We start from the raw sequence: 56,330 nt of genomic DNA, 5'->3' as shown, positions 1-56,330 counted from the left end.
CGCGCGCGCGATCATCCACGGCACCTACGAGCAGAAGTAAACCCCGTAAGACCCCGTAAGAGCACTCAGCGCGTGGCGGAGCCGACGGCGTCGGCCAGCGACGAGAACCCGCCCTCATGCAGTCGCTGGGCGATGCCGTCGTGAATGTGCTTGGCCCACAGGCCGCCGCCGTAGATGAAGCCGGTGTAGCCCTGCAGCAGCGAAGCCCCCGACGTGATGCGCTCCCACGCGTCGTCGGCGGTTTCGATGCCGCCGACGCTGATCAGCACCAGTCGATCGCCCGCCCGCGCGTACAGCCGGCGCAACACCTGAGCTGAGCGGCGCGCCACCGGTGGGCCGGAGATACCGCCGGGGCCCAGCTCATCCGCGCCAGGGGTGACCAGCCCGTCGCGGGACACGGTCGTGTTCGTTGCCACGATGCCGGCGAGGCCCAATTCGACTGCGAGGTCGGCGATTTCGTCGATGTCGGCGTCGGACAGGTCGGGTGCGATCTTCACCAGTACCGGAGTGGACGTTTCCTCGCGCACCGCGGCCAGTATCGGTCGTAGCGATTCGACGGCCTGCAGGTCGCGCAGGCCGGGCGTGTTCGGCGAGCTGACGTTGACCACGAGGTAGGCGGCTAGGCGACCCAGCAGCCGCGCGCTTTCGCGGTAGTCGTCGACGGCGCGTTCAGCGGGCACGTTCTTGGTCTTGCCGATGTTGACCCCGATCGGCACATCGGGGATGTGCCGCGCCAGGCGCAGAGCCAGATCGCCGGCTCCGTGGTTGTTGAACCCCATCCGGTTGAGCAGCGCCCGGTCCTGCGGCAGCCGAAACAACCTCGGCGGCGGATTACCGGGTTGGGGCTGGGCGGTCACCGTGCCGACTTCGGCATATCCGAAGCCCAACGCGCCCCAGGTGGTCAGCCCGGCGCCGTTCTTGTCGAACCCGGCGGCCAGCCCCATCGGCCCGGGGAAGCGTACCCCGAACACCTCGCTCACCAGGACGGGATCGCGCGGCGCCAGCCATCTTGTGAGGGCCCGGCGGGACGCTCGTGGGGCGGTCCCGGTGCGCAGTGCCCGGAAAACCCAGGTGTGGATGCGCTCCGGCGGCACCAAGAAGAGCGCCTGCCGCACGGCGTTGTACACACCCGGACGTGAGGAGGACAAAGATATCCCGGTCACATCGCCGACGGATCGGCGGCGTCCAAGCCGTTGACGGCGGTTTTCTTGCGGCGCAGCAGCACTCGGCGGCTGCCATCGCTGTAGAGCCGGACACGGGTCAGTTCCCAGCCGCGGTATTCCGCCTCGATGGACAGACGCGTGGACGCGCTCAGACGGGTGACGTCCGGCGGCAGCCGAAGCGGCACCCATTCGTAGTCGTCGGACAGGTCGGTATCCCAGCCCGGCGGCAGCACGCCGTGCTGCACCGGGCTCATCGGCCGCCCCCGGCATGAGCGATCACCTGCACGCCCGCACCGACGCCCGACACCACGTACAGGGTGTCTGACGCCTCGTCGAAGGCCAGGGAGTTGGGCTGCTGCACAGTTGGGTAACGCACCTTCTCGACTGGAATTCCGGTTGCCAGATCGTAACCAATAACGGTATTCGTGGTCGTCTGTGACACCCAGGCCAGCCGCGATGAGCCGGTCAGGCCGTAAGGCGCGTCGCGGACCGGATAGCGCTGCCGCAGGATCAGCGGGTCGATGCCGAATACCAGTAACCCGTCACCCCGGGTGTCCACGACGAGCACGCGTCCTGCCGGGTCGGTCGCCATAGTGGTGGCGCCTTCGCCGGCGCGCAGCGACTGCGCCGCCTTCGTGCCGCTGGCGTCGACGGTGGTCACCGATGTCTGCCCGCGGTCCAACACCACTGCCGTATTGCCTTGCGTGACAAGGGCATCGACCCGGGCGAAGATCTTCAGCTCTGCTTCGACGGCGGTGTCGGAGGTCAAGGTGTAGACGGCGCCGTCGGTGCTGCCCAGGACCAGCTTTCCGTCGGCGCGGCGGGCGATCGCGGTGAAGTCGGTGCCGTCCTGCCGGTCGACCGGCACCCGGCTGACCCGGTCCTGGCCGAGGTCCACCGCGAAGTACCCGCCCCGGGTCGATACGTACAGGTGGCCGTTGTTGTCGCCTGTCATGGCCGTCGATGCGGCGGGCAATGGGATGACCCGGCCCACACCCTTGGCGGGCAGCACGGTGACAACCGCGTGTCCGCTCTTGTCCGGGCTGAGGGCCGCCAGCGAGGCGGTCGCGGCGTCGAAGACGACCGATTGCGCACGGCCGGGCATGGGTCGTACGACACCAGCGGGCCGCCTGGTCACGGGCGGGGATACTGCCGGCTCCGCGGGCGCGATGGTGGGCGGCGCCGTGTCCGGCTCCGATGTGCAGGCCGTCACACCACACCCGACAAGTAGGAGTAGGCCACAACACGCCACCTGACCTGCATGTTTGACACGTGTTAGCAAGGGGTAGCTTTCCGGCGTGCAAATTGGACGGCAATCGAACAGCAAGTGTATGCAGGCTGCCCGACGCGGTATGGTGCGGTCATGAGCCTTGCGCCGAGCCGTGACTCAGGCGACAAGGGGTTTGCCATCGAGGACGTCTCGACAGGTCTACACGCCAGCGGCTTTGGCCAGCTGAGCGAAGGCCGCAGTTTTTCCTTCCATGTCGAACACCAGCAGCTGATCGTCGAGATCTACCGCCCGCGGCTGGCAGGCCCCGTCCCGCAGGCCGAGGACGTGGTGGCGATGGCCACCGCCAAGGCGGGCGACATCGATCTGTTTGACGAACGCAGCCTGGTGGCGGCGGTCCGCGACGCTGTGGCCAACGCGGAGCCGGTGTCGCGCACGGCGCACTGACGACACCGCACGGTACGGTCGTCGTCGTGATCGAGGTGCCGGCGATGTCGTGGCTGCAGGTCGTGGTGTTGTCGGTGCTGCAGGGGCTCACCGAGTTTCTGCCGGTGTCGTCGTCGGGGCATCTGGCCATTGCATCGCGGCTGTTCTTCGCCGACGACGCCGGCGCCTCGTTCACCGCTGTCACGCAGCTGGGCACAGAGTTGGCCGTGTTGCTGTATTTCGCGCGCGACATCGCACGCATCATCAAGGCCTGGTTCAGTGGGCTGTTCAATGCCACCGCGCGCGACGCCGACTACCGCATGGGCTGGTATGTCATCATCGGCACCATTCCCATCGGGGTGCTCGGCCTGCTTTTAAAAGATGAAATACGAACGGGCGCAAGGAATCTGTGGCTGATCGGGTCGGCGTTGATCGTCTTCTCGGTGGTGATCGCCGCCGCGGAGTATGTCGGCAGGCAGACCCGCCAGGTCGACCAACTCACGTGGCGCGACAGCGTCATCGTCGGTCTCGCGCAGTGCCTCGCCTTGGTGCCTGGGGTGTCCCGGTCCGGTGCGACAATCAGCGCGGGCCTGTTCCTCGGCCAGGACCGCGAACTGGCCGCCCGATTCGGTTTTCTGCTCGCCATTCCGGCGGTGTTCGCCTCCGGGCTGTTCTCGTTGCCCGACGCGTTTCACCCCGTGGGGGAGGGAATGAGCGCCACCGGTCCGCAGCTGCTTGTCGCGACGCTCATCGCGTTCATCGTCGGCTTCGCCGCGGTGGCGTGGTTTCTGCGCTTCCTGGTCCGCCACAGCATGTACTGGTTCGTCGGGTACCGCATCGTCCTCGGCGCGGTCGTGCTGATTCTGCTGGGCACCGGGGCGGTGGCGGCAACATGACTGATGAGCCCTCGGGCGAGGAAACGACATGACTGACGAGCCCTCGGGCGAGGAAACGACATGACCGTGATCCTGCTGCGGCACGGCCGCTCGACCTCCAACACGGCGCACACGCTGGCGGGCCGCGCCGACGGTGTCGACCTCGACGAGAAGGGCCTGGAGCAGGCCAAGGCGCTGGTCGATCGCATCGGATCGTTGCCGATCCGCGCCATCGTGCGGTCACCGCTGCTGCGCTGCGAGCGCACCGTGGCACCGCTGGCCGAAGCCCTCGGCGTCGAACCCGTCGTCGACGAACGCATCTCCGAGGTGGACTACGGCGAGTGGACCGGCCGCAAGATCGGTGACCTGGTCAAGGAGCCGCTGTGGGCGGTGGTCCAGCAACAGCCCAGCGCTGCGGTGTTCCCCGACGGCGAACGGCTGGCTCATGTCCAGGCCCGCGCCGTGGAGGCGGTCCGCGAGCACGACCGCCGGCTGGCCGAGGAACACGGCGGCGATGCTCTCTGGGTGGCTTGCACGCACGGCGACGTGATCAAGGCGGTGGTGGCCGACGCGCTCGGCACCCACCTGGACAGCTTTCAGCGCATCACCGCAGACCCGGCGTCGATGAGTGTGATCCGGTACACACCGCTGCGGCCCTTCGTCGTTCACGTCAACCACACCGGCGACCAACTGGCGGCTGGCTTGGCCGCCAAGCCGCCCGAAGCCGCCGACGGGAAGGCGGAAGACGTCCCGTCGGGCGACGCGGTGGTCGGCGGCACGACCGACTGAGCGCGGTATTTTGGAGGAGCCATGGCCCGCGCAATCCACGTCTTCCGCACACCCGACCGTTTCGTGGCCGGGACCGTCGGGCAGCCCGGCAACCGGACGTTCTACCTGCAGGCCGTGCACGACAAGCGGGTCATCTCGGTGGTGCTGGAGAAGCAGCAGGTCGCTGTGCTCGCCGAGCGGATCGCGGCGTTGCTGCTGGAGATCAACCGCCGGTTCGGCACGCCGATCCCGCCCGAAACCGAAGTGGAAGACCTCAGCCCGCTGGTCACCCCCGTCGATGCCGAGTTCCGTGTCGGCACCATGGGCCTCGGCTGGGATGCCGAGGCGCAGACGGTGGTGGTCGAGCTGCTCGCGGTGTCCGACACCGAGTTCGACGCGTCGGTCGTGCTCGACGACGCCGAGGACGGCCCCGACGCCGTGCGGGTCTTCCTGACGCCCGAATCGGCGCGGCAGTTCGCGACCCGCTCCAACCGTGTCATCTCGGCCGGACGCCCGCCTTGCCCGCTCTGCGACGAGCCCCTCGACCCCGACGGCCACATCTGTGTGCGCACCAACGGTTATCGGCGGAGTCTGCTCGAGTCCGACGATGAACCCGACGCCTGAGTCCGATCGCGAGGCGTTGCGGCGCGGCGAACTCACCGTCATCGGGCGTATTCGATCCGCAAGCAACGCCACCTTTCTCTGTGAGGCATGCCTCGACGAGCGGACCGTGCATTGCGTCTACAAGCCCGTCGCCGGTGAGGCCCCACTGTGGGACTTTCCCGACGGCACGCTGGCCGGCCGCGAGCTCGCCGCCTACCTGGTGTCGACGGCGCTGGGCTGGAACATCGTGCCCTACACCATCATTCGTGACGGGTCCGCGGGCCCGGGCATGCTGCAGCTGTGGGTGGACCAGCCCGGCGACACCGCGGATGTCAACCAATCAGAGGACGCCGGGCCCGATCTGGTGGATCTGCTTCCCGCAGGCCACATTCCGCCGGGCTTCCTGCCGGTGCTGCGCGCGTTCGACTACTCCGGTGACGAGGTCACGCTGGTGCACGCCGACGATCCGCGACTGCGCCGGATGGCAGTATTCGACGTGCTGATCAACAACGCCGACCGCAAGGGCGGACACATCCTGTCGGGTGTCGACGGTCATGTATACGGCGTCGACCATGGCGTGAGCATGCACATCGAGGACAAGCTGCGGACCGTGCTGTGGGGATGGGCGGGAAAGCCGGTCGACGACGAAACGCTGGAGACGGTCGCACGATTGCGCGACGACGTCCGAGGAACGCTCGGCGAGCAGCTGCGCGAGCACATCACCGGACGTGAGGTGGACGCATTGCGGCGTAGAGCCGTTGCACTGCTGGACAACCCGGTGATGCCGACGCCCGACCGGCATCGTCCCATCCCGTGGCCCGCCTTCTGACGTCAGAGCCGCATCGTGGCGTTGTGCCGGTACTGCATCGCGCGGTACGGCCAGTTGGATCCGTCGATGGTGTTCCAGTGGCTGACCACCAGATGCAGATTACGCAGCGTTGAGCCGGGGACGATATAGCCGCCGTAGAGCTGGCTGAGCGTGCCCGTGGTGCACCCGTCGGGCGGGCTGCGCTTCGGAGACGGCCACGCGGTGTTGCGCAACACCGTGGTGGTCGGCGCCGCGCCGAAATCATCGGTCGGCCGGTTGAGCACCTTCACCCGGATCGCGCCCGAGCTCGACTCGAAATAGCTGAACACCCAATGGTTCTCGACGCGCCGCAGGCACATCTCGCCGACCGTCGTCCCGGCCGGCAGAAGCGGCGCCGGATCACGGTTGAACCAGCCGCCGGCCCACGGCTGCCACGCTGAGCGGTCCAGCAGGTCGTCGGCGGGCACCCGGAACAGGAAAGCATTCTCGTTACGGTTGAAGGCGCTGGCGACGACGTAAACGACATCGGTTTCGGGATCCCGCTCCCAGGTGATCAACTGCTGCCGGCCGTCGCAGTGCGAGCCTAGCCGACGCGCGTGCGGCTCTGCGTCATGCCACGTTTCGCCGCAGTCGTCGCTGTAGCTGATCTCGGTCCACAGCACATTGTGCAGGCCGCGGTTGACCATCGTGAACAGATACAGCCTGCCGCCGATCGTGATGGCGTCGGCGGGCAGCGCCGTCGAGAACCCGCCGTTGCGCCACGGCGGCGCGTCGTGCACGTAATCCCAGAGCTGGCGTGCGTAATCGCCGCCGACGCAGTCGTGGAACACGACCCCGTCATTGAGGGCCCGCAGCGACGTGTCGTGTGAGCGGAGCATGACCGGGCTGCGCCATCCCGGACCGCCCGCGCGGCAGCCGTCGAAGGTGTCCCCGAAGATGAAGCCGGTGCGCCCGTCGGCGAGGGCGACCGCGATGCCGAGATCGGTGCCTCCGACCCCGAACCGCTCCGCGGAACTGCCTGGCCCGGTCAGGTCTTTCACCTTGATCGTCGGCGGCTGGACCTGCGCGGTTCTGATGGCCCGATCGGTCACCGGTTCATTATTCGGCAATACTGCACCTGTGACCCTGAGCGACGCCGCGCTGGCCGCCGAACTGGCCCGCGACGCCGGTGAGCTGCTTCTCGAGGTGCGTCGCCATGACGGGTACTGGGATCCCTACGAGCTCGGCGACGCCGGGGACAGGCGGGCGAACAAGCTGATCCTCGACCGCCTTGCGCGCGAACGCCCCGGAGACGCGGTGCTGTCGGAAGAAGCCGTCGACGATCTATCGCGGGTGCACGCCGACCGGGTGTGGATCGTCGACCCGCTCGACGGAACCTGGGAGTTCTCCACGTTGCGCAACGACTGGGCCGTACACATCGCGCTATGGCAGCGGTTCGGTCCCGGCGGCCCGAAGAGCCCGGGCCCCAGCGGGTCCGAGGGCGGAATTACAGACGCCGCGGTCGCGCTTCCCGCCTTCGGCGAGGTCTACCGCAGCGACACAGTGGTCCCGCCCGCGCCCCGCGGGGACGGCCCGATCCGCATCACGGCCAGCGCCAGCCGCCCACCGGCGGTGCTGTGGCGGCTGGCCGACCAGATGGACATCGAGCTGATCCGGATCGGCTCGGCGGGCGCCAAGGCGATGGCGGTGGTCAGCGGCGAGGTCGACGCCTATCTGCATGCAGGCGGGCAGTGGGAATGGGACTCCGCCGCTCCCGCGGGCGTGGTCCGGGCCGCCGGCATGCACGCGTCGCGGTTGGACGGTTCGCCGCTGATCTACAACCGCCGCGATCCGTATCTGCCCGATCTGTTGATGTGCCGTCAGGAGCTCGCTGATGTGCTGCTGACCGCGATCAGGTCCCTCATCAGAAGCGGTCCATGGCGAACCCCCTAAAGTCGAGGGTATGCAGTCGTGGCAGGCGCCGAGCGTCCCCGTACTGCCGGGACGCGGTCCGCAGCTGAGGCTGTATGACACCGCTGACCGGCAGGTGCGGCCGGTGGCCGCCGGCGACACGGCCACCATGTACGTCTGCGGCATCACCCCGTACGACGCCACTCATCTGGGCCACGCGGCCACCTATCTGACGTTCGACCTCGTGCACCGGCTGTGGCTGGACGCTGGCCACGAGGTCAACTACGTGCAGAACATCACCGATGTCGACGATCCGCTGTTCGAGCGTGCGCAGCGCGACGGTGTCGACTGGCGCGCGCTGGCAGACCGGGAGACCGCGCTGTTCGCCGAGGACATGACGGCGTTACGGATCCTGCCGCCGCGGTCCTACGTCGCGGCCACCGAGGCCATCACCGAGGTCGTCGAGCTTGTCGAGAAGATGCTCGCCTCGGGCGCGGCCTACGTCGTCGATGACGCGGAATACCCCGACGTCTACTTCCGCGCCGACGCCACCACACAGTTCGGCTACGAGTCGGGCTATGACCGCGACACCATGTTGCGGCTGTTCGGTGAGCGCGGCGGCGATCCCACCCGGCCAGGCAAGAGCGACGAGCTCGATGCGCTGCTGTGGCGGGCCCAACGGCCCGGTGAGCCCAGCTGGCCGTCGCCGTTCGGTCCCGGCAGGCCCGGCTGGCACGTCGAGTGCGCAGCAATCGCACTGGATCGGATCGGCACCGGACTCGACATCCAGGGCGGGGGCAGCGACCTGATCTTCCCGCATCACGAGTTCTCCGCCGCGCACGCCGAATGCGTCACGGGGGAGCGCAGATTCGCCCGTCACTATGTGCACGCGGGCATGATCGGCTGGGACGGCCACAAGATGAGCAAGAGCCGTGGAAACCTCGTGCTGGTGTCGCGGCTGCGCGCCGACGGCGTCGAGCCCGCCGCAATCCGGCTCGGGCTATTGGCCGGCCACTACCGCGCCGACCGGTCGTGGAGCAATGCGGTGTTGTCGGACGCCGTCACCAGGCTGCAGCGGTGGCGCGACGCGACCGCGCTGCCGGCGGGACCGGACGCCGCCGACGTGATCGCCCGGGTGCGCCGATACCTCGCCGACGATCTCGACACGCCGAAAGCCCTTGCCGCGCTGGACGGTTGGGCCACTGATGGGTTGCAGTACGGGGGTCACGACACGGATGCCCCGCGAACGGTGGCGACGGCAGTCGACGCCTTGCTGGGCATCAGTTTGTGAACGTCCGAGGAAGGGAGTGCAAATGAGTTCCGTGAACCAGAAGGTCGCCCTGATCACCGGCGGCGCCCGCGGAGTCGGTGCTCAGGTGGCGCGCCGTCTGCACGACAGAGGCGCGCGGTTGGTGCTGGTCGACGTCGACAAGGAGGCGCTGGATGACATCGGCGCCGAGCTCGGCGCCGACGCGGTGCTCACCGCCGTCGCCGACGTCCGTGACCTGACCGCCATGCAGGATGTCGCCGCCCGCGCCGTCGACCGGTTCGGCGGTATCGACATCGTGATGGCCAACGCCGGAATCTCGACATACGGCTCGGTGCTCAAGGTCGACCCCGAGGCCTTCCGCAAGCTGGTCGACATCAACATCGTCGGGGTGTTCAACACGGTGCGCGCGGCGCTGCCGTCGGTCATCGACCGGCGCGGCTACGTGCTGGTGGTGTCCTCGGCCGCCGCGTTCGCCGCCTCGCCGGGGCTGGCGCCCTACGACTTGTCCAAGGCCGGTGTCGAACAGTTCGCCAACGCGTTGCGGCTCGAGGTGACCCACCACGGCGTCGGCGTCGGATCCGCGCACATGCTGTGGATCGACACGCCGCTAGTGCAGGACGCCAAGGCGGACTTGCCGAGCTTCCGCAAGATGCTCGATGCGCTGCCTGGGCCGCTGGGCAAGACGACCTCGGTCGAAGCGTGCGGCAAGGCGTTCGTCAAGGGCATCGAGGCGCGCAAACGCTATATTTACTGTCCGGAATACGTGGCGGTGATGCGGTGGCTCAAGCCGCTGCTGTCGACGCGCTTCGGCGAGGCCGGCACGTTGAAGGTCGTACCGGACCTTCTGCCCCAGATGGACGCGGAGGTGGAGGCGTTGGGCCGCTCCATGAGTGCGCGCACCGAGAACGTCGCCAGGTAACGGGGTCAGCCCCGGAAGCCGGGACCGCGGCGGCGCAGATAGCGCTCGAACTCGGCGGCCAGCGCGTCGCCGTCGATCTTGCCGAGGGCCTCGGTCATGTCGACCTCGGCGTCGCCACGCTGTTCGAGCGAGGCCACGTACTCGGCGATCTCCTCGTCCTCGGCGGTCATCTCGCTGACCGCCTCCTCCCATTCCTCGGCCTGGCTGGGCAGGTCGGCCAGCGGGACCTCGATGTCGAGGACCTCCTCGACCCGGCGCAGCAATGCCACCGTCGCCTTCGGGCTGGGCGGCTGCGACACGTAGTGCGGGACCGCGGCCCAGAACGTCACCGCGGGGATGCCGGCCGCCACGCACGCGTCCTGGAACACCCCGGCGATACCGGTCGGGCCCTCGTAGCGGGTTTCCTCGAGGCCGAAGAACTTCGCCGAGTCGGGGGAGTAGGCCGCGCCCGACACCGGAACCGGTCGCGTGTGTGGCGTGTCTGCCAGCAGCGCGCCGAGGATCACGACCGTGTCGACGTTGAGTTTGTCGGCGATGGCCAACAGCTCGGCACAGAATGTGCGCCACCTCATATTCGGCTCGACGCCGTGCATCAGCACGATGTCGCGGTCAGAGCCCGGCGGACGGCAGTGCGAGATGTGCATCGACGGCCATACCAGCTCGCGGGTGACGCCGTCGATCTGCCGGATGACCGGCCGGTTCACCTGGTAGTCGTAGTAAGCCTCGTCGTCGATCTCGATCAGCGGTTCGGCCTCCCAGATGGCGTCCAGGTGCTCCAGCGCGTCACTGGCCGCATCGCCGGCGTCGTTCCAGCCCTCGAACGCCGCCACCACAATGGTGTTGGTCAATTCGGGCAGGTCGGCGGGTTTGCGGCCGGTCGCGTCCGACGGGGTCACAACGCCAGCGTAAAGCTTGCAGGGGCCCGATGATGGGCATCGACCCGCGCTCGGCCCTGCCGAGCCGATTACCCTGGCTAGGTGACATGCGCCAACGACCATCCGTACGACCGGGCCCCGACGAAATACGTTCGCCCGCAATCTGGTTAGCCAAGGGGGCGACGACCTTGGCCAACGACCTGGCGGCGTCCGCACGTCGATCCGGTGGCGACGTAGACTTTCCTTGTCGAGAGGCGTTGCAACGGGACCGGTTCTCGAGCCGGTATCCCGCCACGCTCGGCGAAAGCAAGGACGCCTTCCATTATGGAAGGAGCGCACTTGAACGCCTCTGAGACGGACTTCGAGCCGAACATTCGCCGGGACTGCACCGACGCCCTGACCGCGGCGCTGCGGCAGCGGATCATGGTGATCGACGGCGCGATGGGCACGGCGATCCAGCGGGACCGGCCCGACGAGGCCGGCTACCGCGGCGAACGGTTCGCCGACTGGCCGAGCGACGTCGTCGGCAACAACGACCTGCTCACCCTGACGCAGCCGCAGATCATCGAGGGCATCCACCGCGAGTACCTCGAGGCCGGCGCGGACATCATCGAGACCAACACGTTCAACGCGAACGCGATCTCGCTGTCCGATTACGGCATGGCCGAACTCGCTTACGAACTGAACTACGCCGGTGCCGCGCTCGCGCGGAAGACCTGCGACGATTTCAGTACCCCGGATCGGCCCCGCTACGTCGCCGGGGCGCTGGGCCCGACGACGCGGACCGCGTCGATCTCGCCGGACGTCAACGATCCCGCAGCTCGCAACGTCTCCTACGACGAGCTGGTCGACGCCTACTTCACCGCAGCCAGAGGCCTGGTAGACGGGGGTGCGGACCTGCTCATCGTCGAGACGATCTTCGACACGCTCAACGCCAAAGCGGCGGTGTTCGCCCTCGAGACGCTGTTCGAGGAGCGCGGACGCAGCTGGCCGGTGATCATCTCGGGCACCATCACAGACGCGTCCGGGCGGACGCTGTCGGGTCAGGTCACCGAGGCGTTCTGGAACTCCATCCGGCACGCCAAGCCGCTGGCCGTCGGCCTCAACTGCGCCCTTGGCGCGCCGGAGATGCGGCCCTACATCGCCGAGATGTCGCGGATCGCGGATACCTTCGTCTCCTGCTACCCGAACGCCGGACTGCCCAACGCCTTCGGCGAGTACGACGAGGTCCCCAAGCGCCAGGCCTCCTATGTCGCCGATTTCGCCGACGCCGGCTTCGTGAACCTGGTCGGTGGGTGCTGCGGAACGACGCCGGCGCACATCGCCGAGATCGCCAAGGTCGTCGAGGGCAAGCCGCCGCGGCAGGTGCCGGAGATCCCGGTCGCCACCCGGCTCGCCGGCCTGGAGCCGCTCAACATCACCGAGGACTCGCTGTTCGTCAACATCGGTGAACGCACCAACATCACCGGCTCCGCCAGGTTCCGCAACCTGATCAAGGCCGAGGACTACGACACCGCGCTGTCGGTCGCCCTGCAGCAGGTCGAGGTCGGTGCGCAGGTCATCGACATCAACATGGACGAGGGCATGATCGACGGCGTCGCCGCGATGGACCGGTTCACCAAGCTGATCGCGGCCGAACCCGACATCAGCCGCGTCCCCGTGATGATCGACTCCTCGAAGTGGGAGGTCATAGAAGCGGGCCTGAAGAACGTGCAGGGCAAGCCGATCGTCAACTCGATCTCGCTTAAGGAGGGCGAGGAGAAGTTCGTCCGTGAGGCCCAGCTGTGCCGCAAGTTCGGCGCCGCGGTTGTCGTGATGGCCTTCGACGAACAAGGTCAGGCCGACAACTTGGAACGCCGCAAGCAGATCTGCGGGCGGGCCTATCGGATCTTGACCGAAGAGGTCGGCTTCCCGCCCGAGGACATCATCTTCGACCCGAACTGCTTCGCCCTGGCCACCGGCATCGAGGAGCACGCGACCTACGGCATCGACTTCATCGAGGCCTGCCGGTGGATCAAGGAGAACCTGCCGGGGGTGCACATCTCGGGCGGCATCTCGAACGTGTCGTTCTCGTTCCGCGGCAACAACCCCGTCCGCGAGGCCATTCACGCGGTGTTCCTTTACCACGCCATCAAGGCGGGTCTGGACATGGGCATCGTCAGCGCCGGCGCGCTGGTGCCCTATGACTCGATCGACGCCGAGCTGCGCGAGCGCATCGAGGATGTCGTGCTGAACCGTCGCGAGGACGCGGCCGAACGCCTCCTGGAGATCGCGGAGAGGTTCAACAAGTCGGACAAAGCCGAAGAGGCGGGAGCGGCCGAGTGGCGCAGCCTGCCTGTGCGCGAGCGGATCACGCATGCTCTGGTGAAGGGCATCGACGCCCACGTCGACGAGGACACCGAGGAGCTGCGGGCCGAGATCGAGGCCGCCGGCGGGCGGCCGATCGAGGTGATCGAAGGTCCGCTGATGGACGGCATGAACGTCGTCGGTGACCTGTTCGGCTCGGGCAAGATGTTCCTGCCTCAGGTGGTGAAGTCGGCCCGGGTGATGAAGAAGGCCGTGGCATACCTGCTGCCGTTCATCGAGGCGGAGAAGGAAGACAACGTCGGCACGACTGGGGCTTCCAAGGCCAAGGACACCAACGGCACCATCGTGATGGCGACCGTGAAGGGCGACGTCCACGACATCGGCAAGAACATTGTCGGAGTTGTGCTGCAGTGCAACAACTTCGAGGTGATCGACCTCGGGGTCATGGTGCCCGCGCAGAAGATCCTGGACGCCGCCAAGGAGCACGACGCCGACATCATCGGGCTGTCCGGGTTGATCACCCCGTCCCTGGACGAGATGAGCAACTTCGCCGTCGAGATGGAGCGCGAGGGCCTGAAGATCCCGCTGCTGATCGGTGGCGCGACCACCTCACGCGCACACACGGCCGTGAAGATCGCGCCGCGGCGCAACGGTCCTGTGGTCTGGGTTAAGGACGCGTCGCGCTCGGTGCCGGTCGCGGCAGCGCTGCTCGACGACAAACAGCGGCCCGCCCTGCTCGAGGCCACCGCGAAGGACTACGCCTCGCTGCGCGAGCGGCACGCCCAGAAGAACGAGCGCCCGATGGTGACCCTGGAGAAGGCCCGCGCCAACCGGACGCCGATCGACTGGGACGGCTATACGCCGCCGGTGCCGGCGCAAGGTCTCGGCGTGCGGGACTTTCAGGACTACGACCTCGCCGAGCTGCGCGAGTACATCGACTGGCAGCCGTTCTTCAACGCTTGGGAGATGAAGGGCCGCTTCCCCGACATCCTCAACAACCCCGCCTCGGGCGAGGCGGCACGCAAGCTGTACGACGACGCGCAGGAGATGCTCGACACCCTGATCAAGGAGAAGTGGCTGACCGCCAACGGGGTGATCGGTTTCTTCCCTGCGAACGCGGTCGGTGACGACGTCGAGGTGTACACCGACGACACCCGCACCGAGGTGCTGACCACGCTGCACAACCTGCGCCAGCAGGGCGAGCACCGCGAGGGGATCCCGAATAGGTCGTTGGGCGACTTCGTCGCCCCCAAAGAAACGGGCCTCCGGGACTACGTCGGCGCGTTCGCCGTCACCGCGGGAGTGGGCAGCCAGGACAAGATCATGGAGTTCAAGGCGGCCCACGACGACTACAGCGCGATTCTGCTGGAATCGCTGGCCGACCGGCTGGCCGAGGCGTTCGCCGAAAGGATGCATGAACGGGTCCGCAAGGAGTTCTGGGGATACCAGCCCGACGAGCACCTTGACAACGAGGCGCTCATCGAGGAGCGCTACGTCGGAATCCGCCCTGCCCCAGGCTATCCGGCGTGCCCGGAGCACACCGAAAAGGTGACGCTCTTCAGATTGCTGGACGCGACCAAACGGACAGGGATCGAGCTGACCGAATCGATGGCGATGTGGCCCGGTGCTGCCGTCAGCGGCTGGTACTTCTCGCATCCGCAGTCGCAGTACTTCGTCGTCGGCCGGTTGGCTCAGGACCAGGTCGCCGACTACGCGAAGCGCAAGGGCTGGACGCTGGCCGAAGCCGAGCGCTGGTTGGCGTCCAACCTCGGCTACAACCCGGAGGACTGAAGCATGGAGGCGGTCCTCTTCGACATGGACGGCACCCTCGTCGACTCTGAAAAGGTGTGGGACATCTCGCTGGCCGCGCTGTACGACAAGCTCGGCGGGACGCTGACGCCCGCGGTTCGGGCGTCACTGGTTGGCAGCGTCGCCGAGAACACCATGCGGATCATCTATACAGACTTGGGGCTGGAACTCGATCCGGCCGCGATGGCCGAGTCCAGCCGGTGGCTGAGCGCGTACACCGCAAGGCTTTTCGAGGACGGTCTGCCGTGGTGTGCCGGCGCACAGGAGCTGTTGGAAGCGCTTGCCGCCGAAGGCACCCCGATGGCGCTGGTGACCAACACCGAGCGCAAGCTCACCGAGTGTGCATTGAATGGCATTGGCCGCCAATACTTCTCGGCGACAGTATGCGGCGACGAGGTGCCAAGCGGCAAACCCGCGCCGGACCCGTATCTGCGCGCGGCCGCATTGCTGGACCTGGCGCCCGAGGAGTGTCTCGCGGTCGAGGACTCGGTCACCGGAACCGCGGCGGCCGAGCGCGCGGGATGCCCGGTAGTGGTAGTCCCTAACGATGTTGAGGTGCCACGCGGCGCTCGACGACGCCATGTTTCGTCGCTGGTTCGACTGGGTCCCGATAACCTCCGTGCCATTCATTCCCAACTGATTACGCAGTTCGGAGAACGCACCGCGTAACAGCCTGGCTGTGATTGAATGTGACCCGCATCACGCATTGCTGCGGAAGGGCGTCGTATGACTCACGGACCGGCCGGTGACACCTCGACAGGGCTCGATTATGAAGACACAGAGCACAGTGGCCGCGTCGTCCGGATCGCCTCGGTAGCAGCCCTCGGCGGTCTCCTGTTCGGCTATGACAGCGCGGTGATCAACGGCGCCGTAGCGGCCGTTGAAGACCAATTCCAGATCAGCAAGACGGTGACCGGCGTTGCTGTCGCAGCGGCGTTGATCGGCGCGGCACTGGGCGCCGTGACCGGCGGCCGACTGGCGGACAAGATCGGCCGGCTTTCGGTGATGAAGATCGCCGCCCTGCTGTTCCTCATCAGCGCGTTCGGCACCGGACTGGCCGTCAACGTCTGGATGTTCGGTCTGTTCCGCGTCATCGGCGGTATCGGTGTCGGTGTGGCATCGGTCATTGCGCCGGCCTACATCGCCGAGACGTCGCCGCCGCGCATCCGCGGCAGGCTCGGCTCGCTGCAACAGCTGGCGATCGTCACCGGCATCTTCGTCTCGCTGGCCATCGATGCGCTGCTGGCCCACATTGCAGGCGGCTCGCGCGAGGATCTCTGGCTCGGCATGGAAGCCTGGCGCTGGATGTTCATCATGATGGCCGTGCCGGCGGTGCTCTACGGCGGGCTCGCGTTCACGATCCCGGAATCACCGCGCTATCTCGTTGCGACATTTCGGATTCCGGAAGCCCGTAGGGTGCTGACGAAGCTGCTGGGGGAGAAGAACCTCGAGCTCACGATTACTCGTATCCAGGAATCGCTGAAGTCGGAGAAGCCGCCGTCATGGGCCGACCTGAAGAAGCCGACCGGCGGCATCTACGGAATCGTCTGGGTCGGTGTGTTCCTCTCGGTGTTCCAGCAGTTCGTCGGCATCAACGTGATCTTCTACTACTCCAACGTGTTATGGGAGGCCGCGGGACTCGACGAGAGCCAGGCGTTCAAGATCACGGTTATCACGTCGGTGACCAACATCGTCACCACGCTCATCGCGATAGCGTTGATCGACAAGGTCGGTCGCAAGCCGCTGCTGCTGATCGGCTCGACGGGCATGGCTATCACGCTGGGCGTGATGGCGGTGATCTTCGGCACGTCACCGGTCGTCGACGGGGCGCCGCACCCAGAAGGCGCCGCGCTGTGGATCGCGCTGATCGCCGCCAACCTGTTCGTGGTCGCGTTCGGCATGTCGTGGGGACCGGTGGTGTGGGTGCTGCTGGGCGAGATGTTCCCGAACCGCATCCGCGGTGCGGCGCTGGGTTTGGCCGCTGCCGCGCAGTGGATCGCGAACTGCTTGATCACCGCATCGTTCCCAGCGCTGGGTGACTTCTCGCTCGGTGTCGCCTACGGCTTCTACGCCGTGTGTGCGGTGCTGTCGTTCCTGTTCGTCTGGAGGTGGGTCGAGGAGACCAAGGGCAAGCACCTCGAGGACATGAAGGGCGAGGCCCACGTCACGCCCGCGGGAACGCCGTCCAACTCGTAGCCGAGCAGCGAAATCCGAGTTTGTAGGTCTTCTCTCGCACTTTCTCGACAAAACTCGACTCTCACGCCGAGCCCCTGCTCCGCAAACCCGCGTGACCGCGCCACCGCCCTCATGGAACAATCGCCTGCCGTGAAGACCTTCGACGCGCTGTTCGCCGAGCTCAGCGAAAAGGCGCGCACCCGGCCCGACGGTAGTGGCACCGTCGCCGCGCTGGACGGCGGCGTGCACGGCCTGGGCAAGAAGATCCTCGAGGAGGCCGGCGAGGTGTGGCTGGCCGCCGAACACGAGGGCGACGAGGCGCTGGCCGAGGAGATCAGCCAGCTGCTGTACTGGACGCAGGTGCTGATGATCTCTCGCGGGCTGTCCCTCGACGACGTCTACGGAAAGCTGTGACCGTGCTACGCGTCGCCGTCCCCAACAAGGGCACGCTCAGCGAGCCCGCCGCCGAGATCCTCTCCGAGGCCGGGTACCGGCGTCGCACCGACGCCAAGGATCTCACCGTCATCGACCCGGTCAACAATGTCGAGTTCTTCTTCCTGCGGCCCAAAGACATCGCGATCTACGTCGGGTCCGGCCAGCTCGATTTCGGCATCACCGGCCGTGACCTGGCCGCCGAATCCGATGCGCCGGTGCGCGAACGGCTGGCACTGGGCTTCGGCTCGTCCACCTTCCGCTACGCCGCCCCCAAGGGCCGCGACTGGACCGTCGCCGACCTCGCAGGCAAACGGATCGCCACCGCGTTTCCCAACCTGGTCCGTAAAGACCTCGCCGCCAAGGGAATTGAGGCGACGGTCATCCGCCTCGACGGTGCCGTCGAGATCTCCGTCGCGCTCGGTGTGGCCGACGCCATCGCCGACGTGGTCGGCTCGGGTCGCACACTGGGATTGCACGATCTGGTCGCTTTCGGTGAGCCGCTGTGTGATTCGGAGGCGGTGCTAATCGAACACGCCGATCCCGGTGACGACAACGCCGCCGCCCGCGATCAGTTGGCCGCCCGGGTGCAAGGCGTTGTGTTCGGCCAGCAGTACCTGATGCTGGACTACGACTGTCCGCGCAGCGTGTTGGAGTCCGCCACCGCTGTCACACCCGGCCTGGAGTCGCCGACGATCGCCCCGCTCGCCGATCCGGACTGGGTCGCGGTGCGCGCACTGGTTCCCCGCCGCGATGTCAACGCCATCATGGACCAGCTCGCGGCCATCGGCGCCAAGGCAATCCTGGCCTCTGACATCAGGTTCTGCCGGTTCTGAGAAGCCGGGACTGGCTCCCGTCTGCGTGTTAGCGTCCGGATGACATTTCACCGGTCCGGAGGTTCGCATGACGTTTTTTCTGGTGCTGTTGCTTGCTCTGCTGATCGGTGTGGTCGCCGGTCTGCGTGCGCTGACCGCACCCGCGGTCGTCGCATGGGGTGCCGTTCTGGACTGGATCAGCCTCGACGGCACCTGGGCGCAGTGGATGACGCATCCCATCACGGTGACGGTGCTGACGATCCTGGCGCTGGGCGAGCTGGTCACCGACCAACTGCCGAGCACCCCGAGCAGGCGGGTCCCGATGCAATTTGGTGCCAGGCTGTTGACCGGCGGGTTCTCCGGTGCGGTGCTCGCGACCGGTGCCGTACTGAACCCGACGACGTGGGTGGTGGTCAGCGCGATCGGGGCGGCATTGATCGGCGCGGTGCTGGGCACTCTCGGCGGCGCCGAAGCCCGCACGCGGCTGGTCGCCGCCTCCGGTGGTCGTGATCTGCCCGTGGCGCTCGTCGAGGACGCCATCGCGATCGCCGGCGGATTCGCCATCGTGGCACTGGCAACGGTCATCTGAATGCCAACCGCGCCAGAGGAATTCGACGCGATCGTCGTGGGCGCCGGTCAGGCCGGACCGCCGCTGGCGGGACGGCTGACCCAGGCCGGCCAGAAGGTCGCAGTGATCGAACGCAAGCTGGTCGGCGGAACCTGCGTCAACACCGGCTGTATCCCGACCAAGACACTGGTGGCCAGCGCGCACGCCGCGCACACCGCCCGCCGTGGTGCCGAATACGGCGTCGGCACAGGCGATGTCAGTGTCGACATGGCGAAAGTCAAGGCGCGCAAGGACGACATCATGCTCGGGGACCGCAGTGGCGTCGAGTCATGGATCGAAAACATGCCCAACTGCACGTTGATCCGCGGGCACGCACGGTTTGTCGACCCGCACACGATTCAGGTCGACGACCGGTTGCTGACGGCGGACAAGATCTTCCTCAACGTCGGCGGCCGAGCCGTGGCTCCCGATATGCCGGGACTATCCGACATCGACTACCTGACCAACGTCGGCATCCTCGAACTCGACACGCTGCCCGAACATCTCGTCATCATCGGGGGCAGCTACATCGCGCTGGAGTTCGCCCAGATGTACCGGCGCTTCGGCGCACGCGTCACGGTCATCGAGAAGGGTCCGCGGCTGACCTCCCGCGAGGACGAAGACGTGTCGGCCGCGATCAAGGAGATCCTCGAAAACGAAGGCATCACGGTCGAACTCGACGCGACCGCGATCTCGTTCCGCAAGCGCGACAACGGTTTCGAGGTAACACCGCGCGACGGTGCCGACTCCATCACCGGGTCGCACCTGCTGGTCGCCGTCGGGCGGCGGCCCAACACCGACGACCTTGGCCTGGAGAAGGCGGGCGTGGACACCGACGAGCGTGGCAACATCGTCGTCGACGACCAGTGCCGAACGAATGTCGACCACATCTGGGCGATGGGGGACTGCAACGGACGCGGCGCGTTCACCCATACGTCCTACAACGACTTCGAGATCGTCGCTGCCAACCTGCTCGACGACGACCCGCGCCGCATCAGCGACCGCGTGCCGACCTACGCGCTGTACATCGATCCGCCGCTGGGGCGTGCCGGGTTGACCGTCGACCAGGTGCGCAAGTCGGGCCGAAAAGCGTTGGTGGGCAAGCGGCCGATGACCCGAGTTGGGCGTGCGGTGGAGAAGGGTGAGACGCAAGGGTTCATGAAGGTGGTCGTCGACGCCGAAACCGAGGAGATTCTCGGCGTCGCGATCCTGGGCGTGGGTGGGGACGAGGTCGTGCACTCGCTGCTCGACATCATGTCGGCCAAGCGGCCCTACACCGCGATCTCGCGCACGATGCACATCCACCCGACGGTCAGCGAATTGGTGCCGACCATGCTGCAGGAGCTGACGCCGCTGGAGTAGGGGATCCCACGCCGAGCGGGAACCTACCGGCTTCACCGTCGCACCGATCCCTCAGTTCATGGTGAAATCCGGCTGTCGCCGGTCTACGCCGTCTGTGCCACCCCGAGTGCCAGTGTCGCGACCGCCAGCGCCAGAAAGCCCAGCGGGAATGCGATGTTGTGGAAGACGCGATGGCGCACGTGGAATGCGACCGCGCCGACGAAGAACAGCGCCAGGCTTACAGCCGCTGCCAGACCGATCCACGGCACGCCCGCCAAGCCGAGCGCCAGCCCTACGGCCCCCGCGAACTTCAGCGCACCGAGGATGGGCACCGATCCCTCAGATACCTGAACCTCTCCGGCGTTCGCGAGCACAAATCGAGCTCCAGCGAAGTCGGCGATGGCCATGGCGGCGTTTGCGACGATCGTCACAACCGTGACCGCCACGTAGGCTGTTTCCATTTGGCATACCTCCAATCGCGTTGTCACACAGGCGCTATCAGTCGATCTCGACGTCTGAGCCGGCGATTTCCTTGCGGCGGGTCTGCCAATCCGGCAGTTCTTCGCCGGCGAGATAGGCCTCGAGGCGATCTAGATAGGCATGTGTTCCGCCGCGGAAGCCGCTGGCGTTGCGGACACCGAGCCCGCGATGGGTGAACCGCAGCAGCGTGCCGTCGCCATCGCGGTGAAGTTCGTAGCGCACCACGCCGTCGTCGACGATCGGCTGTTTCCACTCGTGTTCGAGCACATGCGGCGGATCCCAGACCAGGATTCGACCGGTCATCCGCTTGCGTTCGGGCGGCAGCGGCGGACCGGTTGCGACCATGTCGATGGTGCCGCCCTCGCGCGGCTCGATCGTCGTTTCGCCGAACCATTGCGCGCGCTCCTGCGGGTCGGTGATCGCTGACCACACCGCTTCGATCGGAAAGGGCAGGCGTCGTTCGAAGTTCAGCGCCGCCCTGTCGCCCTCGACGGTGATTCGCCCTCCGGGACAGGTCATTTCGTCTCCTTGTGCTTGCGTTTCAGGTGCTGCTCGAGGGCGTCGAGGTGACCCGTCCAGTAGCGGCGGTACTGCTCTATCCAGGCGTCGATGGCAACGAGCCCGTCGGCGCGCAGCGCGTAGATCCTGCGCTGTGCATCGGGTCGCACCTCGACCAAGCCGACTTCGCGCAGCACCCGAAGGTGGCGCGACACGGTCGGCTGTGTCAGGCCGGGGAGGGTCGCGACGAGTTCACCGGCGGTGCGCTCACCGTCGACGAGCGCGTCGAGCAGTGCGCGCCGACTCGGCTCGGCGACCGCTTCGAAGACGTCCATAGACCGAGTATTACATTACATCTATATAGATGTAAATCGATATAGCTGGACCGTTCTGCGGCTATTTCAGCGGCGCTGAACCAGCAGCGTCTGCGCGCACGTGCCGATGAAGCCCTGCCGGTCGAAGATCTCGGCGGTGGTCACCCCGATGCTGTCGGGCCCGATCGAGCCGCGGGCGCGCAACGCGAAGTCGTTGCCGACGGGCACACGGTGCAGGTGCATGACGGTGTCGGTGTTCATGAACACGAACGCCGCCGGATCGATCGCGGCGCCTGCACCGTTGGCGCAGTCCACCACCAGCGCCAGGCGCTGCATCTGCGTCATCTCCTCGGTATCGACCAGGTGCGCCAGCGGGCTCATCCACACCACCGCCGAGCCGTTGTCGAGTTCACGCTGCCTGCGCCAGCTGATCGCCTCCAGGTAGCCCGTCGCGCCCTCCCAGCTGTGCGGCGTCGTGTCCGCCTCACCCTCCACGAGCGCAGGGAAGCGGTCGGTGGCAACGTCGGTGGTGTCACCGGTCGCCAGCAGCCACGCCGACGCGCGCGCAACCGGGCGGGCAGCGCCACCCGCACGGTCGGCGACCATCTCCGCTGCCAACAACTTGATCCTGCTCCCCGGACGCTCCACCCACGCTCGTGCCCGCACCGGCGCAACGGGAATGGCCCCGAGGATGTCCATCGACACACGCCCGATGCGCATTCCGGAGTCGCCGGCGAGTTCCTCGATCAGCTTCGTCATCAACGCCAGCGGAGGGGAGCCGTGCTGAATCTCGGAATCCCAGTTGCTTCGGGTGTAGTCCGTGGACTCAAAGACGTGAACGTCGCCGTCGCGGTTGCGCCGACGGTAGTGGGACCCGTTCACGCAGCCGGCACCGCCGAGTGCAACACCGCATCGTCGCCGGGACCGTCACCCTCGGCGGGGCGTTCAGGCCAGCCCGGATACGGCGGCGGCGTGCCGCCGAAGACGGGGCAGTGCGCGTGATGGGCGCACCAGTCGCACATCCGCGACGGGTGCGGGCGGAAATCGCCTGTCGCACCGGCGGATTGGATGGCCTGCCAGATTGCGATCAACGTCTTCTCGAACCGCTCGAGCTCGTCGAGGTCGGGAGAATAGTCGAGCACTTGGCCGTCGCTCAGATACAGCAGCCGCAGCTTGGTGGGCAGCACACCGCGCGACCGCAACAGCGCGACGGCGTAGAACTTCATCTGGAACATGGCCTTGAACTCCGCCAGCGCTCGCGCCTCCGGCGGCGCCTTGCCGGTCTTGTAGTCGACGACCCGAAGCTCACCGGTGGGGGCGACGTCGATGCGGTCGACGAAGCCGCGCAGCAGCGTGCCGTCGGCGAGTTCGACCTCGACGCGTTGTTCGCAGCTTTCCGGCTCGAACCGGGTCGGGTCTTCGAGCCGGTAGTAGCCCGACAGCAGCGCCTTCGCCTCCTCCAGCAGCTCGGCCTGGGCGGGAGCGTCGAGGCCGTCGACGAGGTCGGGCTGGGCGGCGACCACCCGCTCCCACGCGGGGCCGACCAGTGACCGCGCCGCTTCGGGGACGCGGTCGGGCGCCGGCAGCGCATACAGCTGTTCCAAGGCCGCGTGCACTACCGAGCCGCGCAACTGTGCGGCGGACGAGGGTTCAGGCAGCCGGTCGATGGCGCGGAACCGGTACAGCAGCGGGCACTGCTTGAAGTCGCTGGCCCGTGACGGCGACAGCGCCGGCCGGCGCTGCCCGGGTGGCGCATCGGGGACCTTTTGCTGGTCCATAACCGGCAGCATATGGCGGCCTCCCGACAACCCCGGGCACCGGCGTCGGCGCGTCTGCTGGCAGGCTGATGGGCTGTGCCGAAGACCGGTCCGTTCGCCGTTGGCGATCGCGTGCAACTCACCGACGCGAAGGGGCGGCACTACACCATGGTGCTGGCCGCCGGTGGCGAGTTCCACACCCACCGCGGGGCGATCACCCACGACACCGTGATCGGGCTGTCGGAGGGCAGCGTGGTCAAGTCCGCCAACGGCGACCCGTTTCTGGTGCTGCGCCCGCTGCTCGTCGACTACGTCATGTCAATGCCCCGCGGAGCCCAGGTGATCTACCCGAAGGACGCGGCCCAGATCGTGCACGAGGGCGACATCTTTCCCGGCGCCACGGTGTTGGAGGCCGGTGCCGGATCGGGCGCAATGACTTGCTCGCTGCTGCGCGCCGTCGGCCCGACCGGACGGGTGGTGTCCTACGACCTGCGCGACGACCATGCCGAGCACGCCTCGCGCAACGTCGCGACGTTCTTCGGCGAGATGCCCCCCAACTGGGAGCTGGTGATCGGGGATGTCGCGGACTACGCCGGACCCGAGGTGGACCGCGTTGTGCTGGACATGCTTGCGCCGTGGGAGGTGCTGGGCACGATCGCCCGGGCGATTGTGGCCGGCGGGGTGCTGATGGTGTACGTGGCGACGGTGACGCAGCTGTCGCGGGTCATCGAGGCGTTGCGCGAGCAGCAGTGCTGGACGGAGCCGCGGGCGTGGGAGACGCTGCAGCGCGGTTGGCACGTGGTGGGTCTGGCCGTGCGGCCCCAGCAGAGCATGCGCGGGCACACCGCGTTTTTGATCAGCGCGCGAAAGCTGGCGCCGGGAGCTGTTGCGCCGACGCCGTTGCGGCGAAAGCGGCAGGCCTAGTCGTCGTCACTGCGCCGCAGGGCTCGGCGCGCCGAAAGCAGCTCAATTTCCGGCCGCGCGGCGACCAGGCGTTCCGCCGCGTCGAGCACGTCGACGACATGGGCGCGGTCGCCCGCCACCACGGCGATACCCACCCCGGCGCGCCGGTGCAGCTGTTGGGATGCGGTCTCGGCTGCCGACACCCCGAATCTCCTGTGCAGTTCGGCGATTAAAGGCCGTACCGCCGAGCGCTTCTGCTTCAGAGAGCCCACGTCACCGAGTAGCAGGTCGAATTCCAGCCAGCCGATCCACATGTCGCCATCATCGCGGAGGCGATGTCGCGATCATCGCGGAGGCGATGGCGCCGTCGCCCCTTCGCCGTATTCGAGCAGCATGTCTGCGGTCTTGCGGGTCAGCTGCCAGCCGTCACGAAAGGGCGTGAACTCCATCGGAAAGCTGAATGTTCCCGGCGGCTGGTTGGCGGTGGTGACGTTGACGGTCGCCACCACGTTGCCCGCCTCGGTTTCCGACCACTTCAGGTCGGTGACGTCGTAGCTCAACGGCAGTGCGCCGTTGTCGGCGAGCGCCTTGCCGAACTTGTCCAGGGCCGCGGCGTCGTTGGGGCTCGACAGCTCGACGAGCGCGGTCTTTTCTGCCCCTGGCACGGCGGGATCCGATAGCCGGCTCAGCACATCGATCAGCGCCTCGGGCGGGGGCAGCGGAGACGAGACAGGCGGGGCAATCGGCGCGGCCCCGACAGCGGCCGTCGTCGACGGATCGGCGGCCCTCGGCGCGTCGTTGCCACACCCGCAAAGCCCGAACGCCGCCACCATTGCGGTGACGGCGCTCAGAAAAGCGGTACGGCGGAGGATCAGCCCACCAATTCGCCGAGGGCGAACAGCGACTGGCTCGACAGCTGCCAGCCGGTCGGGCTGGGCCCCTGCACGAACGTCAGCGGCATCGAGCGGACGTCGCCGTTGGCCAGTTTCGCGGTGACGTTGGCGGTGGCCGTGTTGCCGTTGGGGACGACGTCGGCCACGGTCGCCTTCAGCGGGAGGTAACCCTTGGCGACTGCGTCGTTGTACTTGACCTCGACGCCCTTACCGGTGAATCGGCCCAGCCCCGCGATGTAGGCCTGCTTGCCGGCGAACTGTCCGCCGGAGCCGAGGGTGTTGACGGTTTCAGTCAGCGCGTCTTTCACGCCGACCACGTCGTCTTCGGGCGCCGCGGGCATCGGGATGTCCCACACCACCGGTTGCACGGCCGGCGACGAATTGATCGTGCCGGATGCAACCGACGTCACACCTGCCGCGGCGCCACCGACGAGGGCAGCTGCTGCAAGGCCGGTAACGAGGGATTTCAGGGTCACGGCTGTCCTTCCGATTGGCCAAGATCAAGCTTCAGATTAACAAGTGTTGCTGGTGTGTCGAATCCCTACACCGCACACAAAGCCTGAATCGCCGGTAGCGTTGAAGTTGTTACTGCACCAACATCTGGTGCGCGGAGGGAGCGCAACATGAGCGAGTCAGAGCGTTCTGAATCCTACGGGTCGTCGTCGGCTGCCGACGACGCGGCCGAGTTGGAACAACTACGGCGCGAGGCTACGGTCCTTCGCGAGCAGTTGGAGAACGCCGTCGGTCCGCAGAGCGGCCTGCGCAGCGCCCGTGACGTGCACCAGCTGGAGGCGAGGATCGATTCGCTCGCTGCCAGGAACTCCAAGCTGATGGAGACCCTCAAAGAGGCGCGCCAGCAGCTGCTTGCCCTGCGCGAAGAGGTCGACCGGTTGGGCCAGCCCCCGAGTGGTTACGGCGTGCTCCTCGGCGTGCAGGACGACGACACGGTCGACGTGTTCACCTCCGGTCGCAAGATGCGGCTCACGTGCTCGCCCAACATCGACGTGAAGACCTTGAAGCAGGGCCAGACGGTCCGGCTGAACGAGGCGCTGACCGTCGTCGAGGCCGGAAACTTTGAAGCGGTCGGGGAAATCTCCACCCTCCGCGAAATTCTTTCCGACGGGCACCGCGCGCTCGTGGTCGGTCACGCCGACGAGGAGCGCATCGTCTGGCTGGCCGAGCCGTTGGTGGGCTCCGAGGACCTGCCCGAGGGGTATGACGACGAGCTGGCCAACGACGAACGGCCGCGCAAACTGCGGCCCGGCGATTCGCTGCTGGTCGACACCAAGGCCGGCTACGCGTTCGAGCGCATCCCCAAGGCCGAGGTCGAGGACCTCGTGCTCGAAGAGGTGCCCGACGTCAGCTACAGCGACATCGGCGGCCTCGGCAGGCAGATCGAGCAGATCCGCGACGCGGTCGAGTTGCCGTTCCTGCACAAGGAGCTCTACCGGGAGTACTCCCTGCGCCCGCCGAAGGGCGTGCTGCTCTACGGCCCGCCCGGCTGCGGCAAGACGCTGATCGCCAAGGCGGTGGCCAACTCGCTGGCCAAGAAGATGGCCGAGGTGCGCGGCGACGACGCCCGCGAAGCCAAGAGCTACTTCCTCAACATCAAGGGCCCCGAGCTTCTGAACAAGTTCGTCGGCGAGACCGAGCGCCACATCCGGCTGATCTTCCAGCGTGCCCGCGAGAAGGCGTCCGAGGGCACGCCGGTGATCGTGTTCTTCGACGAGATGGACTCGATCTTCCGCACCCGCGGCACGGGCGTTTCGTCGGATGTGGAGACGACGGTCGTGCCCCAGCTGCTGTCGGAGATCGACGGCGTCGAGGGGCTCGAGAACGTCATCGTCATCGGCGCCTCCAACCGCGAGGACATGATCGATCCCGCGATCCTGCGGCCCGGCCGCCTAGACGTCAAGATCAAGATCGAGCGCCCGGATGCCGAAGCGGCCCAAGACATCTTCAGCAAGTACCTCACCGAGGATCTGCCGGTGCACGCCGACGACCTGGCCGAGTTCAACGGGGACCGGGCGGCTTGCATCAAGGCGATGATCGAGAAGGTCGTCGACCGGATGTACGCCGAGATCGACGACAACCGGTTCCTCGAGGTCACCTACGCCAACGGGGACAAAGAAGTCATGTACTTCAAGGACTTCAACTCCGGGGCGATGATCCAGAACGTCGTCGACCGTGCGAAGAAGAACGCGATCAAGTCGGTGCTGGAGACCGGGCAACCCGGCCTGCGCATCCAGCACCTGCTCGACTCGATCGTCGACGAGTTCGCCGAGAACGAGGACCTGCCCAACACCACCAATCCCGATGACTGGGCACGGATCTCGGGTAAGAAGGGCGAACGGATCGTCTACATCCGCACGCTGGTCACCGGCAAGAGTTCGTCGGCCAGCCGCGCGATCGACACCGAGTCCAACCTGGGCCAGTACCTGTAGCGGCTTTCCCATTTGCCGCGAGCGTGCGTGTCTGCGACACGACCCGCCGCGCAACCTCGACATTTTGCGCACGCTCGCGGGCGATCGAGGGCTACCGTCGCGACATGCCCAACCACAATGTCACGACGATCGAGGGCGTCTACGGCAAGCGCTACGGCGAAGTGCTGCTCGTCAGCGCGACGGAGTCAGGTCCACAGGCGACGGTGTACAACACGTTTCCGCTCAACGATTGCCCGGCCGAGTTGTGGGAGGCGTTGGACGCCAAGGCGATCGCCGACGAGAACGGCGCCGTTGCGGCGCTGTTGAACGGTCCCCGCTACTGGCTGATGAGCCGTATCGGCAAGGTCGGCCGAGAAGAACTGGCGCGCAAAACCTTCGGCGGCCTGGAGATGATCCGGCAGGCCACCGTTGCGCTCTCGTCGATGAACCCCGCGCCATATCACGAGAACAAAGTGGACCGGAAAGCTGTGTTTACGTTCGATGCCGGCCGCGACATCTACGAGCTGGTCGACCCCGACGGTAGGCGCTGGATCATGCAGACCTACAGCCAGACCGTCGATGCGAATCTGACGCTCAGCGATCTGCCCGGCCTTGCGCAGCGACTGTCGCTGCCGCCGGGATGGGGCTTTGAGGCGAGCACACCTGCCTCACCCGTCGTCGTCGACACGACAGGGCGAGACGCGAGCGTGATCCAGGATGATCTTGCCAACAGCTACTCGCTGCAGCCCTCCATCTCGAGATAGGCGTCGCGGCCGGCCAGGCTCACCGCGACGTCGGACACCAGCGGGTCGAAGAAGCGCTGCCGGTACAGCGGGTCCACGCTGGTGCTCACCGTGAAATACAACCCGGAAAGCACCGCCACGAACAGCGATGTATGCACGACGGTCTGCGGTATCGGGATGTGAATGCCGAACCAGGTTCCCGCGCACGGTGGTTCGCCGACGGGGCAGCTCGCTTCGGCTGACCACAGGACCGTCACATCGTCGGGAACCGCGATGACGCCCAGCGCCAGGAAGAACGCGAACAACCCGGCGGTGAAGAACACCACCTGGATCGCCTGCGACACCACCATCACCGCGACGACGTTGACCTGCTCGGCGAGTGACAGGGCGGTCCGCGGCGGCTGACGCCCCGCTTCGATCGCAAGCGGTGTGCCCGCCAACAGTCGCGCCGGATCGTGCTGCTCGGCCCGATCGTCGCGCAGCGCTCGTACTTCGTCGCGAATCGTCGTGACCATGAAGGCGATTGCCACCAGCGCGAGGAATCCCACTGTCTGCCAGAGCCGTTGGCGCGTCATCCGGGCGGCGAGCTGCCACAGCTCCCCGGTGAAATAGACGACGACGGTCAGCATCAGCAGCGGCAGCGCACGGCTCATCAGCGTGCCGAGGGCACCGACTTGCACGAGCGCATACCGGAACGCCCACAGTGCAATTGCCCCGAAACCGAGGTAGGTCAGCCACACGACGATCAGCGCGACGACCGCGAAACCGAACGCTTCTGCCGCGGCTATGCCCGAAAATCCGCTGTCGGCGAACGGAAGTCCGAACACGAAGAGTGCCATCACCACCAGCGCGGCAGAACGTCGACCCGCCTTGCCCAGCGTCGTGCCCGATTGATGCAGCAGACCCAACGTCACCGGAGCGGCGATCAGCAGCAGGGTCAGCACCCCGAGCCGGATCACGTTGCCGAGGTCGGGCTCGCCGCCGGTGAGCTCGGCCAGCATCATCGTCACTGAGATGATCGCGCCGACACCGCTGACCACCGGCGCCGAGCGCTCGATCAGTGCCCGTGAGCGCACCCGGCGGGTCAACACCAGCGGCAGTCCGCGATGCAGGAACCACTGGTGCACCTCTCGCATTTGTGGCACGGCAGACATTGTGCGGGACAAACGCTACGAATGGGTGTGCGGCGCAACGGCGGCGCGATATCGGCTTCGCGCGACCAGCGTCAGGCGGAGGTCATCGATCAACGGGTCGAGGAAGCGGCTGCGGTAATCAGCGTCTCCGACCGCTCGCGCGCTGACATACATGAACGTCAAGCCGGCCAGAAACAAACTGACCTGGATGAGTGATTGCGGAACCGGCAAGGTCATTCCAAGGAATTGGCCATCGCTGGATCCGTTGCGCGTCCACTGCGCCAACAAATCCGGGCTCAGCAGGATGAGGCCGAGTACGAAAAAGATCAGCCCGGCGACCATCGCCACCAGCGACACCTGGAGCACCTGGGATGTGACGAGGACGAAGACCACGTTGACACGCTCACGGCGGGACAGTGCAACAGCCGATGTCGGATCGGCCATCGTCTCGAAGGGCGTACCGCTCAACCGAATATTGTCGTCGGACGATTGGCGGGTCCCCGACAACATCGGCCGCACTCGGTCCACGGTGGCCGACGCGATGAACGCGATAGCGATGACACCGAGGAACGCCAGCGCCAGCCACAGCCGCGAGCGACTGACAGTGGATGCCATCACCCACACGTAGGTATTGAAGAAGACGAGCACCGTCAGCAGCACCACAGGCAGCGCGCGGACGAACAGCGGGCCGATATAGGTGAGGTTGTCCACCGCCGTGTGCAGCCCCCAACCGAGGATGGAACCGACTCCGCATGCGGTGAGCGCCACCACGACGGCTATCACGACCGCTTCGAACAAGAGGTTGGCCACGATCCGTTCACTTGGACCGCCGAGAATGCCGCCCGCGACCACTACCATCAGGGAGATGACCGCCGCGACAGTGCGGTTTCTCACGCTGCCGATGCGCGCCACCCCCCAGCCGACTGCTGCCGCCACCGGCAGCACCAACACCAGCAGCCCGAGCACGAACCATTCCGTGCGCGTGGGATGACCGTCGATGTCGATGGTGTGCTTGCCCGTGATCTGAACGACGACGATCGAGTTGGCCATGAACACCGCGAACACGGCCAGCACGGGCGCCGATCGTGGCCACAACCGGCGCAGCAATGCACCCGGACGCAGCACCGCGGGCAGCCCCCGCTGCAGAAACCATGCGTCGGCGGCGCGCCTGCGCATCACTTCCTCCGACGCGGCCGCTCCCGCCGCCCCGCCCGCTGTTCGGTCTCGCTGCCACGGCACGGTCGAAGGCTACTGTGCGCCGTCACCTAGGCTGGATGCATGCAACGGATTATCGGAACGGAGGTCGAGTACGGCATATCCTCGCCGTCCGACCCCACCGCCAATCCGATCTTGACGTCGACGCAGGCGGTGCTGGCGTATGCCGCCGCCGCGGGCATCCAACGGGCCAAGCGGACCCGATGGGACTACGAGGTCGAATCGCCGCTGCGTGACGCGCGCGGCTTCGACCTGAGCCGGTCGGCGGGCCCGCCGCCGGTCGTGGACGCCGACGAGGTCGGTGCGGCCAACATGATCCTGACCAACGGGGCGCGGTTGTACGTCGACCACGCCCACCCGGAGTACTCGGCGCCCGAGTGCACGGACCCGCTGGACGCGGTCATCTGGGACAAGGCAGGCGAGCGGGTGATGGAGGCCGCCGCGCGCCATGTGGCCAGCGTGCCGGGCGCGGCGAAGCTGCAGCTGTACAAGAACAACGTGGACGGCAAGGGCGCCTCCTACGGCTCTCACGAGAACTACCTGATGAGCCGGCAGACACCGTTCTCGGCCGTGATCGCGGGCCTGACGCCGTTCCTGGTGTCCCGCCAGGTGATCACCGGCTCCGGTCGGGTCGGGATCGGCCCGTCGGGTGATGAACCCGGCTTCCAGCTGTCGCAGCGATCGGACTACATCGAGGTCGAGGTCGGGCTGGAGACCACGCTCAAGCGCGGCATCATCAACACCCGCGATGAGCCGCACGCCGACGCCGACAAGTACCGCAGGCTGCACGTGATCATCGGCGACGCCAACCTCGCCGAGACGTCGACGTATCTGAAGCTGGGCGCCACCTCGCTGGTACTGGACCTGATCGAAGAGGGTATGGACCTCACCGATCTGGCGTTGGCGCGGCCGGTGCACGCCGTACATGTCATCAGCCGTGACCCGTCGCTGCGCGCAACCGTCGCGCTCGCCGATGGCCGCGAACTGACCGGCCTTGCCCTGCAAAGGATCTACCTTGACCGGGTGGCCAAGCTGGTGGACAGCCGCGACGCCGACCCGCGCGCCGCCGACATCGTCGAAACCTGGGCGCACGTGCTGGATCTGCTCGAACGCGATCCGATGGAATGCGCCGAGATTCTGGACTGGCCGGCGAAACTCCGCCTGCTCGAGGGCTTCCGCAACCGGGAGAACCTGAACTGGTCGGCACCACGGCTGCACTTGGTCGACCTGCAGTACTCCGACGTCCGCCTCGACAAGGGTCTCTACAACCGGCTCGTGGCGCGCGGTTCGATGAAGCGGTTGGTCACCGAACAGCAGGTCCGTGACGCCGTCGACAACCCGCCGACGGACACCCGCGCCTATTTCCGCGGCGAGTGCCTGCGCCGCTTCGGCGCCGACATCGCGGCCGCCAGCTGGGACTCGGTGATCTTCGACCTCGGTGGCGATTCGCTGGTCCGGATTCCCACCCTCGAGCCGCTGCGGGGCAGTAAAGCCCATGTCGGAGCGCTGCTGGACTCCGTCGACAGCGCTGTGGAATTGGTGGAACAGCTCACCACTTGAGTTGTCCCCACCCGCCACCCTGACGCGTGCTATCGCAGGCAATTCGGCCGCCGAACGGTAGGGTGGAGGAACGGCGGGCGGCGACACGGCCCGTCGGCGACTGGCGCAGACGATGCAGGAGGCAGCGATGGCTCAGGAGCAGACCAAGCGTGGCGGTGGTGGCGGGGAGGACGACGACCTCACCGGCAGCACGGCCGCCGGGCAGGAGCGTCGCGAGAAGCTGGCCGAGGAGACCGACGATCTGCTCGACGAGATCGACGACGTTCTCGAAGAGAACGCCGAAGACTTCGTGCGCGCATACGTCCAGAAGGGCGGACAGTGAGCTGGACGCACCGCGATCAGCTGTTCTTCCCCCCACCTCTTCCCGGCGCACCCTCCATTCCTCAAAACTTCTATGCTCCTCACGTGCGCGTGGACTTGTCATCGTTTTCTGAACTGCTGCGCCGCCAGGCGCCCGAACTGTTACCCGTGAACAGAGCAGCCGCCCCTCAGCCGGGCGATGCGCTTCCGCACGGCACCACGATCGTCGCGCTGAAATACCCCGGCGGCGTGGTGATGGCAGGCGATCGCCGCTCAACGCAGGGCAACATGATTGCCGGCCGTGATGTGCAGAAGGTCTACATCACCGACGACTACACGGCCACCGGGATCGCGGGCACCGCGGCCATCGCCGTCGAGTTCGCCCGCCTCTACGCCGTCGAACTCGAGCACTACGAAAAGCTCGAGGGCGTCGCGTTGACCTTCGCGGGCAAGGTGAACCGGCTGGCCACCATGGTCCGCGGCAACCTCGGGGCTGCACTGCAGGGCTTCGTCGCGCTGCCGCTGCTGGCCGGTTTCGACCTCGACGATCCGAATCCCGAAGCCGCAGGCCGCATCGTGTCATTCGACGCGGCGGGCGGATGGAACTTCGAGGACGAGGGCTACCAGTCGGTGGGCTCGGGATCGATCTTCGCCAAGTCGTCGATCAAGAAGCTGTATTCACGGGTCACCGACGCTGACTCGGCGCTGCGGGTCGCTGTCGAGGCGCTGTACGACGCCGCCGACGACGATTCCGCGACCGGGGGCCCGGATTTGGTGCGTGGCATTTACCCGACGGCCGTCATCATCGGTGCCGACGGCGCCGAAGAAGTGCCCGAGCAGCGCATCGCCGACTTCGCCCGGCAGGTCATCGAAAGTCGTTCGCGGTCGGATACTTTCGGGCCTGACGCGGTTCACCGGTCGACGGATGCGCGGGGAGATTCGTGAGCTTTCCATATTTCATCTCGCCCGAGCAGGCGATGCGCGAGCGCTCGGAGCTCGCGCGTAAAGGCATCGCCAGGGGCCGCAGCGTCGTCGTGCTGGCTTACGCCGACGGTGTGTTGTTCGTTGCGGAGAACCCGTCGCGGTCGCTGCAGAAGGTCAGTGAGCTCTACGACCGCGTCGGCTTCGCGGCCGTCGGCCGGTTCAACGAATTCGACAACCTACGGCGTGGCGGGATCCAGTACGCGGACACCCGCGGCTATGCCTACGCCCGCCGTGACGTGACTGGCCGCCAGCTGGCGAACATCTACGCGCAGACTCTGGGCACCATCTTCACCGAGCAGGCCAAGCCCTACGAGGTCGAGCTGTGCGTCGCCGAGGTCGCCCACCACGGTGAGACCAAACCCCCCGAGCTCTACCGCATCACCTACGACGGCTCGATCGCCGACGAACCGCACTTCGTGGTGATGGGTGGTACGACGGAGCCGATCATCGAGAAGCTCAACGAGAGCTACGCCGAGAACACGACCCTGGCCGATGCGGTAGAGATCGCGATCAATGCGCTCACCGCAGGCGGAAACGGTTCGGACAACCGCACGCTCGGGCCCGAGACCCTCGAGGTCGCGATCCTCGATGCGAACCGCCCGAGGCGGGCGTTCCGGCGGATCACCGGACCGGCGCTCGAATCCCTGCTGCCGCAGGACTCTTCCAGTTCGGAGTGACGCTCACCCGGTGAGGCGCGCGAGGATCACGTCAGCCAACTCCTGAGGACACTCCAGCGGGGTGAAGTGCCCGACGCCGTCGATCCGACGCGTTCTGGCGTCGACGAAGTAGCCGTCCAGGTGATCGGCCCACTCGAGCGGGAACAACGGATCATGTTGCGGCAATAGCACCTCCGTCGAGGCGGCAATCTTGATGGCGCGGTCAGGCGGCGGCTCGGTCAGCGACTGCGCGACCATGCCGGCACCAGCCCGATACCAGGCGATCGACGCCGAAAACGCGCCGGGCAGGGCGTAGTCGGACGCCAGCTGCTCCAGATCATCGTCCGGCAGAACGAAATTCGGCCCCGACCAATGAGTCCAGAAGTGGCGCAGATATTCCCGCACGGTGTCGAGGTTGCCGTCCATCAGCCCCTCGGCCAGCGGCAGCTGGTGAAACGCCTGATACCAGTACTCCCGCTGCGACTTCGGGTTGAGCACACGGGTGCCGGCGCCGGGCAACGGCGGGGACAACACGAGCGCTGCCGCCAGGTCGGGATACATCCGCGCCACGCTTTGTGCCACCCGGCTGCCGATGTCGTAGCCGACGAGCACGACGTGCGACAGGCCCAGCTCGTTGACGAGCCCCACCACGCTGGCGGCCTGCGCGCTGGCACTGTAGAAGTGACGCACGTCGACGGCATGCTTGTCGGAGCCGCCGAAACCGCGCAGATCGGGGACGATCACGTCGGCGGTGTCGGCCAGTAGCGGCACCACGCGGCGGTAGTCGTGCCGGTTGCCCGGCCATCCGTGCAGCAACACCACCGCGGGTGCGCCGGGGGTGCCGTGCCGGTCGAATGCCAGCCGGAACCCGTCGACCGGGCTGCTGCGGGACGACATTGCTCAGATTGTGCCAACGCTCATCCCGCTTTGTGCAGAGTTAGCGAATCGCCCGTGATCACCGCCAGGATGTTGCGCCAGGAATCCGATGGCGCGTTGACGATGTCGGTGTGTGCCTGCGGCCCGGCCATCGGCCGACCGTCGTCGTAATCGCCTGGGGCCAAGTGGATTACGTCCGGCATGGTGTCCGGGTCGGCGCCGTGCGGGCTGGTCGGGCTGCCCTGGACCAGTCCGATGGGATCACCGGGCGCGGTCATCGAGAACCTCAGCACGTCGGGATTGCGGTTGTGCCAGTCGGAGGGATCGTCGACACCGACGCCTGCGCCCGCGGCCGCGAGATAGAGAGTGCGGTCGGCCGTCAGACCGAAAACCTCAGCGGTGCCGAGGATTGAACCGCCGTAGGAGTGGCCGACATAGGTGACCGGAATGCTGCGACCGGTGGCGTCGACGGTGCGGTCGACGTCCTCGCTGAACGCCACCAGTCGCGGTGCCATGTCGAGCGCGTAGCGCGGATCTGCCGCGTCGACGGCCCCGGCGACCAGCGTGCTGCCTCGCGGGAACGGGCCACCGAGGTAGGTAATGGCCGCCACCTCCCCGCGCGTGGCCGCAACGAACCGGCGAGCCGTGGTGGTGTTGGCTGCCGAACCTTCGATCGTGGTGTTCATGCCGGGCACCATGACCGCGACGCTCTTGGCCGCGGCCAGGTCGCCGTTGAGTTCGATCAACGACGCCCGGTCGGGATCGAAGGCCAGAATCTGGCGGCCGATGCGTCGGCCGCTGCGCGCCGGGTCGTCGACCTCCGCGAGCAACCCCTGGTAGAAGGCGATGCGCGCCTGCGCTCCCGGACGGTTCTCGCGGCGTTCATCGACGATCGCCTTGGCGACGTTGACCCGGTTGGCCGCAACGCGCATGTCCCAAGGGACCCCATCGGTGTTGCCTACCTGCTTGGGAAAGTCGTCGATCAGCGCTTGCTGTTGATCGGGCGTCATCGCAGCGATCTGGCTAGCGATGCGGTCCTGGCTGATCGCCGACCAGCCCGCGACGACATCGGCGAGAGGGATCGGTCCCGCCCCGGCCGCCACCGTCTGGACCTTAGGAGCGTGGGCTGGAGTGAGCGCCTCGGTGATGTCCCGCGCGGCGTCGGCATCCGCTGAGCCGAGGTGATCGAGGGCAGCAGCGATCTGGGAGCTCAACACGTCGGCCGTCACCGCCACGCTGCCGCCGGTCAGGGAAACTATTGGGCGCGACGGGTCACCTCCGGTCACGGCGCCGTCGTCGGCGACCGTAAAGCCCTGGCCGCGTGCGGTGGCGACGAGGGCGACGATGTCGTCGCGGGCAGTTCTCATCTGTGCGGCACCGTCGCGCGTCGCGACGGCGGCGGCGATCAGGCACCGGGTCACCACCGCGCCGGTAGATGCGATCGTGGCGCCGTGCTCACGGGCTGCGTCGGCTGCCGCTCCGGTCCAGAAACGCTTGCTGCCGTCGATTTTGCGCGCGACCGCGTCGATCCATGACTGCAAATCTGTTGCGGCACGGTCCCATTCGTCGGCCGTTCCCAGGAGCGCGTCGGGCCGCCACGCTTCGGCCTGCGCTACCGTCGGCCTGCTCATCGGGGTGGGAAGCGGTCGGCGCTGCGGCCGTCGGCCCCCTCGATGGCGTCGGCGGTCATCCGCGCGGCGACCGCCCAGGCGCGCATGTTGCCGATGACATCGGTGAGCTTCGCGGCGATGAGGTCGGTGGCGGCCACACCGCTGACGGCCGAGCCCCTCAGTTGGTCGGCTGGCAGGGCCGGCCAGTGCAATTGGGCGATCGTGTCGGCGGCTTCGGTGACGTGGTCGCCGACGGCGCGCAGCGCGCTCAGATCGACTTCGGTGTTTCCCCCCATGCCTCATGCTGGCAGATCAGCGAGCCGCGACGCCGACGTTATCCACAGGCGACGGGAAACGGATCGGCGCGGCTATCGCGCCGCCAGTCCTAACCACCCCGTAAGCTCGATGACGTGCAGCGGCGGATCATGGGCATCGAGACTGAATTCGGTGTGACCTGCACCTTTCACGGGCATCGTCGATTGAGTCCTGACGAGGTTGCGCGCTATTTGTTCCGGCGGGTCGTGTCGTGGGGTCGCAGCTCGAACGTCTTCCTCCGCAATGGCGCCCGGCTGTATCTCGACGTCGGCAGCCATCCGGAGTACGCGACGGCCGAATGCGACAGCCTGGTTCAGCTGGTCACCCACGACCGTGCGGGCGAGCGGGTCCTCGAGGATCTGCTGATCGACGCCGAGCAGCGGCTGGCCGACGAGGGCATCGGCGGCGACATCTACCTGTTCAAGAACAACACCGACTCGGCCGGCAACTCGTACGGCTGCCACGAGAACTACCTGATCGTGCGGGCGGGAGAGTTCTCGCGCATCTCCGACGTGCTGCTGCCGTTCCTGGTCACCCGCCAGCTAATCTGCGGCGCGGGCAAGGTGCTGCAGACGCCCAAGGCCGCGACTTTCTGCCTGAGCCAGCGTGCCGAGCACATCTGGGAAGGCGTGTCGTCGGCGACCACCCGCAGCCGCCCCATCATCAACACCCGCGACGAACCGCACGCAGACGCCGAGAAGTACCGGCGCCTACACGTCATCGTCGGCGACTCCAACATGAGCGAGACCACCACGATGCTCAAGGTGGGCACCGCGGCGCTGGTCCTTGAGATGATCGAGTCCGGTGTGGCGTTCCGCGATTTCTCGCTGGACAACCCGATCAGGGCGATCCGGGAGGTCAGCCACGACCTGACCGGTCGACGGCCGGTGCGGCTGGCCGGCGGACGACAGGCCAGCGCTCTGGATATCCAGCGCGAATACCACTCGCGCGCCGTCGAGCACCTGCAGACCCGCGAGCCCAACCCGCAGATCGAGCAGGTCGTCGACCTGTGGGGCCGCCAGCTCGACGCCGTCGAGAGCCAGGACTTCGCCAAGGTCGACACCGAGATCGACTGGGTGATCAAGCGCAAGCTGTTCCAGCGCTACCAGGACCGCTACAACATGGAGTTGTCCGATCCCAAGATCAGCCAGCTGGACTTGGCGTACCACGACATCAAGCGGGGCAGGGGCGTGTTCGATCTGCTGCAGCGCAAGGGGCTGGCCGCTCGCGTTACCACCGACGAGGAGATCGAGGACGCGGTCAACACCCCGCCGCAGACCACGCGAGCGAAGCTGCGCGGCGAATTCATCAGCGCCGCACAGGAAGCCGGCCGCGACTTCACCGTCGACTGGGTGCATCTCAAGCTCAACGACCAGGCGCAGCGCACCGTGCTGTGCAAGGACCCGTTCCGCTCGGTTGACGAGCGGGTCAAGCGGCTCATCGCCAGCATGTAGCGCCCCGCCCTGCATCGATTCTGCGGGGAGATCGCAACTTCAGGTCGAAAGCCGATCTGTGAGCAGACTCGAGCGCTCGGCGCTGAGGACCGACGCCCTAAGCTGTGAACCCGTGGGGATCTCCAAAGTCGAGCGGCTGATGAACCTTGTCATCGCGCTGCTGTCCACCCGCACTTTCATCAGTGCAGAGCGGATCAGAGAGACCGTCTACGGCTATTCGGACAGCGCTAGCGACGAGGCGTTCTCGCGGATGTTCGAGCGCGACAAGAACGAGCTGCGCGATCTCGGCATCCCGCTGGAGACCGGCCGCGTCTCCCAGTTCGACCCGACCGAGGGTTACCGCATCAACCGCGAGGCCTACGCATTGCCCGCCGTCGACCTCACCGCCGATGAAGCCGCCGCCGTCGCCGTTGCCACCCAGCTGTGGGAGTCGCCGGAGCTGATCACCGCCACCCAGGGCGCTCTGCTCAAGCTGCGGGCCGCGGGCGTAGACGTCGACGCCGGTGATGCAGGCATCGCCATCACCCCGACGGCCGGCATGCCCGGCCTCCGCGGATCCGAGGACGTGCTGGGAATCCTGTTGTCCGCCATCAATTCCGGCCAAGCCGTGCAATTTCCACATCGGCCATCCCGCAGCGAGCCCTACACGACGCGCACGGTCGAGCCGTGGGGTGTGGTCACCGATCGCGGGCGTTGGTACCTCGTCGGCCACGACCGCGACCGCAACGACACCCGGACGTTCCGGCTGTCACGCATCGGCAGCGACGTGAAGGCCATCGGCCCGACCGCTGCGGTGAAGCCCCCCGATGGGGTGAACCTGCGCGAGATCGTTCACAGGGTCACCGGTGAGACACCCTCGGGAACGCAGGCGAAGGTCTGGGTGGCCGACGGGCGCGCCACCGCGCTGCGCCGGCTCGCGACCGTGCTGGGGCCGCGGGTGCTCGACGGCCGCGACGGCGAGGAGATCAGCATCGACATCGGAATGTCAGACCGGCTTGCTCGCGAGATCGCCAGCTACGGCGCCGACGCGGTGGTGCTCGAACCGCAGTCGCTGCGTGACGAGGTGCTCGACCGGCTGCGTGCGCAGGCGGGGGTTGCGCAGTGACCCCTGTTTCGGAGCGGCTGGTGCGGCTGCTCAACATGGTGCCGTACTTCCAGGCCAACCCGAAGATCACCTACACCGAAGCCGCGTCCGATCTCGGTGTCACCGAGAAACAGCTGCGCGACGACCTCAACCAGCTGTGGATGTGCGGCCTGCCGGGCTACGGGCCGGGCGACCTGATCGACTTCGAATTCTCGGGTGACACCATCGAAGTCACGTTCTCGGCGGGCATCGACCACCCGCTGCGACTGACCTCGCCGGAAGCCACCGGTGTCCTGGTGGCGCTGCGGGCCCTGGTCGACGTGCCCGGCGTGGTCGACCCGAAGGCCGCCCGCAGCGCAATCGCGAAGATCGAATCCGCCGCAGGCACGGTCACCCACGGACACGAAGCCGCGGTCGACGAGCCCGCGCCGGTGGAAAGCCAGGCCGCCGCTGCCGTGCGCGAGGCGGTGCGCGGCAACCGGGCCCTGTCCATCGAGTACTACTCGGCCTCCCACGACGCGCTGACCAGCAGGGTCGTCGACCCGATCCGCGTCGTGCTGGTCGCCGAGCACAGTTATCTGGAAGCGTGGTGCCGTACCGCCGAAGGAGTGCGGCTGTTCCGGTTCGACCGCATCGTCGACGCCTCCGTCCTCAACGAGCCGTCGGCCCCACCCGAACCAGCCGTCAACGCCCCGCCCCACACCTCGCTGTTCGACGCCGACCCGTCGCTGCCGTCGGCGACGCTGCTCATCGACCGCTCGGCGTCCTGGATGTTCGACTACTACCCCCTGCGGGTCACCCGCGAGCTGCCCGACGGCGCCTGCGAGGCGGAGATGACCTACGCCTCCGACGAGTGGATGGCCCGGTTCGTGCTGGGCTTCGGGTCCGGAGTGCGGGTCCTCGCGCCGGAATCGCTGGCTGAGCGCGTGCGGGAAACGGCCGTGGCGGCCCTGCGTGCGTATGGGGTCGACGCGAGGCCGGGCAGGTAGACTCGCGCCAGACGTCTGGAGGTAATCAAATTGGGCGGTCTACAACCCTGGCACTGGGTAATCGTCATCGCTGTCTTCGTCCTGCTCTTCGGGGCCAAGAAGCTTCCGGATGCGGCTCGTTCACTCGGTAAGTCGATGCGGATCTTCAAGTCGGAGATCAAGGAGATGCAGTCCGAGTCCAAGCCGGAGGCCGATAAACCTGCGACCCCGATCGCTTCCGAGCGCGTCGAGGCCCCTGAATCGCATTCGTCCGATGTCGCCGGCCAGGCGGCTCCGGCCGAGCCCACCGACAAGCGCCCGGCCTGAGCCCACGCCGACCGAACGCGGCAAGCTGCCGCGTCGGCTGTTCGTGTCCCTAGGTCTATAGGCAGGTTCTGTGCACACCCCCGGGTTCCTCAAGCGACTGGATCCGCGTCGACGTCGCGCGAAGGTCAATCCGGACGGGACGATGTCGCTGGTCGACCATCTCAGCGAACTGCGCAACCGGCTGCTGATTGCGGCCGCTGCCGTCGTGCTCACGACGATCGTCGGGTTCTTCTGGTACACCCACAGCGTCTTCGGCTTCCACAGCCTCGGCGAATGGCTGCGCGGGCCCTACTGCACGCTGCCCGCGTCCGCGCGGGCGACCATCGCGCCCGACGGAGAATGCCGCCTGCTGGCCACCGCCCCGTTCGACCAGTTCATGCTGCGGCTCAAGGTCGCGCTGACCGCGGGGATCATCCTCGCCTGCCCGGTCTGGCTGCACCAGGTCTGGGCGTTCATCACGCCTGGGCTGTACCGCAAGGAGCGCCGCTTTGCGGCGGCGTTCGTCACCGTCGGCGCTGTGCTGTTCGTGACGGGCGCCGTGCTGGCTTACGTGGTGCTGGCCAAGGCGCTGCACTTCCTGCTGACGGTCGGCAGCGACGTCCAGGTCACCGCGCTGTCCGGTGAGCAGTACTTCGGCTTCCTGATCAACCTGTTGCTGGTGTTCGGCATCAGCTTCGAGTTCCCGCTGCTGATCATCATGCTCAACATGGTCGGCGTGCTGACCTATGCGCGGCTGAAGTCGTGGCGGCGCGGGCTGATCTTCGGGCTGTTCGTCTTCGCCGCGTTCGCGACGCCGGGCTCCGACCCGTTCTCCATGCTGGCTCTCGCGCTGGCGCTGACCCTGTTGCTGGAAGTCGCGATCCAGATTGCGCGCGTGCACGACAAGCGCAAGGCGCGCCGCGAAGCGCTCGAGGACGTGCCCGACGACCGCGCCTCGGCGATCGGCGACGTCGAAAAGGTCGAGCCGCCGACAAAGGTGCTTGCGGTCGATGACGACGCCACTTAGCGGCGAGCTCGCCGTCTTCGCCGAGCAGTTGACGTTCCGGCTCGACGACTTCCAGCAGCGCGCATGCGAGGCGCTCGAGGACGGACACGGTGTGCTGGTGTGCGCCCCGACCGGGGCGGGCAAGACCGTGGTCGGCGAATTCGCCGTGCACCTAGCGCTGGCCGCGGGCCGCAAATGCTTCTACACCACGCCGATCAAGGCGCTGAGCAACCAGAAGCACACCGATCTGGTGCGCCGTTACGGGCCCGAGCGCATCGGCCTGCTCACCGGCGACCAGTCCATCAATGGCGACGCGCCGGTCGTGGTGATGACCACCGAAGTGCTGCGTAACATGCTCTACGCGAATTCCCATACACTGCACGGGCTTTCGTACGTCGTGATGGACGAGGTGCACTTCCTGGCCGACCGGATGCGCGGCGCGGTGTGGGAGGAGGTGATCCTGCACCTGGCCGAAGAGGTGCGGCTGGTCAGCCTGTCCGCGACGGTCAGCAACGCCGAAGAGTTTGGCGGGTGGATCCAGACGGTGCGCGGGGACACCGCCGTAATCGTCGACGAACACCGGCCGGTGCCGCTGTGGCAGCACGTGATGGTCGGCAAGCGGTTGTTCGACCTCTTCGACTACCGCGCAGGCGGTACGAAGAATCACGGGCGCGAACTTTTGGTCGACCCACAACTGTTGCGCCACATCGCCCATCGGCGCGAAGCCGACCGCCTCGCCGACTGGCGCCCCCGCGGCCGGGGCGGCCCCCGCGGCAGGCCGAGCATCTTCCGGGGCCCGTCGCGCCCGGACGTCGTCGAGCTGCTCGACAGCGAAAGGCTGCTGCCCGCAATCACCTTCATCTTCTCCCGGGCCGGCTGTGATGCGGCGGTCAAGCAGTGTCTGCGGTCGTCGCTGCGGTTGACGACCGGCGACGAGCGCGCCCGCATCGCCGAGGTCGTCGACCGTCGCTGCGCCGAGCTGTCCGAGGCCGACCTCGTCGTGCTCGGCTACCACGAGTGGCGCGAAGGGCTGCTGCGCGGGCTGGCAGCCCATCACGCCGGAATGCTGCCCGCCTTCCGTCACACCGTCGAGGAATTGTTCAGCGAGGGCTTGGTCAAGGCGGTATTCGCTACGGAGACACTGGCTTTGGGCATCAACATGCCCGCCCGCACCGTCGTTCTCGAGCGGCTGGTGAAGTTCGACGGGGAGCAGCACGTCCAGCTGACACCGGGGGAGTACACCCAGCTGACGGGGCGGGCCGGCCGGCGCGGCATCGACGTCGAAGGCCACGCGGTGGTGTTGTGGACCCCGGACATCGACCCCGCCGAAGTCGCCGGCCTCGCCTCCACCCGCACCTTCCCGCTACGTAGCTCGTTCGCGCCGTCGTACAACATGACGATCAACCTCGTGAACCAGATGGGTCCGACGCAGGCGCACAAGCTGTTGGAAAAATCGTTCGCGCAGTACCAGGCCGACCGCTCCGTGGTCGGGCTCGTGCGCGGTATCGAACGCGGCGAGAAGATGCTCGGCGAAATCGCCGCCGAGGTCGGCGACGCGTCGATCCTCGAGTACGCGCGGCTACGCGCGGCGATCTCGCAGCGCGAGAAGGCGCAGTCGCGGGCGTCGCGGCTGCAGCGCAGGCGTGCGGTCAACGACGCGCTGTCGGCCCTGCGGCGCGGCGACATCATCAATATCGCCAACGGGCGGCGCACCGGCCTGGCCGTCGTCCTCGAACCCGCCCGTGACGACGAGGACCCCCGCCCGCTGGTGCTGACCGAAAACCGTTGGGCGGGAAGGATTTCCTCGGCCGACTATTCCGGCGCGTCGGCGAAGGTCGGGTCGATGCCGCTGCCCAAGCGGGTCGAACACCGGCAACCGCGGGTTCGCCGCGACATGGCCTCTGCGCTGCTGTCGGCGACCGAGGGAATGTCGATACCCAAAGGCAGCAGAAGCGGGCCGCCGCGCGACCACGACGTCGACCCGGAACTTGCGGGTCTGCGCCGGCAGCTGCATGGTCACTCCGCACACCGCTTGCCGGATCGCGAGGAGAAGATCCGACTGGCCGAGCGGTATCTGCGCATCGAGCGCGACAACGAGCAGATACAGCAGAAGGTCGCGGCGGCGACCAATTCACTGGCCCGCACCTTCGACCGCATCGTCGTCGTGCTGACCGAGCGCGGCTTCATCCGCGACGTCAACGGCGACCCGCAGGTGACCGACGACGGCAGGCTGCTGGCACGGATCTACAGCGAAAGTGACCTGCTCGTCGCCGAATGCCTGCGCGCTGGGGTCTGGGAAGGGCTGGCGCCTGCGGAGCTGGCCGGCGTGCTGTCGTCGGTGCTGTACGAATCGCGTGGCGATTCGGCCGGGCCGCCGCAGGCCGCCGTCATCCCGACCGGCAGGCTGCGCCGTGCGCTGGCCGACACGCGCAGGCTGGCCGCCGAACTGCGCGCCGACGAGCAACGGCACCGGATCTCGCAGAGCCGCGAGCCCGACGAAGGCTTCGTCGCCGCGGTCCACCGCTGGGCCACCACCGGCGACCTGGCGTCCGCACTCGACGCATCGGACGTCGGCCGCAACGGGTCGCCCATGTCGGCGGGAGACTTCGTCCGATGGTGCCGTCAGGTGCTCGACCTCGCCGATCAGGTGCGCAACGCGGCGCCGACGCCGGGACTCCGGGCCGCCGCGAAACGCGCAATCAGCGACGTTCGGCGCGGCGTCGTGGCTGTTGATGCAGGGTAAGGTGTGGACAACCGGCGACCATGACCGACTGAGGGAGAAAGATGAGCGGACCGCAGGGATCTGACCAGACGCAGCCGTGGCCGGGTCAGGACCAGCCGTCGAGCGACCCGTCCAACCAGCCGGCCTGGCAGCAGTCGGCCCCCGGTCAGGATCAGCCCGCCTGGCAACAGCCGGCCCCCGGTCAGGATCAGCCGGCGTGGCAGCAGCAGCCCACGGCCTACTCGCCGCAGCAGTATCCGTATCAGCCCGGACAGCAGCCGACGTACCAGGCGCCGCAGCAGTACCCGTCGCCCGAGCAGTACGGCCAGCAACCGGGCCAGGACTACACCCAGCAGGGCTATCCGCAGTACGGGCAGCCGGGTCAGCAGTACGGACAACCGGGTCAGTACGGCCAGCAGCCGGGCCAGTACGGTCAATACCCGCAGTACGGCTCGACGGAGTCGCGAGAAGGGTCGAAGCGTTCGCTGGCGGTGGTCGGAGGCGTGATCGGCCTGCTAGCCGCGCTCATCGTCGCCGTGGTTGCGGTCCTGGGCTTCTGGAAGCCGGGCTTCTTCGTCACCACCAAACTCGACGTCAACGCCGCGCAGTCCGGCGTGCAGCAGATCCTCACCGACGAGTCGAACGGTTACGGTGCCAAGAACGTCAAGGACGTCAAATGCAACAACGGTCAAAGCCCCACGGTGAAGAAGGGCGAGACCTTCAACTGTGAGGTGAGCATCGACGGCACGAAGCGGCAGGTGACCGTCACCTTCCAGGACAACGACGGGACCTACGAGGTCGGCAGGCCGAAGTAGGGCTAGCTGCCCGGTAACGCGTCAAGGGCCTTCTGCAGGCGGCCAACTGACGACGCCACGCCGTACTGCTCGGCGAGCTTGGCCACCTTGCGGGGGTGCTCGGCCGACAGCGGCAGTGTGTCCGAGGCTGTCGAGAAGTCGACGTCGGCGTCCATCGCGACCTTCACGACGGGCTCGGCGGCCTCGATGTAGTCGGTGGCCGCGAGCAGCTTCTTCCGGTACGCCTTGGACATCGAGGATTTCGGGTCGTGCGCTGCGGCGAGGATGGCGTCGAGCGAGCCGTGCTGCGCCAGCAGCGTAGCGGCCGTCTTCTCGCCAACGCCGGCAACCCCGGGCAGCCCGTCGGACGGATCGCCGCGCAGCAACGCCAATTCGGCATAGGCGGGACCGGCGCGGTCGGGCGGGACACCGTAGGTTTCGGCGACCTCCTGCGGACCCCACTTCGTCGCCTTGGCCAGGCCACGGCCGAGATAGAGCACCCGGACCGGGACCGGCTTGTCGCGCACCAGCTGAAGCAGGTCGCGGTCACCGCTGACGACGACGACCGGGTCTTTCCGCTCGCTGGCGGCCAGCGTGCCGATCACGTCGTCGGCCTCACACTCCGGCGCGCCCGCGGTGGGAATGCCGAAGGCGTCCAGGATCTCCATGATCATGTCGACCTGGGGTGTCAGATCGTCGGGCACCTCCTCGATATCGGGCTGGCCCGCAGGCTCTGCCTCCGCCACGCGGTGCGCCTTATAGGAGGGGATCAGGTCGACGCGCCACTGCGGCCGCCAGTCGTCGTCGCGGCAGACCACCAGCCGGGACGGGCGCTCGCGGGTGATCACGGTCGCGACCGCATCGAGGAATCCGCGTACGGCGTTGACGGGTCTGCCGTCGGGGGCGGTGATCGAGGACGGCACACCGAAGTAGGAGCGGAACCACATGCTGGCGCCGTCGAGAAGTAACAGGGGAGCGGCCACGCCGTCATCCTGCCAGGGCCGCTTTCTTCGGATTAGCCTGATTCCCATGACAGCAGGCCGATTCAGCACCGACGTATACGCCCGACGCCTCCACGCAGCCGCGGCGGCCGCAGCGGACGCCGGTCTGGCGGGGCTGGTGATCACGCCGGGCTACGATTTGCGCTACCTGATCGGGTCACGGGCGCAGACGTTCGAACGGCTGACCGCGCTGGTGCTGCCGGCGACCGGTGAGCCGACGATCGTGGTGCCGCGGCTGGAGCTCGCGTCGTTGAAGGAGTCGGCGGCCACCGAACTCGGTATCGCGGTGCGGGACTGGGTGGATGGCGAGGATCCGTACCGGATGGTCGCCGACGCGCTCGGCGGCGGATCGATTGCGGTTGCGGTCACCGATGCCATGCCCGCGCTGCACCTGCTGCCGTTGGCCGACGTGCTGGGTGTAGTGCTGGTGCTCGCCACCGATGTGCTGCGCCGGCTGCGGATGATCAAGGACGGTGCGGAGATCGACGCGCTGCGCAAGGCGGGGGCGGCCATCGACCGGGTGCACTCCAGGGTCCCCGAGTTCCTGGTGCCGGGCCGCACGGAGGCCGACGTGGCCGCCGATATCGCCGAAGCCATTGTCGCCGAAGGGCATTCGGAGGTGGCGTTCATCATCGTCGGGTCGGGTCCGCACGGCGCCGACCCGCATCACGAGTGCTCCGACCGGGAGCTGCGGGAAGGGGACATCATCGTCGTCGACATCGGCGGGCCGTATGAACCCGGCTACAACTCCGATTCGACGAGGACGTACAGCATCGGCGAGCCGACTCCGGAAGTGGCAGAGCGGTATTCGGTGCTGCTGCGGGCGCAGCGGGCGGCCGTCGACGCGGTGCGGCCCGGGGTCACCGCCGAACAGGTCGACGCCGCGGCCCGCGATGTACTCGCCGAGGTCGGGCTGGCAGAGGCGTTCGTGCACCGCACCGGCCACGGGATCGGGTTGTCGGTGCACGAGGAGCCCTACATCGTGGCGGGCAACGATCTTCGGCTGGAAGAGGGCATGGCGTTCTCGGTCGAGCCGGGGATCTACTTTCCCGGGCAGTGGGGCGCGCGCATCGAGGACATCGTGATTGTCACCGCCGACGGCGCCGAATCCGTCAACAACCGTTCGCACGACCTGGTCGTGGTGCGGAGTTAGCGCAGGCCGGCGATGGCGTGCCCGTTCTGTGGTTCCGGCGTCGGGAAGACCGATGTCTGCCCCAATTGCGGCGCGCTGAAAGACGGCGTCACGAATACGGGATGGCGACCCGACCCGACCGCCCGTCACGAAGGCCGCTACTTCGTGGCCGGCCGACCCACCGACCGGGTCCGTGACGGTAAGGCCGAGACGACCGACGCCGACGGCGGGCGGCTGCTTCCGGCGTATCTCGATATCCCGGCCCGCAGCAGGACCAGCATCCGCTCGACCTGGCTCGGCACCGGCATCGCGACCGTGGTGCTGGTGGTGTCGGCGACCGTCATCTGGGCCGTCCAGTTACCGCGGCATGACGCGCAGTCGCCGGACGCCGACTATCTGTCGGCGCTGAAGGACTCCGGGCTTGCCACCGGCTTCAACTCCGACGCCAATGCGCTGGCGCACGCCAGGAGCGTCTGCAAGCAGCTCGAGGATGGCGGCCCACAGCAGGGGCTGGCAGCGGACAAGCTGGCGGTCGACGCCTTCTGCCCACGATTCTCCGAAGGCTTCCATATTCTCGAAACAGCAGAGGCCTCAGGCACTTTCGTCCTGATCGACACGACCAAGGAATTCGTCAGCTCGATCGACTCGGACGGGGCGAACTGTCACGGTACGCACGGCTATGCCGATATCGGCAGCGGCACTCCCGTCATGGTGAAAAACGGCAAGGGTGAGGTTTTGGCCTCCACGTCGCTCGGCGAGGGCCACGGCGACGACATCAATTGCCGCTTCACGTTCAAATTCCCGATCACCGAGGGCCAGGACCGGTACGTGGTATCCGTCGGCCGCCGTGGCGAATTCAGCTTCAGCTTCGAGCAGTTGCGACGCGGTGGGATCGAGATCCATCTCGGTGAGTAGCGGACGTGGCAGAGCGGGCCGACCGTGCGGGGTCGACCCGCTCATTGGCCGGGCCTAGCTGCAGTCGCCGTCCAGGGCGGCGAGGATTCCGCCGCTGCACCCCGGAAGCGAGCTCCACATTGTCGAGCCGATCGTGGTCGGCTGGTAGACCGGGTCAGGGGCCACCGACCCGAACGCGCTGGAACCGCTGGCGGGGGAGCAGTAGTAGCTGCCGGAGAGCGTTCCGCCGTAACAGGAGTCATCGGCGTGCGCCGTGGCCGCACCGGCGAACAGCAGGGCCGGCGCAGCGAAGGCGGAAGCCGCGATGCCCACGGCAGCGATGAACGGCTTCTTGTCCGTGGTGATGATCATATTTGCCTTTCCGGGGAGGTGGATGTCCTCGAGGGAATAGTCCTGAGCTGAGTGGCACTCCGTAATGGCCGGCGCGGAAGGTTCGACTTCCGAAATAGCGGGAGTTTCCTATCCGGCAGGCAAGGGCGAGGTTCAGCCGCGGTCGAGCAGCTCCGACGAGCCCAGGACCCGCTCGACACGCACCTCGATCACCACCCGCTTGGGGTTCACACGCGGTGTCCGGTAGCGCTGCGCATAGCGGAGTTCGGCGTCCCGGACGGCGTCGGGATCGGAGTTGACGGTCGCGCGGCCCTCCAGCGAAAGCCATCGGGCGCCGTCGACCTGGCTGAGCACCGCGACACCGCGCTGCTCGGCGTTGACCGCCTTCTGCGAGCCGCCGCTGGTGATGACCCTGGCGATGTGCGTCTTCGGATCGAAGGTGAATCCGACCGCGACGACGTGCGGCGAATTGTCCGACCGCAACGTGGTCAGCATCGCGAGATGACGCTCGGTGAGGAACGCCAGCGCGTCGTTGGTGAGCCGGGTCGTTGCGTTTGCCATCGAGCTCCAAACTAGCGCAGGAGATAATCGCAGCCGTGGATGACACGAGCCGCGGACCCGCGGTGATTTTCGGTGGCCGCAGCGAGATCGGCGTCGAGCTGGCCAAGCTGCTGGCACCCGAGGTAACCGTGGTGCTGGCCGCGCGTAACCCCGAGCGGCTGTCGGAGCAGGTGGCCGCCCTGAAAGCGGCCGGGGCGGCCAAAGTCGACGTCCGCGAGTTCGACGCCGACGACCTGGCCTCGCATGCGCCGCTGGTCGCCTCGATCGTCAGCGATCACGGCCCTATCGGCACCGCGGTGCTGGCGTTCGGCGTGCTCGGCGATCAGGCCCGCGCCGAGAAGGATCCCGCCCACACCGCCGAGGTGCTGCACACCGATTTCGTTGCCCAGGCGAGCCTGCTGACCGTGCTGGCCGACACCATGCGCACCGCAGGCAAGGGCGCGATCGTCGTCTTCTCGTCGGTGGCCGGCGTCCGGGTCCGGCGCGCCAACTACGTCTACGGTTCGGCGAAGGCCGGCCTCGACGGCTTCTGCAGCGGCCTGTCCGACGCGTTGCACGGCTCAGGCGTTCGGCTGCTGCTCGTGCGACCGGGGTTCGTCATCGGTCGGATGACCGCGGGCATGAAACCGGCGCCGATGTCCAGCACGCCACCCCAGGTGGCCGCCGTCACTGCACGCGCGCTGGCGAAACGGCGCCGCACGGTGTGGATCCCGTGGATGCTGCGGCCCTTCTTCGCCGGCATGCGGTTGCTGCCGCAGTGGATCTGGCGAAGGATGCCGCGATGAGCTTCGGGACACAGATGATCGTCGTCGTGGGTGTCGGAGCAGACGGGATGGCCGGCCTCGCGCCCGCCGCCCGCAACGAATTGCGCCGAGCCACCGTCATTTTCGGTTCTCAGCGGCAGCTCGACCTGCTCGACGACTCCGTCACCGCGGTCAAACGGCCGTGGCCCACGCCCATGCTGCCCGCGCTGCGGACGTTGCTCGCCGACGCCGACGGTGACGTGCACGTGGTGGCCAGCGGCGATCCACTGCTGCACGGCGTGGGTGGCAGCCTCGTTCGCATGTACGGGGCAGACAGGGTGGCCGTGCTTCCGCACGTTTCGTCGGTGACGCTGGCATGTTCGCGGGTGGGGTGGGTGGTTCAGGACACCGAGATCATCAGCTTGGTCAACGCCGAGACCCACACCGCCGTGCGCCGCGGCGGGCAGGCCGTCGTGTTGTCCCGCGATGCGACGAGTCCCGGTGAGCTGGCCCGGTTGCTCACCGAGACCGGCCGCGGTGATTCGGAGTTCACGGTGCTCGAGCAACTCGGCGGTCCGGACGAGCGGCGGCGGTCAGCGACCGCGAGTGAATGGGCCGCGCGGCCGCCGGGCGATGTCGACAACCTCAACGTTATCGCCGTGCGATACCTGCCCGACGACCGTCGGTTGGCCATCTTGCCCGACGATGCGTTCGCTCACGACGGGCAGATCACCAAGTACTCCATGCGCGCGGTGACGATGGCCGCGCTTGCTCCGCGGCCGGGTGAACTCCTCTGGGACGTGGGCGCCGGCTCGGGCAGCATCGCCATCGAATGGTGCCGCGCCGGTTCGGGTTGCCGGGCAGTGGCTTTCGAACGCAACGAACAACGACGAAAGCGGATCAGCGACAACGCGGCGGCGTTCGGCGCCAGGGTGGAAGTCCACTTCGACGCCCCCGCGGCATTCGAGTTCCTCGCGCCGCCCGCCGCGATCTTCATCGGCGGCGGTCTCACCCAACCCGGCATGCTCGAGGCGTGTTATGAGCGGCTCCGCGCAGGCGGGCGGCTCGTCGCCAACGCAGTCACCGCCGAATCGGAATCCCAACTTGTGCAGTGGTATCAGCGCCACGGCGGTGAGCTCCGCCGGTTCCAGCACTATCAAGGCGAGCCGCTGGGTACGTTCACCGGCTGGCGACCCGCGCTGCCCGTCACGCAGTGGACGGTCACCAAGTCATGACCGTCTACTTCATCGGCGCCGGTCCGGGCGCTGCAGACCTGATCACCGTGCGCGGGCAGCGGCTGCTGAGTAGCGCCCCAGTGTGCCTGTACGCCGGCTCGATCATGCCTGACGACCTGCTGGTGCTGTGCCCGCCCGATGCCCGTGTCATCGACACCGGCCCGTTGACCCTCGACCAGATCGTTTCCGAAATCGCCGACGCGCACGCCGCGGGCCTCGACGTGGCGCGGCTGCATTCCGGTGACCCGTCGTTGTACAGCGCGCTCGCCGAGCAGTGCCGCCGCCTGGATGCGATCGGCGTGGACTACGAAATCGTGCCCGGTGTACCGGCTTTCGCCGCGGCCGCGGCGGTGCTCGGTCGCGAGCTGACCGTGCCTGGCGTCGCCCAGACTGTGACGCTCACCCGCGTCGCGACGCTGTCGACGGCGATGCCGCCGGGGGAGGACCTGGTGACGTTGTCGGCGCCAGGCGCGACGCTGGTGCTGCACCTGGCCGCCGCACAGGCCGACGCGATCGTTTCGCAACTTCTGGCCGGCGGTTACACTCCCGAAACACCGTGCGCTGTCGTGGCGTTCGCGAGCTGGCCACAGCAGATGGTGCTGCGCTGCACGCTCGCCGACCTCGCACAGGACATGCATGATGCAGGCATCACCAGGACCGCGGTGATCGTCGTCGGCGATGTGCTGGCCGCCGAAGGCTTCTCCGACAGTTATCTGTACTCGGCGAACCGGAGGTGGGGGAGCCGCGGACGTGAGGAGCACGAAGGATATAGCGCACGTGAGGAGCACGAAGGACATAGCGCACGTGAGGAGCACGAAGGACATAGCGCACGTGAGGAGCAGGAAGGACATGGACATTGAGCCGCATCCTGCTTCTCGGCGGCACCTCCGAGGCCAGGACGCTGGCTGCGAGACTGCACCCTGACGTGACAGTGGTCAGCTCGCTCGCCGGACGCGTGCCCGAGCCGGCGCTTCCCGTGGGCGAGGTTCGCATCGGCGGGTTCGGCGGTGTCGACGGGCTGCGACGGTGGCTGGCCGACGCGAAGGTCGACGCCGTCGTCGACGCCACCCACCCGTACGCCGCGACCATTACGGCCAACGCCGCCGCGGCCTGCGCCGCCGAACAGGTCCCGCATCTCGTGCTCGCGCGGCCAGCATGGCCGCCCGGGGACGCGATCCTCGTAGACTCAGACAGTGCTGCCGCACGGACGGTGCAGGACAACGGCTTTGACAGGATCTTCCTGACCACCGGCCGATCGGGGACGAAGGCATTCGTCCACGTCGACGCGTGGTTCCTCATCCGAGCCGTCACCCCGCCTGATCCGCAGACACTCCCGCGCCGGCACGAACTCGTGCTGTCGCGGGGGCCGTACCGCTACCACGACGAGTATGCGCTGCTCGCCGAGCACGGGATTCACTGTCTGGTGACGAAGAACAGCGGTGGTGACATGACGCGCGCCAAGCTGGACGCCGCTGCCGCGCTGGGGATTTCAGTCGTGATGGTCGACCGGCCAGAGCTGCCTGACGGTGTCACGACGGTGTCGACGGTGGACGATGCGGTGGCCTGGGTCAAGTCGCTTGCGGAGTCCACCGGCTGACCGATCCGACCGAGGACGCGAACACGGAGTCGGGGGCCAGCCGCAAGGCCGTATCCCGCGCGACCGCGAGCATCTTGTACTTCGGCATCGATACCAGCGACGCGTTTCTCGACATCCAATACAAGGCGTACATTCGGCGTCGCCGCCGAGACAGCTGCGCAACTCCGCCCCGTGCCAGCGTGATGGCGTCCTCCATCGCCAAGGCCGCGCCCTGGCCGAAGATCGGGCGCATGGCGTGTGCGGAATCTCCGATGAGAACGACTCGTCCCCTCGAAAAGTGGCGCGGGGGCGGCACTTCAATCAGCTCGAGGCTGGTGATCCTCTCCGAATCCGCCGCATCGATCAGCGCGGGCAACGGATCGGCCCAGTCGCGATAGCTTTGCAGATCCGCGTGGCCGGGGCGCGCGCCACCCCAGGCGTATGTCCGCCCGTCGTGCAGGGGCAGGATGCCGAACTCCGCGAACCGACCCCAGATCGCGCCATATCCGTCTGTGAGCCGGCGATCGATGATCCATGTCCACGCTGTGATCCCGGTGCGCCGTGGTTGGGTCGCTTCTTGCCATAGGTTGTTGCGACATACACTCCGCACCCCGTCGGCCGCGACGATGAGATCAAACCGATGTCGTCTGCCCTCGACCTCGATTTCGCCGGTGCTGTCCACCCGGGTGACCGGGCTCGACATGTTCACCGAATCATGTGGTAGTCGGGCAAGCAGCGATCTCAAGAGGTCCGACCGCGGCGCGAGGGTGTACTCATCGCCGCCGGCGAACTCTGCGAGCGTCCGGCGTATCAGTACCCGCCCGGCCGCATTTCGGATTGTCGCCGCTTGGCGGGACACCGAGCTCGGCGGGTATTGTTCGCGAACACCGAGGATGTCGAGGCAACGCAACGCGTTCGGCGCCAACGATATCGCCGCACTGGTCTCGGGGATGTCAGCCGACCTCTCGAACAGGGTCACGTCGTGCCCGTTGTCTCGGAAAGCGATCGCCGCTGCCAGACCGGCGAACCCGGCGCCGATTACTCCGACCTTCACGTCCGATGCCTCACGAATACGAACTGATCAGCTCGAGCGTTTCCAGTTCCCGTATCGCTTGGCACCCTCGGCTCAACATGGCCATCATCATGTCGTCGCCGCGTTCTGTCGTCGATGCGAACGCCGTACCGAGAGCGACCAGCAGCGGCACCTGCACCATGCCGAGCCGGTAGTCGAGCCAACAGGTTTCGGGGTCGTAATCGGCAACGCCGTACTCGAGCAACGACCGGTGATACCGCTCGACGAGATCGCGCTCGATCTCGGATCGCAACGAGGGCTCAAGGCTTGTCCCCGTGAAATAGGCGAGGTCCCGTCCGGGTAGCCCGATGCCGACCGTCTGCCAGTCCACCACCGTGATGCGGGTCCGCTCCGGGTCGAACAGCATGTTGTCCAGCCGGTAGTCGCCGTGCATGAGCGCGTAGCGGCCCGGTTCTACCATCAGCCACTCGGTCACCAAAGACATTGCGGTGCACAGGGTGTCCTGGTCTTCGGGTGTGATCTTGGCGCCGAGCCTGTCGATCACGACATCCGCGGCCATCTGCGATATCTCGCCGAGGCCGGCCGCCGCGGCGTCGTCGCCCGGTTTCGGCATCGCGATGCCTGCCAACGTCATCCACTCGGGGTCACACCAGCTGGGGCCGTGCAGACCGGCCAGCGCCTCGACCGCCAGCGCCGACTCCTCGGCGCTGCAGCCGGCGATCTGGTCCCCCTGTACGGCGGGCGCCATATCGGCGAGCACCAGGACGAAGTCGGCGCCGTCGTCGGAGATCTCGGAGAAGAAGCACGGCGGCACCGGGATGGCCATCCGATCGGCCACCCGCGCGTAGTACTCGACCTCGGACCGGTAGCCCAGTGCGACCCGTTCGCGGACAGCGTCGTCCTGGGCTGACAGTTTGACCGCGAACGTCGCAGGCAGGTCAGTCTTGGCCGCATATGTTGCGCTCACCCGGTAGGTGGCGCCGGTCTGGCCGGTGCCGATCGGGGTGACGTCGACGGCGTCGACGTCGACCCCCAGCACCGAGCCGAGCCACGCAGGCGTTACATCTTGGGGTCCGCGTGGAATGGTGAGGACGGAGGTCACGCGCGGGACATTAACACTGCCACCCGCCGCGTAATGCTCACCCTCGCACGAAAAAGCTATGTCGGGTAGCGACGCGGTGTGAACACCCGGTCGTCGTACCACTGAGTCTGCGACGACCCGATGATCAGCAGGCACCGCATGTCGACCTCGGCGGGGTCGAGGTCGGCCAGCCGCACGATCCTGACCGTCTCTCGTGGTCCGCCCACGTCCCGGCCGATCACCGCCGGTGTGCCGGTATCGCGATATTCGAGCAGCAGGTCCCGCATGGCGCCGACCTGCCAGGTGCGGGTCTTCGAGGCGGGGTTGTAGATCGCGAGCACCAGGTCGGCCTTCGCCGCGGCGGTCAGCCGCGCGGCGATCACCTCCCACGGCTTGAGCCGATCGGACAGCGAGATCACCGCGTAGTCGTGGCCGAGCGGTGCACCGACCCGACTGGCCACGGCCTGCGCCGCGGTCATCGCGGGGATCACCCGCACGTCGACGCCCGGCCACTGTTTGGCTTCCTCGAGCACGGCTGTCGCCATCGCGAAGACGCCCGGATCGCCCGACGACACCACCGCGACCGCGCGGCCCTCCTCGGCGAGCGAACAGGCGAGCCGAGCCCGCGCCGGTTCGTCGGTGTTATCGCTTGGATGCACGCGTTGCCCTTCGCACGGGCGGACACGCTCGAGATACGGCCCATAGCCGATGAGGTCGGTGGCCGCGCGGAGTTCGCGCCGGCACTGCGGGGTCATCCAGTCGATGTCGCCCGGGCCGAGCCCCACGACGGCGACACTCCCCGCCGACGCGCGCCGCGCACCTGGACGCCGGCCGCGACGTCGTACTGCTGGCTGAGGGCGATCCGCTGTTCTACAGCTCCTACATGCACATGCACACCCGGTTGACCCAGCGCTTCAACGCCGAGATCGTGCCGGGCGTGACGTCGGTGAGTGCCGCGTCGGCCGCCACCGGCACTCCGCTGGTGCAGGGCGACGAGGTGCTGACAATCCTGCCCGGAACGCTGCCTGTCGAGGAGCTCAAGCGCAGGCTCGCCGACACCGACGCGGCGGTGGTGCTGAAGCTGGGCCGGTCCTACCCCGTTGTGCGGGAGGCGCTTTCGTCAGCCGACCGGCTCGACGACGCGTTCTACGTGGAGCGGGCGAGCACCTCGCAGCAGCGGGTGCTGCCCGCCGCGGATGTCGACGACGGCAAGGTGCCGTACTTCTCGCTGGCCATGCTGCCGGGCGGAGGTGCGCGGCGCGCGTCGGCGGGGAGTGTCGCCGTCGTGGGGCTCGGCCCGGGCGACATCGACTGGATGACCCCGCAGTGCCGGCGCGAACTCCGCGCGGCCACCGACCTCATCGGCTATGGGCCGTATCTCGAGCGTGTCCGCCCGTGCGAAGGGCAACGCGTGCATC

58 protein-coding genes and 3 pseudogenes (1 of these 61 running past the window's edge) are annotated in these 56,330 nt (G+C 67.4%); 37 read left to right on the top strand and 24 right to left on the bottom strand.

Annotated features, from left to right (window positions below; all coding sequences use genetic code 11):
• Positions 1-40, top strand: partial view of a YbhB/YbcL family Raf kinase inhibitor-like protein gene (locus A5651_RS17795; protein WP_066983663.1) — the final stretch only. Its footprint begins 491 nt before the window's first position; 40 of the gene's 531 nt are visible here — the last part of the coding sequence; the start codon falls outside the window, past its left edge; it ends in the stop codon at positions 38-40.
• A 25-nt stretch (positions 41-65) separates the two neighbouring features.
• Here the strand turns inward: A5651_RS17795 and A5651_RS17790 are convergent, their stop codons facing one another.
• Genes A5651_RS17790 through A5651_RS17780 form a run of 3 tightly spaced genes read right to left on the bottom strand, consistent with a single transcriptional unit; the run spans position 66 to position 2,445 of the window.
• A complete protein-coding gene (locus A5651_RS17790; protein WP_066983660.1) occupies positions 66-1,127 on the bottom strand; it encodes a quinone-dependent dihydroorotate dehydrogenase in 1,062 nt (353 codons plus the stop codon).
• A gap of 32 nt (positions 1,128-1,159) precedes the next feature.
• Positions 1,160-1,417: a DUF5703 family protein gene (locus A5651_RS17785; protein ID WP_066983657.1), complete on the bottom strand. Its 258-nt coding sequence runs from the start codon at positions 1,415-1,417 to the stop codon at positions 1,160-1,162.
• Positions 1,414-2,445, bottom strand: coding sequence for a YncE family protein (locus tag A5651_RS17780; protein WP_369803966.1), 1,032 nt, complete (start codon positions 2,443-2,445; stop codon positions 1,414-1,416). The genes A5651_RS17785 and A5651_RS17780 overlap by 4 nt, the downstream gene beginning before the upstream one ends.
• Before the next feature lie 81 nt (positions 2,446-2,526).
• Here A5651_RS17780 and A5651_RS17775 point away from each other — a divergent pair, with 81 nt between their 5' ends.
• The 5 genes from A5651_RS17775 to A5651_RS17755 are packed head-to-tail and all read left to right on the top strand — an operon-like array spanning position 2,527 to position 5,892.
• Complete coding sequence (locus A5651_RS17775; protein WP_066983840.1) at positions 2,527-2,838, top strand: hypothetical protein; 312 nt, start codon at positions 2,527-2,529, stop codon at positions 2,836-2,838.
• Between the two features lie 44 nt (positions 2,839-2,882).
• A complete protein-coding gene (locus A5651_RS17770; protein ID WP_066983837.1) occupies positions 2,883-3,713 on the top strand; it encodes an undecaprenyl-diphosphate phosphatase in 831 nt (276 codons plus the stop codon).
• A 60-nt stretch (positions 3,714-3,773) separates the two neighbouring features.
• A complete protein-coding gene (locus tag A5651_RS17765; RefSeq protein WP_066983651.1) occupies positions 3,774-4,481 on the top strand; it encodes a histidine phosphatase family protein in 708 nt (235 codons plus the stop codon).
• A gap of 21 nt (positions 4,482-4,502) precedes the next feature.
• On the top strand, positions 4,503-5,084 hold the full coding sequence (locus A5651_RS17760) for a DUF3090 domain-containing protein (protein WP_066983649.1): 582 nt from the start codon (positions 4,503-4,505) through the stop codon (positions 5,082-5,084).
• Positions 5,068-5,892 (top strand): SCO1664 family protein, encoded by an 825-nt coding sequence (locus A5651_RS17755; protein WP_066983646.1) that lies wholly within the window; start codon positions 5,068-5,070, stop codon positions 5,890-5,892. The genes A5651_RS17760 and A5651_RS17755 overlap by 17 nt, the downstream gene beginning before the upstream one ends.
• Before the next feature lie 2 nt (positions 5,893-5,894).
• Here the strand turns inward: A5651_RS17755 and A5651_RS17750 are convergent, their stop codons facing one another.
• Complete coding sequence (locus A5651_RS17750) at positions 5,895-6,962, bottom strand: DUF4185 domain-containing protein (protein WP_197496660.1); 1,068 nt, start codon at positions 6,960-6,962, stop codon at positions 5,895-5,897.
• A 28-nt stretch (positions 6,963-6,990) separates the two neighbouring features.
• Between A5651_RS17750 and A5651_RS17745 the strand changes: the two genes are divergently transcribed.
• The 3 genes from A5651_RS17745 to A5651_RS17735 are packed head-to-tail and all read left to right on the top strand — an operon-like array spanning position 6,991 to position 9,950.
• Positions 6,991-7,803: a 3'(2'),5'-bisphosphate nucleotidase CysQ gene (locus A5651_RS17745; protein WP_066983831.1), complete on the top strand. Its 813-nt coding sequence runs from the start codon at positions 6,991-6,993 to the stop codon at positions 7,801-7,803.
• A gap of 10 nt (positions 7,804-7,813) precedes the next feature.
• Positions 7,814-9,052 (top strand): cysteine--1-D-myo-inosityl 2-amino-2-deoxy-alpha-D-glucopyranoside ligase, encoded by a 1,239-nt coding sequence (gene mshC / locus A5651_RS17740; RefSeq protein WP_066983643.1) that lies wholly within the window; start codon positions 7,814-7,816, stop codon positions 9,050-9,052.
• Positions 9,053-9,074: 22 nt separating this feature from the next.
• Positions 9,075-9,950: an SDR family oxidoreductase gene (locus tag A5651_RS17735; protein ID WP_066983640.1), complete on the top strand. Its 876-nt coding sequence runs from the start codon at positions 9,075-9,077 to the stop codon at positions 9,948-9,950.
• Positions 9,951-9,955: 5 nt separating this feature from the next.
• Here A5651_RS17735 and A5651_RS17730 read toward each other — a convergent pair whose 3' ends face one another.
• On the bottom strand, positions 9,956-10,846 hold the full coding sequence (locus tag A5651_RS17730) for a PAC2 family protein (RefSeq protein ID WP_066983637.1): 891 nt from the start codon (positions 10,844-10,846) through the stop codon (positions 9,956-9,958).
• A gap of 303 nt (positions 10,847-11,149) precedes the next feature.
• Between A5651_RS17730 and metH the strand changes: the two genes are divergently transcribed.
• From metH to A5651_RS17695, 7 genes are all read left to right on the top strand, one after another.
• Positions 11,150-14,923 carry a methionine synthase gene (gene metH, locus A5651_RS17725; RefSeq protein WP_066983634.1) on the top strand — a complete coding sequence of 1,258 codons (3,774 nt, stop codon included), beginning with the start codon at positions 11,150-11,152 and terminating at the stop codon, positions 14,921-14,923.
• 3 nt (positions 14,924-14,926) lie between these two features.
• Complete coding sequence (locus tag A5651_RS17720; protein WP_066983631.1) at positions 14,927-15,610, top strand: HAD family phosphatase; 684 nt, start codon at positions 14,927-14,929, stop codon at positions 15,608-15,610.
• Between the two features lie 57 nt (positions 15,611-15,667).
• On the top strand, positions 15,668-17,137 hold the full coding sequence (locus A5651_RS17715) for a sugar porter family MFS transporter (protein WP_066983628.1): 1,470 nt from the start codon (positions 15,668-15,670) through the stop codon (positions 17,135-17,137).
• Positions 17,138-17,248: 111 nt separating this feature from the next.
• The gene (locus A5651_RS17710; RefSeq protein ID WP_066983625.1) at positions 17,249-17,530 is read left to right on the top strand and encodes a phosphoribosyl-ATP diphosphatase; all 282 of its coding nucleotides are present in this window, start codon (positions 17,249-17,251) and stop codon (positions 17,528-17,530) included.
• A gap of 2 nt (positions 17,531-17,532) precedes the next feature.
• On the top strand, positions 17,533-18,384 hold the full coding sequence (hisG, locus tag A5651_RS17705; protein ID WP_066983829.1) for an ATP phosphoribosyltransferase: 852 nt from the start codon (positions 17,533-17,535) through the stop codon (positions 18,382-18,384).
• 67 nt (positions 18,385-18,451) lie between these two features.
• On the top strand, positions 18,452-18,952 hold the full coding sequence (locus A5651_RS17700; protein WP_066983620.1) for a DUF4126 domain-containing protein: 501 nt from the start codon (positions 18,452-18,454) through the stop codon (positions 18,950-18,952).
• Complete coding sequence (locus A5651_RS17695; protein ID WP_066983618.1) at positions 18,953-20,332, top strand: FAD-containing oxidoreductase; 1,380 nt, start codon at positions 18,953-18,955, stop codon at positions 20,330-20,332.
• Positions 20,333-20,415: 83 nt separating this feature from the next.
• On the opposite strand, the gene A5651_RS17690 is transcribed toward A5651_RS17695, so the two are convergent.
• The 5 genes from A5651_RS17690 to A5651_RS17670 form a co-directional block, all read right to left on the bottom strand.
• Positions 20,416-20,772 carry a DoxX family protein gene (locus tag A5651_RS17690; protein ID WP_066983615.1) on the bottom strand — a complete coding sequence of 119 codons (357 nt, stop codon included), beginning with the start codon at positions 20,770-20,772 and terminating at the stop codon, positions 20,416-20,418.
• A 37-nt stretch (positions 20,773-20,809) separates the two neighbouring features.
• Positions 20,810-21,310: an SRPBCC family protein gene (locus tag A5651_RS17685; RefSeq protein WP_066983613.1), complete on the bottom strand. Its 501-nt coding sequence runs from the start codon at positions 21,308-21,310 to the stop codon at positions 20,810-20,812.
• Entirely contained in the window at positions 21,307-21,624 is a 318-nt protein-coding gene (locus tag A5651_RS17680; RefSeq protein ID WP_066983610.1) for a helix-turn-helix transcriptional regulator, read from the bottom strand. Before A5651_RS17680 ends, A5651_RS17685 begins: the two co-directional genes overlap by 4 nt.
• A 66-nt stretch (positions 21,625-21,690) precedes the next feature.
• On the bottom strand, positions 21,691-22,485 hold the full coding sequence (locus tag A5651_RS17675; protein ID WP_066983607.1) for a thioesterase family protein: 795 nt from the start codon (positions 22,483-22,485) through the stop codon (positions 21,691-21,693).
• Positions 22,482-23,381, bottom strand: coding sequence for a RecB family exonuclease (locus tag A5651_RS17670; protein WP_066983604.1), 900 nt, complete (start codon positions 23,379-23,381; stop codon positions 22,482-22,484). The genes A5651_RS17675 and A5651_RS17670 overlap by 4 nt, the downstream gene beginning before the upstream one ends.
• A gap of 75 nt (positions 23,382-23,456) precedes the next feature.
• On the opposite strand from A5651_RS17670, the gene A5651_RS17665 reads away from it, so the two are divergent.
• Positions 23,457-24,284, top strand: a complete 828-nt coding sequence (locus tag A5651_RS17665; protein ID WP_066983601.1) for a tRNA (adenine-N1)-methyltransferase — start codon at positions 23,457-23,459, stop codon at positions 24,282-24,284.
• Here A5651_RS17665 and A5651_RS17660 read toward each other — a convergent pair.
• The 3 genes from A5651_RS17660 to A5651_RS17650 are packed head-to-tail and all read right to left on the bottom strand — an operon-like array spanning position 24,281 to position 25,632.
• A complete protein-coding gene (locus tag A5651_RS17660; protein WP_066983598.1) occupies positions 24,281-24,577 on the bottom strand; it encodes a DUF503 domain-containing protein in 297 nt (98 codons plus the stop codon). The genes A5651_RS17665 and A5651_RS17660 overlap by 4 nt on opposite strands.
• Before the next feature lie 30 nt (positions 24,578-24,607).
• Complete coding sequence (locus A5651_RS17655) at positions 24,608-25,096, bottom strand: hypothetical protein (protein ID WP_066983595.1); 489 nt, start codon at positions 25,094-25,096, stop codon at positions 24,608-24,610.
• A gap of 38 nt (positions 25,097-25,134) precedes the next feature.
• Positions 25,135-25,632, bottom strand: coding sequence for a hypothetical protein (locus A5651_RS17650; RefSeq protein WP_066983591.1), 498 nt, complete (start codon positions 25,630-25,632; stop codon positions 25,135-25,137).
• A gap of 147 nt (positions 25,633-25,779) precedes the next feature.
• Between A5651_RS17650 and arc the strand changes: the two genes are divergently transcribed.
• Together arc and A5651_RS17640 are read left to right on the top strand one after the other, a co-directional pair.
• Entirely contained in the window at positions 25,780-27,600 is a 1,821-nt protein-coding gene (gene arc, locus A5651_RS17645) for a proteasome ATPase (RefSeq protein WP_066983588.1), read from the top strand.
• A gap of 104 nt (positions 27,601-27,704) precedes the next feature.
• Positions 27,705-28,343: a hypothetical protein gene (locus A5651_RS17640; RefSeq protein WP_066983585.1), complete on the top strand. Its 639-nt coding sequence runs from the start codon at positions 27,705-27,707 to the stop codon at positions 28,341-28,343.
• Here A5651_RS17640 and A5651_RS17635 read toward each other — a convergent pair.
• Both A5651_RS17635 and A5651_RS17630 read right to left on the bottom strand, forming a co-directional pair.
• A complete protein-coding gene (locus A5651_RS17635) occupies positions 28,313-29,476 on the bottom strand; it encodes a hypothetical protein (protein WP_066983582.1) in 1,164 nt (387 codons plus the stop codon). The two genes, A5651_RS17640 and A5651_RS17635, sit on opposite strands and share 31 nt — an antisense overlap.
• A 15-nt stretch (positions 29,477-29,491) precedes the next feature.
• Positions 29,492-30,631: a hypothetical protein gene (locus A5651_RS17630; protein WP_066983825.1), complete on the bottom strand. Its 1,140-nt coding sequence runs from the start codon at positions 30,629-30,631 to the stop codon at positions 29,492-29,494.
• A 102-nt stretch (positions 30,632-30,733) separates the two neighbouring features.
• Between A5651_RS17630 and dop the strand changes: the two genes are divergently transcribed.
• The 4 genes from dop to prcA all read left to right on the top strand — a co-directional run bounded on the left by dop (position 30,734) and on the right by prcA (position 34,191).
• Positions 30,734-32,230 carry a pup deamidase/depupylase gene (dop, locus tag A5651_RS17625; RefSeq protein WP_066983579.1) on the top strand — a complete coding sequence of 499 codons (1,497 nt, stop codon included), beginning with the start codon at positions 30,734-30,736 and terminating at the stop codon, positions 32,228-32,230.
• 127 nt (positions 32,231-32,357) lie between these two features.
• On the top strand, positions 32,358-32,552 hold the full coding sequence (locus A5651_RS17620; protein WP_003887572.1) for a ubiquitin-like protein Pup: 195 nt from the start codon (positions 32,358-32,360) through the stop codon (positions 32,550-32,552).
• Positions 32,549-33,475 (top strand): proteasome subunit beta, encoded by a 927-nt coding sequence (prcB, locus tag A5651_RS17615; RefSeq protein ID WP_082943826.1) that lies wholly within the window; start codon positions 32,549-32,551, stop codon positions 33,473-33,475. The genes A5651_RS17620 and prcB overlap by 4 nt, the downstream gene beginning before the upstream one ends.
• Entirely contained in the window at positions 33,472-34,191 is a 720-nt protein-coding gene (prcA, locus tag A5651_RS17610; RefSeq protein ID WP_066983574.1) for a proteasome subunit alpha, read from the top strand. Before prcB ends, prcA begins: the two co-directional genes overlap by 4 nt.
• Before the next feature lie 3 nt (positions 34,192-34,194).
• Here prcA and A5651_RS17605 read toward each other — a convergent pair whose 3' ends face one another.
• From A5651_RS17605 to A5651_RS17595, 3 genes are read right to left on the bottom strand one after another with little or no spacing between them, the layout of a single operon-like run.
• Positions 34,195-35,067, bottom strand: a complete 873-nt coding sequence (locus tag A5651_RS17605) for an alpha/beta fold hydrolase (RefSeq protein WP_066983571.1) — start codon at positions 35,065-35,067, stop codon at positions 34,195-34,197.
• A gap of 20 nt (positions 35,068-35,087) precedes the next feature.
• Positions 35,088-36,677, bottom strand: coding sequence for an alpha/beta hydrolase (locus A5651_RS17600; RefSeq protein WP_066983568.1), 1,590 nt, complete (start codon positions 36,675-36,677; stop codon positions 35,088-35,090).
• Positions 36,674-36,952 carry a hypothetical protein gene (locus A5651_RS17595; RefSeq protein WP_066983565.1) on the bottom strand — a complete coding sequence of 93 codons (279 nt, stop codon included), beginning with the start codon at positions 36,950-36,952 and terminating at the stop codon, positions 36,674-36,676. The genes A5651_RS17600 and A5651_RS17595 overlap by 4 nt, the downstream gene beginning before the upstream one ends.
• A 114-nt stretch (positions 36,953-37,066) precedes the next feature.
• On the opposite strand from A5651_RS17595, the gene pafA reads away from it, so the two are divergent.
• The 7 genes from pafA (at position 37,067) to A5651_RS17560 (ending at position 45,326) form a co-directional block, all read left to right on the top strand.
• Positions 37,067-38,425 (top strand): Pup--protein ligase, encoded by a 1,359-nt coding sequence (pafA, locus tag A5651_RS17590; protein ID WP_156663030.1) that lies wholly within the window; start codon positions 37,067-37,069, stop codon positions 38,423-38,425.
• 112 nt (positions 38,426-38,537) lie between these two features.
• Positions 38,538-39,530 carry a YafY family protein gene (locus A5651_RS17585; protein WP_156663028.1) on the top strand — a complete coding sequence of 331 codons (993 nt, stop codon included), beginning with the start codon at positions 38,538-38,540 and terminating at the stop codon, positions 39,528-39,530.
• Positions 39,527-40,498: a YafY family protein gene (locus A5651_RS17580; RefSeq protein WP_066983562.1), complete on the top strand. Its 972-nt coding sequence runs from the start codon at positions 39,527-39,529 to the stop codon at positions 40,496-40,498. The genes A5651_RS17585 and A5651_RS17580 overlap by 4 nt, the downstream gene beginning before the upstream one ends.
• A 30-nt stretch (positions 40,499-40,528) precedes the next feature.
• Positions 40,529-40,804, top strand: coding sequence for a Sec-independent protein translocase subunit TatA (tatA, locus tag A5651_RS17575; protein WP_066983559.1), 276 nt, complete (start codon positions 40,529-40,531; stop codon positions 40,802-40,804).
• Positions 40,805-40,874: 70 nt separating this feature from the next.
• Positions 40,875-41,810, top strand: coding sequence for a twin-arginine translocase subunit TatC (gene tatC / locus A5651_RS17570; RefSeq protein WP_066983556.1), 936 nt, complete (start codon positions 40,875-40,877; stop codon positions 41,808-41,810).
• On the top strand, positions 41,794-44,532 hold the full coding sequence (locus A5651_RS17565) for an RNA helicase (protein ID WP_066983553.1): 2,739 nt from the start codon (positions 41,794-41,796) through the stop codon (positions 44,530-44,532). The genes tatC and A5651_RS17565 overlap by 17 nt, the downstream gene beginning before the upstream one ends.
• Positions 44,533-44,573: 41 nt before the next feature.
• A complete protein-coding gene (locus A5651_RS17560; protein WP_066983550.1) occupies positions 44,574-45,326 on the top strand; it encodes a DUF4333 domain-containing protein in 753 nt (250 codons plus the stop codon).
• A gap of 2 nt (positions 45,327-45,328) precedes the next feature.
• On the opposite strand, the gene A5651_RS17555 is transcribed toward A5651_RS17560, so the two are convergent.
• Positions 45,329-46,288 carry a 5'-3' exonuclease gene (locus tag A5651_RS17555; protein ID WP_066983816.1) on the bottom strand — a complete coding sequence of 320 codons (960 nt, stop codon included), beginning with the start codon at positions 46,286-46,288 and terminating at the stop codon, positions 45,329-45,331.
• A gap of 46 nt (positions 46,289-46,334) precedes the next feature.
• Here A5651_RS17555 and A5651_RS17550 point away from each other — a divergent pair, with 46 nt between their 5' ends.
• Entirely contained in the window at positions 46,335-47,459 is a 1,125-nt protein-coding gene (locus A5651_RS17550) for a Xaa-Pro peptidase family protein (RefSeq protein WP_066983547.1), read from the top strand.
• Between the two features lie 12 nt (positions 47,460-47,471).
• Positions 47,472-48,353 carry a DUF732 domain-containing protein gene (locus A5651_RS17545; protein WP_066983544.1) on the top strand — a complete coding sequence of 294 codons (882 nt, stop codon included), beginning with the start codon at positions 47,472-47,474 and terminating at the stop codon, positions 48,351-48,353.
• Between the two features lie 54 nt (positions 48,354-48,407).
• Here A5651_RS17545 and A5651_RS17540 read toward each other — a convergent pair whose 3' ends face one another.
• Together A5651_RS17540 and A5651_RS17535 are read right to left on the bottom strand one after the other, a co-directional pair.
• Positions 48,408-48,704: a hypothetical protein gene (locus tag A5651_RS17540; protein ID WP_066983541.1), complete on the bottom strand. Its 297-nt coding sequence runs from the start codon at positions 48,702-48,704 to the stop codon at positions 48,408-48,410.
• 132 nt (positions 48,705-48,836) lie between these two features.
• A complete protein-coding gene (locus A5651_RS17535) occupies positions 48,837-49,244 on the bottom strand; it encodes a F420-dependent biliverdin reductase (RefSeq protein WP_066983538.1) in 408 nt (135 codons plus the stop codon).
• A 35-nt stretch (positions 49,245-49,279) separates the two neighbouring features.
• Between A5651_RS17535 and A5651_RS17530 the strand changes: the two genes are divergently transcribed.
• The 4 genes and pseudogenes from A5651_RS17530 (at position 49,280) to A5651_RS17515 (ending at position 52,819) form a co-directional block, all read left to right on the top strand.
• Positions 49,280-50,029, top strand: a complete 750-nt coding sequence (locus A5651_RS17530; protein WP_066983536.1) for an SDR family NAD(P)-dependent oxidoreductase — start codon at positions 49,280-49,282, stop codon at positions 50,027-50,029.
• 14 nt (positions 50,030-50,043) lie between these two features.
• On the top strand, positions 50,044-51,222 hold the full coding sequence (locus A5651_RS17525; RefSeq protein ID WP_066983814.1) for a bifunctional cobalt-precorrin-7 (C(5))-methyltransferase/cobalt-precorrin-6B (C(15))-methyltransferase: 1,179 nt from the start codon (positions 50,044-50,046) through the stop codon (positions 51,220-51,222).
• Positions 51,219-51,953, top strand: a pseudogene (gene cobM, locus A5651_RS17520) (precorrin-4 C(11)-methyltransferase); the annotation flags it as partial. The gene A5651_RS17525 and the pseudogene cobM, both read left to right, overlap by 4 nt.
• Positions 51,954-52,078: 125 nt before the next feature.
• Complete coding sequence (locus A5651_RS17515) at positions 52,079-52,819, top strand: cobalt-precorrin-6A reductase (protein WP_066983533.1); 741 nt, start codon at positions 52,079-52,081, stop codon at positions 52,817-52,819.
• On the opposite strand, the gene A5651_RS17510 is transcribed toward A5651_RS17515, so the two are convergent.
• The 3 genes and pseudogenes from A5651_RS17510 to cobJ all read right to left on the bottom strand — a co-directional run.
• On the bottom strand, positions 52,791-53,852 hold the full coding sequence (locus A5651_RS17510) for an FAD-dependent monooxygenase (protein ID WP_066983530.1): 1,062 nt from the start codon (positions 53,850-53,852) through the stop codon (positions 52,791-52,793). The genes A5651_RS17515 and A5651_RS17510 overlap by 29 nt on opposite strands.
• Before the next feature lie 10 nt (positions 53,853-53,862).
• On the bottom strand, positions 53,863-54,933 hold the full coding sequence (locus A5651_RS17505) for a phosphotransferase family protein (protein ID WP_066983527.1): 1,071 nt from the start codon (positions 54,931-54,933) through the stop codon (positions 53,863-53,865).
• Positions 54,934-54,989: 56 nt separating this feature from the next.
• Positions 54,990-55,736 (bottom strand): annotated as a pseudogene (gene cobJ / locus A5651_RS17500) (precorrin-3B C(17)-methyltransferase); the annotation flags it as partial.
• Between cobJ and A5651_RS17495 the strand changes: the two are divergent.
• A pseudogene (locus A5651_RS17495) lies at positions 55,724-56,330 on the top strand (SAM-dependent methyltransferase); the annotation flags it as partial. The pseudogenes cobJ and A5651_RS17495 overlap by 13 nt on opposite strands.

The organism is Mycobacterium sp. 1274761.0 (assembly GCF_001668615.1).
Classification (GTDB): domain Bacteria; phylum Actinomycetota; class Actinomycetes; order Mycobacteriales; family Mycobacteriaceae; genus Mycobacterium.
This window is presented reverse-complemented; position numbering and strand designations above follow the sequence as displayed.

Bases quoted from the DNA above. Each gene is read 5' to 3' on its own strand.
- A5651_RS17755 (WP_066983646.1), top strand. From the start codon at position 5,068: ATGAACCCGACGCCTGAGTCCGATCGCGAGGCGTTGCGGCGCGGCGAA.
- A5651_RS17600 (WP_066983568.1), bottom strand. From the start codon at position 36,677: ATGAGCAGGCCGACGGTAGCGCAGGCCGAAGCGTGGCGGCCCGACGCG.
- A5651_RS17605 (WP_066983571.1), bottom strand. From the start codon at position 35,067: ATGTCGTCCCGCAGCAGCCCGGTCGACGGGTTCCGGCTGGCATTCGAC.
- A5651_RS17715 (WP_066983628.1), top strand. From the start codon at position 15,668: ATGACTCACGGACCGGCCGGTGACACCTCGACAGGGCTCGATTATGAA.
- A5651_RS17670 (WP_066983604.1), bottom strand. From the start codon at position 23,381: ATGGACCAGCAAAAGGTCCCCGATGCGCCACCCGGGCAGCGCCGGCCG.
- A5651_RS17660 (WP_066983598.1), bottom strand. From the start codon at position 24,577: ATGTGGATCGGCTGGCTGGAATTCGACCTGCTACTCGGTGACGTGGGC.
- mshC (WP_066983643.1), top strand. From the start codon at position 7,814: ATGCAGTCGTGGCAGGCGCCGAGCGTCCCCGTACTGCCGGGACGCGGT.
- A5651_RS17680 (WP_066983610.1), bottom strand. From the start codon at position 21,624: ATGGACGTCTTCGAAGCGGTCGCCGAGCCGAGTCGGCGCGCACTGCTC.
- A5651_RS17640 (WP_066983585.1), top strand. From the start codon at position 27,705: ATGCCCAACCACAATGTCACGACGATCGAGGGCGTCTACGGCAAGCGC.
- arc (WP_066983588.1), top strand. From the start codon at position 25,780: ATGAGCGAGTCAGAGCGTTCTGAATCCTACGGGTCGTCGTCGGCTGCC.
- A5651_RS17525 (WP_066983814.1), top strand. From the start codon at position 50,044: ATGATCGTCGTCGTGGGTGTCGGAGCAGACGGGATGGCCGGCCTCGCG.
- A5651_RS17565 (WP_066983553.1), top strand. From the start codon at position 41,794: ATGACGACGCCACTTAGCGGCGAGCTCGCCGTCTTCGCCGAGCAGTTG.
- A5651_RS17765 (WP_066983651.1), top strand. From the start codon at position 3,774: ATGACCGTGATCCTGCTGCGGCACGGCCGCTCGACCTCCAACACGGCG.
- A5651_RS17560 (WP_066983550.1), top strand. From the start codon at position 44,574: ATGAGCGGACCGCAGGGATCTGACCAGACGCAGCCGTGGCCGGGTCAG.
- A5651_RS17695 (WP_066983618.1), top strand. From the start codon at position 18,953: ATGCCAACCGCGCCAGAGGAATTCGACGCGATCGTCGTGGGCGCCGGT.
- A5651_RS17700 (WP_066983620.1), top strand. From the start codon at position 18,452: ATGACGTTTTTTCTGGTGCTGTTGCTTGCTCTGCTGATCGGTGTGGTC.
- A5651_RS17770 (WP_066983837.1), top strand. From the start codon at position 2,883: ATGTCGTGGCTGCAGGTCGTGGTGTTGTCGGTGCTGCAGGGGCTCACC.
- A5651_RS17655 (WP_066983595.1), bottom strand. From the start codon at position 25,096: ATGGTGGCGGCGTTCGGGCTTTGCGGGTGTGGCAACGACGCGCCGAGG.
- A5651_RS17775 (WP_066983840.1), top strand. From the start codon at position 2,527: ATGAGCCTTGCGCCGAGCCGTGACTCAGGCGACAAGGGGTTTGCCATC.
- A5651_RS17540 (WP_066983541.1), bottom strand. From the start codon at position 48,704: ATGATCATCACCACGGACAAGAAGCCGTTCATCGCTGCCGTGGGCATC.
- A5651_RS17620 (WP_003887572.1), top strand. From the start codon at position 32,358: ATGGCTCAGGAGCAGACCAAGCGTGGCGGTGGTGGCGGGGAGGACGAC.
- A5651_RS17690 (WP_066983615.1), bottom strand. From the start codon at position 20,772: ATGGAAACAGCCTACGTGGCGGTCACGGTTGTGACGATCGTCGCAAAC.
- A5651_RS17720 (WP_066983631.1), top strand. From the start codon at position 14,927: ATGGAGGCGGTCCTCTTCGACATGGACGGCACCCTCGTCGACTCTGAA.
- A5651_RS17545 (WP_066983544.1), top strand. From the start codon at position 47,472: ATGGCGTGCCCGTTCTGTGGTTCCGGCGTCGGGAAGACCGATGTCTGC.
- A5651_RS17635 (WP_066983582.1), bottom strand. From the start codon at position 29,476: ATGTCTGCCGTGCCACAAATGCGAGAGGTGCACCAGTGGTTCCTGCAT.
- metH (WP_066983634.1), top strand. From the start codon at position 11,150: ATGGAAGGAGCGCACTTGAACGCCTCTGAGACGGACTTCGAGCCGAAC.
- A5651_RS17630 (WP_066983825.1), bottom strand. From the start codon at position 30,631: ATGCGCAGGCGCGCCGCCGACGCATGGTTTCTGCAGCGGGGGCTGCCC.
- A5651_RS17735 (WP_066983640.1), top strand. From the start codon at position 9,075: ATGAGTTCCGTGAACCAGAAGGTCGCCCTGATCACCGGCGGCGCCCGC.
- A5651_RS17685 (WP_066983613.1), bottom strand. From the start codon at position 21,310: ATGACCTGTCCCGGAGGGCGAATCACCGTCGAGGGCGACAGGGCGGCG.
- A5651_RS17550 (WP_066983547.1), top strand. From the start codon at position 46,335: ATGACAGCAGGCCGATTCAGCACCGACGTATACGCCCGACGCCTCCAC.
- A5651_RS17785 (WP_066983657.1), bottom strand. From the start codon at position 1,417: ATGAGCCCGGTGCAGCACGGCGTGCTGCCGCCGGGCTGGGATACCGAC.
- A5651_RS17710 (WP_066983625.1), top strand. From the start codon at position 17,249: ATGGAACAATCGCCTGCCGTGAAGACCTTCGACGCGCTGTTCGCCGAG.
- A5651_RS17535 (WP_066983538.1), bottom strand. From the start codon at position 49,244: ATGGCAAACGCAACGACCCGGCTCACCAACGACGCGCTGGCGTTCCTC.
- A5651_RS17760 (WP_066983649.1), top strand. From the start codon at position 4,503: ATGGCCCGCGCAATCCACGTCTTCCGCACACCCGACCGTTTCGTGGCC.
- dop (WP_066983579.1), top strand. From the start codon at position 30,734: ATGCAACGGATTATCGGAACGGAGGTCGAGTACGGCATATCCTCGCCG.
- A5651_RS17595 (WP_066983565.1), bottom strand. From the start codon at position 36,952: ATGGGGGGAAACACCGAAGTCGATCTGAGCGCGCTGCGCGCCGTCGGC.